Here is a 55,232-nt window from a genome sequence, read left to right on the forward strand (position 1 = left end):
GCCGAACCGGAACCGCCTGCCGTACCGGTCGAGCCCAATGCCGCCGAGCCGGTGGCCGCGCTCGCTTCGGTCGAGCCGTCGCCGGTCCGGGTGTCCGTTCCCCCATCGGTCGGGTCGGGGGCGGCGTAAGTCAGCCGAGTCGTCGCGCGGTGTCGGTCGTCCGCCGCGGTTCGACGCAGTCGGTCGTCGTCAACCCGGAACCCGGCCGCGAACGTCTCGCCGGGCTCGGGGAGCGTCTCGGTGCCGAACGCGCGTTCGCCGTCCGCGACGAGGTACAGCCCCTTCCGGTCGAGGTGGACCGCGGATCCGTTCGGCGTCCGACCGAGCGCGTCGCCGCCGGCGGACTCGTTACCGTCGTCCGTCCCGGTCGGCGCCACCCCGAACGAGAGGCCGTCGAGCGCGTCGAGGTCCGCACCTCGCTCCAGCGACGCGTTCGCGGCCGCCGGGAGGCCGGTCAACCCGGTCGCGTTCACGGCGTACACGACAGTATCGTTCGCGGCCGCGGTCGTGGCGGGCGCAAGCGTTCCGTCCTCGATCGCCTCTCGGACCGCAGTCGCGTTCTCGAATTCGCCGGGAGCGACCGCCCGCGTAGTGTACGCGGTCAGGTCGCTCGTCGAGCGCGGTTCCACGGTGACGGTCGCGGTGTCGTTGGCGACTTCGGTGCCGTGTTCCGACCGCAACGTGAGGTTGTACGTCCCGGGCGAGAGCGGGGCGGTATCCCCGCTGACCGATTCGACGGTGATGCCGGACCCGGTTGTGACGAACTCCGACCGAGAGTCGGGCGACGCGTACGTGTTGACCGTAACTGGTGTTGGACCCGTCTCGGTGGTCGCCAGTTCGAGGGTTGTGGTGGTGGTATTGTTAGTTGAAGTCAAGGATATAGAGGAATGTTCATATGTCGAATTAAGAACCGTGCTGAGGTGGCTACCAATGGACAATCTTTCGGGGATATCAGGACGGAGAGTAGGAGTTCTATCTTTGACAACTTCCACATTTTGGGTAGTTTTGATTTTGGTATTCAAATCACGTACTTGTACAGTATACGAACCGGGTTGAGAAACAGGAATGTATCTACTGGTATTGGAGGCATTGTTCAACATAATCTCCATCCCAGAGATCACCGTGCCATCTGAATTTAGGAGATTAAGAACCCCAGTCCGATTAGTTCCATCCGATCCGACATGAATCGGGATTTGAGATCCATTTACTGTCCCGGATGTTTCAAGATGAATAGAGGGTTTGACCAATTGAATAGTACCTTTTTTATTTTCAGAATCGGAATTTAGCGAGTAATAACCGGGAGAAAGATTATCAGTGTCTATATTATGTATGGAGTCTGAGCTATCCGGATTTATTTGTCTAACTGAACTACCATTGGGCTTTGAAATTTCATACTCATGTTGTGGATCTAGTCGAAATCCAATATTTGAATCCTGATTAACTGTATATTCTTCTCTATTAGAGATCAGGTTATCTACACGCACAGGGGATATCAACCGCTTTGTGAACGGAGAATTATTTGAAGTGGAGACAATATTCTCGACTTTGGTCCCCTCGATCTCTGGTTGTATATTCTGTGTCGAAATATTGCTATTTTTCAGTGGATAAATATACAAAAATTCACCATCCACCTCATATGACTCAGAGTGATTAGTAAGATGAATACTTACTGTATGATTATTGGAGAAATTAGTAGTTATAGATCCTTGTGAACGGGAGATGTTCGTGTTAAATTCGAACAGGAGAGTACTATTAGAGTCCATTCCTCCACTCGATCTGCGATAATATAATGGACTATTTATAACCTGAGCAGGTACTGACACATCAATAGTTGTTGTATCTAAAGCGTAGATTGTGTCAGAACCATGCTTATCTGGTGAAGAATGAAGACCGATTATTATCTCCGTCTTACCCCCTATATTCGTATTCTTGAGTGATATTTCTTCTTTGCGCGCTCCTACAGTCTTGATCTTTTTGCCGACGCCTCCATTTTGGTTCTTCTCCCAAATTGTTACAGAACTGCTAATATCTGTGTCTCCATTTGTGGAGTAATCGTAGAAAACATATCGTGATGACTCATTATACGTGTCAGATTTAAATCTAACAGAGTCAGGTGACGATATGCCAAATTCAACAGTTGCGTTCTTTCCTCCCTGTTTGGCAGTGTAAGAGATGGCGCGGTTTACTTTCGACCCCTCGTTGTATAAGCTAACATTCGTCGTGTCAAGATTTTCGATTGTTAGGTCAAATCGTCCGGGACTGGGGATCGCTGAGGCGGATATTACGATTGTCGCATTTGAGCTATTCGGATTTTGTATATACACTTCTGAACTGTTTGTTTTCTTGTCAACATTTATTTTGTAGGATGACGCGTTGTGATCTAGCTTCGCTCCGGAGTTGACAAGATCCCCGACATGAAGTTTAACGGGCTTGTTAGAACCAAGAACTTCGATATTAGTAATCACCTGCTGTTGCTCGGTTCCAATCTCAAGATCACTCGCACTGTCCATATCCCATAACTGTGCTGAAACTGCGAGTGTCCCTGAGATGATGAATAAAACAACAGCACCTATCACCACACAAAGCACGATGCCGACCCACAGCCATCGAAGCGATCGCGTCCGGATCATAGCGAGCGAGCCACGGATGCCAGAGCGATCGCTTCGGGGTAGCGCGGGGTCAGTAGTCGGCCCGGCCCCGCGAAGCGGCTCTTGTCACACCGCGGGATCTCTCACTCGGGTCGATCGATTATAAGTGGCTTACGGACGTGAAAGCTTCCGCTCGGAGAAATAATCGCATGACCGCGTTGCCCCGTAGCCGGATCGTGGCCGGATATTTTCGGGGGGGACGACCGGAGCCTGACGAGAGAGAAGAGCAGAGACGGGGGCGCCGGGCCGGTCAGTGTTCGACCGCTTCCATCATCGAGAGCAACTGGTCGCGCTGGCCCACCTGTTCCGGGTGGAGACCGACCATCGCGATCACGTCTTCGCTGTCCGCGCTGTCCGCGGTGTGTTGGACGGTGGCGATGTACAGCAGAACGGGTACGTCTTCGACGGATCCGCTCGAATTGCCCGTGCCCTCGACGTCGGCGCTGATCGTGGTCTCGAAGATCGGGACGGTGGTCTCTTCGTCGAGGATCGTTCGGGTCACCTCGCCGCGCTCTTCGATGTCGTCCGTCTGGATGTCGGTGTTGCCGCCGCCGACGTCCTGCTGATTGATCTGGTTGAGGAGCCGTTGGATGAGGTCCGCGCCCTCCACCCTGACGAGCGGATTGACCGACTGTCCGGCAACCGAGGCGTTCGGCGTACTCGCCACGAACAGCGCCGACTGGGTCGTCGGATTAGTGTACCGGGCGACCCAAGTCGTCGCCGTGACCTCCGCGTTCACGCCCGTGACGTTGAACTCGCGGTCGACCGTGTACGACTCCGGATCCTCTCCGGTGTAGCCGTTCGCGTACGCGGACTCGGGAACGCGCGCCGGTTCCGCGTCGAACTCGTAGCTTCCGTCTTCGCCGGCGCACCCGGCGATAGCGACCGAGGTCGAGGCCGCGAGCGCCGCGAGCAGTCCACGTCGTTTCATGTGCTTCGGTAGCTCTGTACAGTTCTTTAAGCCTATCGGCGCGGATATCGGTCGCGAGAACCCCGCAGTCGAAGGCACAAAGTTCACGTCGGGCCGCGAGCGACGTGAGGCAAATGGAACGTCGAGGACAAACCGGGCTGGTGGAAGCGCTCTTCTTAGACGTGGTTCGCCTCCACGAGACGTGGATGGAGGTGGTCTTCCCGCGACAGCTCGACCCGAGCGCCGTCTTGGGGAAGTGGAAGCCCGAGACGGCCGTCCAGTCGGTCGGCTACTACCTCTGGGCGGTGCTGGGCGCGCCGCTCGTCGCGGTCGCGTACCCCCTCTTGCTCGTCGGGTTCGCCACCCGCTACTACGCGGCGAAGCTCGACTCCGCGGTCACGCGCTTCGGCGTGCTCGGCGCGGTGATCGTCGCGACCGTCGTGTGGGGTTCATTGACACTCCTCGCCCATTTCCAACTGCCGACGGACATCATGCTCGTCATCGGGCTAGCCAGCATCGTTGCAGTCGTCTCTGCCGGGCTTGCGGCCGGCTTCTCGAAGGTCGGCGGTCGGTTCGTCAGCGTCTTGCTCGCCTATCCGTTCGCGATGACGGCGATATTCCTGCCGCCGGTCGTCGCGGCAGTGATCACACCGGCAATCGGTGAAATAATCCTCCCACCGAGCTCCGAACTCGCGCAGTGGATCCTCGACACGTTCCTTACGGTCGGCGGGATCAACGAAACGCTTCAGGGCGCGTTCGATCTGGACACGTTCGGACAACAGTGGGGTGCTCCCGGTCTCGGCTACGTGCTGATGTGGATCGGCATCTCCGTTCCGCTCGGCTGGTTCCTCGGGCTGCTCGTCGCGCTGGCGAACCTGATCCGGCCGAAATCGGACAACTGAGTCGACGCGTCGGCCGGCGTTTCCCTGCCCGTTCTGTCCTGCTACTCCTGCCGGTCGAACCGCTCGCTCGCGGTCTCGAACGCGGACTCCGACTGCTCCTTGCTCCGGCGGCTCTCGCGGGCCGCGATCGCCTCGGGATCGGGGACGGCGTCGTCGTCGATCCGTGCGAACGACTTGTGAACCTTCCTGTGACACCAGCGACACAGCGCGACGGTGATCTCGTGGGGGCCGGCGCCGTCGGATTCTGAATCGTCTGATTCTGAGGCGCCGGGTGCGGAGGAATCGGCGTCACCGTACGAGAGGTGGTGCTCCTCCACCAGCGGTCGGGCGTCGTCGTGCGCCAGCCGGACCTCCGCCAGTCCGCATCGGTGGCACTCGCGCCCGTCCGTCGTCGACCGGTAGTGCGGGCACGCGTGCCACTCACCGTCGGCGCCGACGTGACAGTCGTAGCCGTCGGCGCGACGGGCGGCCGCGAACTCGGAGTCGTCTCCTGCCCGCGTCAGCGCGAAGCGGCACCGACCGTCGTCGGTGAGGTGGTCGCAGACGCCGGCGACCGCGTACGGGTCGTCGACGCCGACGGGAGTCCCGTCGGGGGTGCGCTCCATACCGGGCGGTGGGGGCGGACTCACTTCAATTCGGTCGACCGTCTCGGTGGGAGGGCGAGGAGAGTGGAGAGAGCGGACGACGACGGAGAGGGAGTCAGACTAGGCTGGCGCCGTCGAAGTCCGTGCGGCCGTAGTCGACGTCGAGCAGCCGGAGGATGGTGGGCGCGACGTCGAGGAGGTCCGCGTCCTCGACCGTCGCGTCCGGGTGGTCGACGAACAGCGCGGCGTCGTCGAAGGCGTGCATCCCGGTGCGGGGGCCGTCGGGGTCGAACACCCTCTCCTTGGGGCGGAACCCGGACTTGAGGTCGAACCCGTCGTTGGGGAGGACGACGAGGTCGGGCGCGATGGCGGCGTGGTCGCCCCGGAACACGGTCTCGCGGTCGACGACTCGGTCGGCGACCGGGTTCCCGTCGGGGCCGGTCCACGACTCCAGCGCCTCGCGCAGCTCCGCGCGCGTCTCCTCGTACTCGGCTTCGGGGACGACCCCGTTCGGTTCGCGACCCTCCACGTTGAGGTAGAAGCGGCCCGGGACGAGTGAGTACGCGCGGGCGTCGTCGTCGACGTCGGCGAGCGCGTCGTGGTCGTCGTCCTCGTAGGAGAGCCACCCCTCGCGTTCGAGCCACTCGTTGCAGTACACGTCGTACCGCAGCCGTCTGAACCCGTGCGTCGAGCCGACGACGAGCGTGACGTCGTCCGGGAGCGCCTCGCGGATCGTCCCGATGTGGTCGTCGAGCGCGGCGTGGAAGTCCAACAGCGCCTCCCGGTACGTCCCGGCGTCCTCGTAGTCACCCCATAGGAAGTGGTCGACGCGGTCGGGGGCGGTGAAGACGCCGACGAAGAGGTCCCAGTCGTCGCGCTCGACGTACCGCTCGAAGGCGGCGGCGCGGGCGTCGAGGGTCTCGCGGGCGTGCTCTACGAACGCGGTCTTGTCCTCCTTGTGGCCGAGCTTGGCGTTGACCGACAGGCGGTAGTCGCTCTCCGTGAGGTACTCGCGCAGCTCCTCGGGGTGCGCGGCCGCGTCGAGGTCGGGCGAGAGGTAGCCCGAGACCATCCGCTGGACGGTTCGCTGCGGCGGGAACGTGACGGGGACGTTCATCACGGTCGCGTCGAGCCCCGCGTCGGTCGCGCGGTCCCAGACCCGAGGAGCCTGGATGTCGCGGCCCATCGGCACGTACGTGTCGTAGGATCCGACCTCGCGGTCCTGGAACCCGTACACGCCGGTTTCGCCCGGGTTCTTCCCGGTCGTGAGGCTCGGCCAGCACGCGCTCGACTCCGCCGGGACGATGCTGTCGATCCGTCCGCCCTCGCCGTCGTCCGCGATCGCCGACAGCGTCGGGAACGTCCCCGGGTTGTCGGCGACGAGCCGGTAGGAGAGGCCGTCGATCCCGATGAACGCCACGCGGGGAGTGTCGTTCCCTCGCAGCCGGTCGAAGAGGCCCATACACACCCATCCGCGGTCGAAGGCAAAAGGATTGACATCGGCGGTCCGGGAGACGGGGGCCGGAACCCGGCGGTCGGCGCGGCCCGCCCGCGACTCGCTCGGGAGGCTTTTTGTCCGTGACCCGCGGAGGGTCCGACATGGAGACCCGACGCGCGCTGCTCGTCGACGCGTTCGCCGCGGAGCCGCTTTCCGGGAACGCCGCCGGCGTCCTTCTCGACGCCAAGGGGCTGAGCGACGGTCAGCTGGCCGCGGTCGCCGCCGAACTCGGCGCCTCGGAGACCGCGTTCCTGACGGACGGGGACGGAGCGACCGACGGGGACGGCGCGGCCGACGGCGACGACGCGGTCGACGACCGGCTCCGCTACTTCTCGCCGACCACGGAGGTCGACCTCTGCGGGCACGCCACGATCGCGACCTACGGCGCCCTGTTCGCCGAGGGAACGGTCGACGGCGGCGAGCGAACGGTCCGCACGAACGTCGGCGACGTCACGGTCGCGGTCGACGACGACGGCACCGTCTGGATGCGACAGCAGGCACCGAGCGTCGAGGTCGTCGACGTCGACCTCGACCGGGTCGCGGCCGCGCTCGGCGTCGACCCCGCCGCGCTGCGCGACGTCGGCGCGGACCTCCCCGTCGCGGTCGCGTCGACCGGGCTGCCGTTCCTCGTCGTCCCCGTGAACTTCCTAGAGCGGCTCGGCGAGGCCGACCCGGACGACGAGGCGGTCGAGCGCCTCTCGGAGGAGTTCGACGTCGCCGGCGTGTACGCGTTCACATTCGACGCGCTCGACGCGGAATCGACGCTCCACGGCCGGGCGTTCGTCCCCTCGCTCGGCATCTCGGAGGATCCGGTCACGGGCACCGCGAGCGGAGCGGTCGGCGGGTACCTCCGGCACGTCGCCGCCTTCGACGGGGACGAGCCGGACGAACTCCGGTTCGAACAGGGCCACTTCGTCGACCGGCCGGGGATCGTTCGCGTCGACGTGGAGTCGGACGGCGTCCGGGTCGGCGGGCGGGCGACGGTCGCGCTCGACGGGGAGATCCGGATCCCCGACGACGAGGACGACGAGATCATCGAGGCCTGAGCACCGGCGACGGACCCGCCCCCGCCTCCGGAAGCACCCCTCCGAGACCGAACGTTTAGGATCGCTCGCGACGTACGAACGATATGGAGTTCGACTTACCACGCGCGACAGCGATCCTCGTACTGATCGTCGCGATCGGCGCCGGCGGCCTCATCGGCGCGGAGATGATGCCCCTCCAGACGACGCTGATGATGGTCGTCCCGTCGATGCTCGTCTTCGGTGCGCTCGCGTTCGCGATCGGCGTGAAACACGGCGAGTTCCGCTCGGCGCACGCCTGATCACGGGACCGTAACGGGACGAGCGCGCGGTTCGGAATCACGACCCTTTTGAAACCCGCCCGCGAACCCGGAGCCGTGCTGCCCGGGTCGCCACTCGCCGAACTGCTGTTGATCGTCGGCGGCGTCGCCCTCCTCTACGTCGGTGCCGAGCTGCTCGTGGCGGGGGCGAGAGACCTCGCGCTCGCCGTGGGACTGAAGGCGTCGACGGTCGGCGTCACCGTCGTGGCGTTCGCGACGACGGCCCCGGAGCTCTTCGTCTCCCTGCTCGGCGCGGTCACGGTGTCGACCGACATCGGACTCGGCGCGATCGTGGGCTCGAACATCGCGAACATCGGTCTCGTGTTGGGTGTGTCGGCGTTGATTCGCCCGCTCGAGGTCTCCGACACGGTGTTCCGCCGGGACGTCCCGTTCATGGTGTTGGCCGCGCTGCTGCTGGTCGGCCTTGGCTGGGACGGTCGGATCGGGCTCGTCGACGGGGTCGTGCTGCTCGTGACGCTCGTCGCGTTCACCGCCGCGGTGCTTCGACGCGTTCAGGGGAACCAGTCCGCGATCACCGACAGCGAACGGGACGAGATGCCCGACGCGAAGGGCCGCGACGTCGCGATCGTCGTCGCCGGGATCACGGCGCTCGTCCTCGGCTCGCGCTGGCTGATCGACGGCAGCGAGTCGCTGCTGGCGGCCGCCGGCTTCTCGGACATCTTCATCGGACTCACCGTGCTGGCGCTCGGCACGTCGCTGCCGGAGCTGGCGGCCAGCGTCGTGGCCGCGGTCCGCGGCGAGGCGGAGTTCAGCGTCGGCAACGTCGTCGGCTCGAACATCTACAACATCCTCGCCGTCATCGGTATCGTCGCCGTGGTCACCCCCATCCGCGTCGCCCCGAGCGTCCGGGGCTTCGAGTTCCCCGCGCTGCTCGCGTTCACGGCCGTCATCGTCGGCATCATGGCGTACAGCGAGCGGATCACCCGAATCGACGGCGCGGTCCTCACCGTCGGCTACGGGGTCTTCGTCTACCTGTTGCTCCCGTAGCGCGGGGGGCGGTTCGGGATGGCGGCCCCGGAGTGACGCGCCCGGACGGAGCCGTCTCGGTGACCGGAACCGACGGGTATTCGGCCGCGGGCGGCGGAGGCCGTGGCGTGATAGCGATCGTCGTCAGCCGGGCCGACAGCGCCTCGGCGCACATCGGCGAGCGGCTGCTGGAGGTCGGCGACTGGGAGTCGCGGGAGGACGACTCGCGGCCCGACGCCGACGGAGGCGGAACGTACTACCGGACCTCGGGGTTCGAGCTCCGCAAATTCGACGACCTCCACATCCGCCTGTCGGATCCGGTCGCCGCGTTCGACTGCGACCCCGAGTTCCTCGCGTTCGTCTCCAGGCACTCGGGCGAGAGCGGCGAACTGCTCACCGCCCACGTCACCGGGAACTTCGGCGGCGCCGAGTACGGCGGCGACCCCGAGTCGCTGGCGCGGGCCGCGCCTGGCGCCGAGAAGCGCGTCGTCGACGCGCTCGCGCGGCACGCGCCCGAGGGGTACGAGGTCGGCATCGAGTGTACGCACCACGGGCCGACCGACGTCTCCGTCCCGTCGCTGTTCGTCGAACTGGGCTCGGACGAGCCGCAGTGGGAGGACCCGGGGGCGGCCCGGGCGGTCGCGCGGGCGGTCCTCGACCTGCGAGGGACGGGCGCGGATCTGGTCGACGAGGACGTCGCCGACGCGGAGACAGAGACGCGCCCCCGTCACGTCGTCGGGTTCGGGGGCGGCCACTACGCGCCGCGGTTCACCCGGATCGTCCGCGAGACCGAGTGGGCGGTGGGGCACGTCGGCGCCGACTGGACGCTCGCCGACCTCGGCGCGCCCGACGCGAACCGGGACGTGATCGAGGCCGCATTCGAGCGGAGCCGCGCCGAGCGCGCCGTGATCGACGGCGACCGCCCCGACCTCGCCGCGGTCGTCGAGGACCTCGGGCACCGAGTGGTGAGCGAGACGTGGGTCCGCGAGGTCGGCGACGCCCCGCTCCCGCTCGTCGAGCGGTTGGAGGCAGAGATCGGTTCCGTGGACGAGGGACTGCGGTTCGGGGACGTGGTCGACGAGGCGGGCGCAGGCCCCGAAGACGACGGCGGTGCCGGCGACGCGTCTCCCGGCGACGCCGGCGACGCGATCCGCGTCCGCGACCTCCCGGCGGACCTGCTGGCGCGGGCGCAGGGGCTCGACGCCGACGCGGCGCGAGAGGCGGTCGAGCGCGTCGCCGTCGCCTTCGACACGGGGCAGGGCGGCACCCGGGCGGCCGGGCGCGTCGCGCTCGCGACCGCTCCGGAGACGCCGGGGTACGCGGACCTCGTCGAGGAGTTGGCGGCGGTGCTGGAGGCGGGCTACGACGACGTCGAGGTGGCGCCAGACCGGAACGCGGTCGTCGCCGACGAGACGGCGTTCGACCCGGAACTGGCGGCCGAGCGGGGCGTCCCGGAGGGACCGGCGTTCGGACGGCTGGCCGACGGGGAGGCCGTCGAGGTCGACGGCGAGACCGTCAAGCCAGAGGACGTGTCGCGGACGCGGACGGAGCGGTTTCCGATCGACCCCGGCTCGCACGACTGATTTATAAGAATCGTCGCGTTCGACGGCCGGACGCGTGGCGCCCGTACTCACGGCGGTCGGCGGCGGACGCCGGTGATTTCGGCGTCCGACTCGCGTCAGACGAACGGGCAAAAATAAATACGTCCGGGTCGCAACCACACCACATAATGGACTCCATCGTTGACGACGCCATCGACGAAGCCGAAGAGGCCCCCGCAGACGACGCCGGGGGAGCCGGCGAGAGCGCCGCCGGAGGGAGCGCCGGCGCGCCGCCGCAGACCGGGACGATGACCGACGACGAGCTACAGGACGTCCTCCAAGACCTCCAGACGAACATCACGGTCGTCGGCTGCGGGGGCGCCGGCGGCAACACCGTCAACCGGATGACCGAGGAGGGGATCCACGGCGCGAAGCTGGTCGCGGCCAACACCGACGTCCAGCACCTCGTCAACATCGAGGCCGACACGAAGATCCTCATGGGCCAGCAGAAGACGCAGGGCCGCGGCGCGGGCTCCCTCCCGCAGGTCGGCGAGGAGGCCGCCATCGAGTCCCAAGAGGAGATCCAAGACGCCATCGACGGCTCCGACATGGTGTTCGTCACCGCCGGGCTCGGCGGGGGCACGGGGACGGGCTCGGCGCCGGTCGTCGCGAAGGCGGCCCGCGAGTCGGGCGCGCTCACCATCGCCATCGTCACGACGCCGTTCACGGCCGAGGGCGAGGTCCGACGGACGAACGCCGAGGCCGGCCTGGAGCGGCTCCGCGACGTGAGCGACACGGTCATCGTCGTCCCCAACGACCGCCTGCTCGACGCGGTCGGGAAGCTCCCCGTCCGGCAGGCGTTCAAGGTGTCCGACGAGGTGCTGATGCGCTCGGTGAAGGGGATCACGGAGCTCATCACGATGCCCGGGCTGGTCAACCTCGACTTCGCCGACGTTCGCACGGTCATGGAGAAGGGCGGCGTCGCGATGATCGGCCTCGGCGAGTCCGACTCCGACTCGAAGGCGCAGGACTCGGTGAAGTCGGCGCTGCGCTCGCCGCTGCTCGACGTCGACATCTCCGGCGCGAACTCCGCCCTCGTCAACGTCACCGGCGGCACCGACATGTCCATCGAGGAGGCGGAGGGCGTCGTCGAGGAGATATACGACCGGATCGACCCCGACGCGCGGATCATCTGGGGGACCTCGGTCGACGACGAACTCGAAGGCGAGATGCGGACGATGATCGTCGTGACCGGCGTCGAGTCGCCGCAGATCTACGGCAGCAACGGCGAGCCGCCGGAGGGCACCACCGCCGACGTCGAGGACATCGACTACGTGGAGTGACGCCCGCCGAGCGCGCGGGCCGCTCGCCGCGCGGCGCGCCGTCACCGCTCTGGGGCCGCATCAAAAGGTAAAAACCGTCTCGTCTCGAATCCGCAGCTAACATGGACGTTCCGTACGACCTCAACAGTTATATTCGGGTGCTGAAGCTGGCGAGCACGCCGAGCACCGACGAGTTCCTCCAGGTGTCGAAGATCGCCGGCGCCGGGATTCTGCTCATCGGGTTCATCGGCTTCCTGATCTTCGCGATCATGAGCCTGATCCCGGGGGTCGGCGCGTAATGCCGATCTACTCGGTCAAGACGACGGCGAGCCAAGAGCGCACCGTCGCCGACATGATCGCCGAGAAGGAGGCGCCGGAGATCCAGGCCGTCATCGCTCCCGACCAGCTCACCAGCTACGTGATGGTCGAGGCGACCGACGGGACCGCATTCGGCCGGATCCTCGACGAGATCCCGCACGCCCGCGGCGTCATCCAGGGCGGCGGCGGCCCCGCCGAGAGTCCCTTCTCCGAGGTGGAACACTTCCTCTCGCCGACCCCGGACGTGGAGGGGATCGGCGAGGGCGACATCGTCGAGCTGATCGCCGGCCCGTTCAAGGGCGAGAAGGCGCGCGTCCAGCGGATCGACGAGGGGAAAGATCAAGTGACCGTCGAGCTGTACGAGGCGACCGTCCCGATCCCGGTGACGGTCCGCGGCGACCAGATCCGCGTCCTCGACAGCGAGGAACGGTAGTTCCTCGTATTGAGCGAGCGGCGCAACGCGCCGCGAGCAGACAACGAAGAGCGGTAGCTCCTCGGGCCGGATAAGCGGGCGACGCGCGGCGGACCGACTCGGCGCTCTGACGCCGGATTCGCACGCAACGACAAGGGCTTTATTCGACGACGACGGACGAGGCGGATATGTTCGGCCACGGCGCGCCGGCGGTGTTGAGCGTGATCCCCGACACGTTCACGTTCGCGTGGATCGTCGCGATCCTCTTCGCGACGGCGTGGGTGCTCGACAGCCGCGGGCTGGCCGCGGGGCGCACGCTCGCGGCCGCGACGTGGGCGCTGTTCGGGCTGTTCTGGCTGTCGACGGTGCCGTACTTCGCGTTCGAACACCAGAGCTACGTCGAGTCGATCCTCGCGCTCGTCGGCTTCCCCGCCAGCGTGTACGCGGGGTACCTCCTGTACGACGGGCGGGCGTCGCTTTTCACCCTCACCCGGGCCATCGCGATTATGCTGTTCATTTACCTCCCGTTCGAGACGATTCCGGCGTTCACGTTCGCCGGGATCGCCGTCCCGGAGCCACGTCGGATCCTCATCGAGGTCGTCGCGACGCAGACCGGGATGCTCATCGACCTCCTCGGCTACGCGCCGGAGGCGGTGACGAGCAGCGAGGGGTACGACGCGGCGTACTCGTGGACGCTCGACGACGGCCACACCGTCATCATCCACATCGTGCTGGCGTGTACGGGGCTCGGGAGCATGGCCATCTTCGGCGGCCTCGTGGCCGCCGTCGAGGCGCCGCTCTCGCGGAAGCTCCGCGCGCTCGCGGTGTCGATCCCGCTCATCTACGTCCTGAACATCTTCCGAACGGCGTTCATCTCGATCGTCGCCGGCAACCAGTACATGCACTGGTACCCGGACCTCGTGTTGACGATGTTCGGCGCGACCGACCCGTACCGGGTCTCCTTCCTCATCTCCGACCGCATCATGAGCCAGCTGCTGGCGGTCGTGGCGCTCATCGCGATCACCTTCCTCGCGGTGCGCCAGCTACCCGAACTCGCGGTGATCTTGGAGGACGTCCTCTACCTCATCACCGGCGAGGAACACGACCTGACCGAGGCGCTCGACCTCCCGCGCGAGCCGACGAACCGGTAGTTCGGTACCCGGTCGACGACCCCGCCGGGGCGGTCGAGTCTCCGGGTATTGCCAGAAATATATAGTTCTATATAGCAAACTATAGACGTGGGCGACGGGTACGAGCGACTATGACTGCGAGGACGCGAGAGGAAACGCCGGGGTCCGGCCGCAGAGCGCGGCTGCGGCGGGGTGATCGCTAGTGTTGAGCGCGGTCGACCCGTTCGTCTACCTGGAGACGAACGTCGCCAAGCTGGTCTTGGCGACCGCGCTCGGCATGTTCCTCGGGCTGGAGCGGGAGTGGTCGCAGAAGTCGGCCGGGATCCGGACGTTCGCGCTCGTCAGCCTCGCGGCCGCGGTGTTCTCGCTGCTCGGCGAGTCGGGACTGCTCGTCGTCGGCGGCGTGCTGGTGGTCGCCAGCGCGGTGCTGCTCGCCGTCCGGAGCTTCGTCGAGCCCGAGGTCGACGGGCTCTCGCTGACCACCTCGGCGTCGCTGCTCGTCGCGTACGGGGTCGGCGTGCTCGTCGCCGAGGGGCTGTTCATCGAGTCGGTGACGGTGGCGGTGCTCTCGTCGCTCCTGCTCGTGTTGAAGCGAGAGCTCCACGAGTTCGCGTGGGGGCTCTCCCGCGAGGAGGTGCGCAGCGCGGTGGAGTTCACCATCCTCGCGTTCGTCGTCTTTCCGCTCCTCCCGGCCGAGACGATCGACCCGTGGGACGCGGTCCAGCCGCGGCTCGTCTGGTCGCTCGTGGTGGCGGTCAGCGCCATCGGCTTCGTCAACTACGTGCTGGTGAAGCGGTATCAGGGGCGCGGCTACGCGGTGACGGGCTTCTTCGGCGGGCTCGTCAACTCGACGGCGGTCGTCGCCGAGATGGCGAAGCGCGCGAAGGGGCGCGCGGACCTCGGCGAGATAGCGGTGGGGTCGATCCTCCTCGCGAACGCGGCGATGGCGTTCCGGAACGCCGCGGTGGTGGCCGTCTTCGTCCCGGAGGCGGCGCTCGTCGTCGGGGCGCCGCTCGGCGCGATCACGCTCGCGGGGATCGGCGTCGCCGTGTGGCGCAGCGACTGGCGGACGACGATGGAGGCCGAACTCACTTCCCCGTTCAGCCTCGGCAACGCGCTCACCTTCGGCGCGCTCTTCATACTCGTGCTGCTCGTCTCCGCCGTCGCCGAGCAGACGTTCGGCGCGGGCGGGTTCGTCGCCACCTCCTTCCTCGCCGGGTTGGTGTCGTCGGGGACCTCGACCACCACGGCGGTGTCGCTGCTCGGGACCGGACAGATCGGGGTCGACACCGCGGTCGCGGGCGTGGTCGCCGGCACCGCCGCCAGCATCCTTATCAAGACCGCCTTCGCGGCCAGCATCGCGCGGGAACTGGTGCGGCCGGTGTTCCTCTGGAACCTCCTGCTGATCGTCGTGGGAGTGGTCGCCGGGCTGCCGCTGTTGCTGCTGTGAGCGGCGTCGACCGCGGCGCGCGGTCGGTCTCGTGAGAGGGTCCGCCTCGAAAGGCGTGGACCCGGTTCAGGAGAGGTGTTCGGCGATGTCCGTCGAGGAGACCATCCCCACGTAGTCGTCGTCGACGACCGGGAGGTGTTTCACGCCGTACATCGTCATCATTGCGGCGACCTCCTGCAGCATCAGGTCGGGCGTCACCGTCTCGACGTCCTCGGTCATCACGTCGCGGACCGTCGTCGCCTCGGGGTCGTGCCCGTCGGCGACCGCCCCGACCACGTCGCTCTGCGTGACGATACAGCCGCCGCCGGTCGTCACCACCAGCGCGCTGATGTTCTCGTCGCGCATCCGGCGGGCGGCCTCCCGAACGGGCGCGTTCGCTCCGACCGTCTCCAGCGGCGTCGACATCACGTCCGCGACGCGGGTCCTGTCGTCGAGATCCATACCCCGTCATGTGCTACCGTGTCTCATTACTCTTCCGGAACGCACAACGCGGGGCGGGCGGGCCTCGGTTCGAGTCCGACGGACGCCGGCGAGACCCGAAGCGCGGCCGGTCCGTCACCTCGCCTTCGAGAGGTGCGCCGTGAGGTCCGTCGTCGACACCATCCCGATCGGCCTCCCGTCGCCGTCGGTCACCGGGAGGTGGGTGTAGCCGTGCGCGGTCGGCTCCGCCAGTTCGGCGACGGTGTCGTCGCGGCCGACGGTGATCACGTCGGTCGTCATGAACGCCTCGACCGGCGTCCGGTCTTTCGGGTCATTGTCACGGACGAGCGCGACGAAGTCCGTCGCGGTGATCAGCCCGGCCAGCGTCTCGTCGGGTTCGACGACGAGGAGCGAGCCGACCCCGGTCTCGCGCATCTTCTGCGCCGCCTCGGCCGCGGCGGCCCCGCGTTCGATCGTGGTGAGGTCGGTCGACATGATCCGAGCGACGGGCACGTCGTTCATGTATCGTGGTAACGCGAAGCACAGTAATCAAACGTGCGGTCGGTGTGGGGGCGGTCGCGAGCATCGCGGAGTCGGACCGCGGGCGGCCTCACTCCTCGACGAGCGACTCCGGAGCGCCGGCGAGCCCGGCGAGGGCGTCCGCCTCGACGTGATGGAGGTCACCGGGGATCGCGATCAGGTGGAGCGGGTCGCCGAACTCGCGGTCCGCCAGCGCGCTCAGCCGGTCGGCGGCGACGACCGCGTCCGGGGAGCCGGCGCGCGCGACGACGACCGCGAGTTCGTCCGCCCACTCCGCGGCGAGCAACCCGGCGGCGACGTCCGCGGTCATGTACTCCTCGTGGTCGGGGTCGCGGCCGGACGGCCCCGTCCCCACCTTGATGTCGAGGTAGACGACGGTGTGGAGCCCGCGCTCGCGGTTCGCCTCTATCGTCTCGACCACGCTCGCGGGCACGTCGTCGCCGCCGTGTGCGTACGGGAACGGCAGCGTCGTCGCCTTCCCGAACCGGTAGTTCTGGAGTCCGGTCAGGCTCGACGCCGCGGACTGGGCGGTCACGCCGTGGATCACCCGCGTGTCGATCCCGCGCTCCTCGGCGCGGAGGCGGAGGTCGGTGTGGGTCGTCGAAATCATCGTGTCGCCGGCGGTGAGGAACGCCGCGTCGCCGGACGCGGCCGCGTCGAGGATCGGCTCCGGGTCCCGCTCGACGCCGTCGCGGTCGCGGACCTCGACGTCGACGCCGTGGTGTGCCTCCAAGTCCGCGACGTCGGCGCCGACCAGCCGACTGGTGTAGAACTCCGCGAAGACGCGGTCGGCCTCGCGCAACGCCTCGCGCCCCTCGACGGTGACGGAGCGCTCGTCGTAGAGGCCGAGTCCGATGAACGTGAGCATGCGAGCGCTCGGCGCGCGGCGCCCTAAAAGGGCGCGAAACCCCGGTCAGTCGGATGTGACGGTGTGACTCCCTAATAGATCTTCATGATTGTCCCTTGGGATTCCATAGCAAGCCCTAAGAGGGAACCAGCACAACTTCAGGCCACGAGGCCCACTCGGGCTCACACACCACTATGACTGACGACGAACTCATCTGGCGGATATCGGGGGGGTCCGGTGACGGGATCGCTTCGACCAGCCAGAACTTCGCGAAGGCCTTGATGCGATCGGGGCTCAACGTCTTCACGCATCGGCACTACCCGTCGCGGATCCGCGGCGGTCACACGTACACCGAGGTCCGCGCGTCGGCGGGCCCGGTCGAATCCCGGGGCGACGGCTACAACTTCCTGCTCGCGCTGGGCGACTCGTTCGCCCGCAACCCGGAGGAGGAGGCCGTCTACGGCAACGAGGAGATCAAGCCGCTCTCGGAGAACCTCGACGAACTCCGCGAGGGCGGAGTCATCGTCTACGACGAGGGGCTCCTCGACGCCTCCGAGATTCCGAACTTCGACGAACGCGTCGAGGAGAACAACTGGCACGTATACCCCCTCGACCTCCGCGGGCTCGCCCGCGACCAGGGGCGTGAGGTCATGCGGAACACCGCCGGCGTCGGCGCGACCTGCGCGCTGACCGGGATGGACCTCGATCACGTCCAGGACCTCATGCGCGACGCGATGCCGGAGAAGATCCTCGAACCGAACCTCGAGATCCTCCAGATCGCGTACGATCAGGTCAGCGAAGAGTACGACGTGGACGCCCCGGACGTGTCGGTGCCGACGGGCGAACACGACGAGGAACAGCTGCTCATGTCCGGCTCGGACGCCATCGCCTACGGCGCCATCGACGAGGGGTGCCGGTTCATCGCCGGCTATCCGATGACGCCGTGGACCGAGGTGTTCACCATCATGACGCAGAACCTGCCGAAGCTCGGCGGGATCTCCGAGCAGGTGGAAGACGAGATCGCCGCGGCGGCGCTCGCGGTCGGCGCCTCGCACGCCGGCGTCAAGGCGATGTCCGGCTCCTCCGGCGGCGGGTTCGCGCTGATGTCCGAGCCGCTCGGGCTCGCGGAGATGACGGAGACGCCCGTCGTCCTCGTCGAGGCCATGCGCGCCGGCCCCTCGACCGGGATGCCGACGAAGCCGGAGCAGTCCGACCTCGAACACGTCCTCTACACGTCGCAGGGCGACTCCCAGCGGGTCGTGCTGGCCCCCGGCACCGTCGAGGAAGCGTACGAGCAGTCGCGGCTCGCCTTCCGGCTGGCCTACGAGTACCAGATCCCGTCGATCCTCCTGTACGACCAGAAGCTCGGCGGCGAGATGAAGAACGTCCCGAAGAGCCACTTCGACCGCGAGCCGAACCCGGACCTCGGGAAGACGCTCTCGGAGGACGCGCTGTCCGAGCAACCGCACAGCGAGGACGGCAAGTTCCACCGCTTCCAGCACGACGTCGACGACGGCGTCTCGCCGCGGTCGATCCCCGGCCAGAAGGGCGGTCGCTTCCTCGCGACGGGCAACGAGCACGACCCGACCGGCCACATCAGCGAGTCCCCGGAGAACCGGGTCGCGCAGATCGACCGGCGGGCCGAGAAGCTGGCCGCGATCCGCGAGGACCTCGACACCGAGGACACGGGGTCGTACGCCGGTCCCGAGGACGCCGAGTACGGCATCCTCACGTTCGGCAGCCAGCAGGGGACCGTCGAGGAGGCCGTCGGTCGCCTCAATGACGCTGGCGTTTCGGTGAAGTCGTACGGCGTCTCCGACATGCTCCCGTTCCCGACCGAGCAGGTCAGGGAGTTCGTCGAGAGCGTCGACGAGGTCCTCGTCGTGGAGATGACGGCGTCCGGACAGTTCCGCGGGCTCGTCCAGAAGAACCTCGGCCAGTACGGCGAGAAGCTGTCGAGCCTGCTGAAGTACAACGGGAACCCGTTCGAGCCGGCGGAGATCGTCGACGGGTTCGAGACGGCGATCGTCGAGGGCGACGGCGACGCCCCCGGCAACCAGACCACCTTCGTCCCAGCCGCAGGTGACTAACCAATGAGCACGTTTTCAGCAATCGGAGAGGAACGGGAGATCGACCGCGACGAGTACACCCCCGGCGTGGAGCCGCAGCCGACCTGGTGTCCGGGCTGCGGTGACTTCAGCGTCCTGAAGGCGCTCAAGCAGGCGCTTCCGGAAGTCGGGCGCACGCCCGAGGAGACGCTGCTGTGTACCGGGATCGGCTGTTCGGGCAAGCTGAACAGCTACCTCGACACGTACGGGTTCCACACGATCCACGGGCGCTCGCTGCCCGTGGCCCGCGCCGCGAAGCTCGCGAACCCCGATCTCGAAGTGATCGCCGCCGGCGGCGACGGCGACGGCTACGGGATCGGCGGGAACCACTTCATCCACACGGCCCGGGAGAACCACGACATGACGTACATCGTGTTCAACAACGAGATCTTCGGGCTCACGAAGGGGCAGACCTCCCCCACGAGTCCGAAGGGCCACAAGTCGAAGACGCAGCCCCACGGGAGCGCCAAGGAGCCGATCAAGCCGCTCTCGATGTCGCTCAACGCCGGCGCCTCCTACGTCGCCCGGACGGCCGCGGTGAACCCGAACCAGGCGAAGGAGATCATCACCGAGGCGATCGAACACGACGGGTTCGCGCACGTCGACTTCCTCACCCAGTGCCCGACCTGGAACAAGGACGCGCGCCAGTACGTCCCGTACATCGACGTCAACGAGTCCGACGACTACGAGTTCGACAAGACGGACCGCGTCGAGGCCGCCGAGATGATGCGGACGACCGAGGAGTCGCTGTACGAGGGCGAGGTCCTCACCGGCCGCTTCTACGTCGACGAGGAGCGCCCCTCCTACGGCCAAGAGAAGCAGACGATCGGCGAGATGCCCGAGGAGCCGCTGGCCGAGCGCTACTGGGACGACGACTACGAGTGGGAGCGCTCCCACGACATGTTCCTCGACAAACACGCCTGAGCGGGGCCGGCGGCCGTTCACGGTGCGGCGAGTTCGTTTTTTGCTTCGCAAGGTATTTTTTCATTGGTGACAAACGGAGTAGTATGAGTACTGTATCGACGGAGGAACGGATCCTCTCCGTGTTAGAGGAGGACGCGCAGGCGTCCTGCGGAGAGATCGCAGAGCGGGCCGACGTCTCGAAGCCGACGGTGCGGAAGTACATCGACCGCCTCGAAGAGCGGGGCGTGATCGTCGGCTACTCCGCGGAGGTCGACCCGAAGAAGCTCTCGTCGCAGTCGATCGCGATGGTCGGCATGGACGTGGACTCGGGGCAGTACGTGGAGGCCACCCGCGAACTGAAATCGCTCGACGAGGTCCAGGCGCTGTACACCCCCTCCGGCGACCACATGCTGATGGCCGAGGTCCGCGCCGGCGACGGCGACGAACTCGGCGACGTCATCTCCGAGCGGCTGCTCGGCGTCGACGGTGTCACCGCGGCGCACCCCTCGTTCCTCCAGGAGCGCCTAAAGTAAGTCGGCGGTCCGTTTCTCGACGTCGCGCGCGTCAGCCGAGCACTCTCGGATCGGCGACGACGACCGACTCGTCACCTGCCGGGCTACGGCGAGTTCCGCGCGGCGCGAACCCGTGCGCGCTGAAGAACTCCTCGGCGCTGGGGCGGTCGGCGGGCACCGTCGCGCGGAGCGTCTCGACGCCCCGGTCGGCGAGCGCGTCTCCTACGCGGGCGAGCAGCTCGTCCGCGACGCCCTCGCCGGCGCGGTTCGGATGGACCCACAGCGCCAGCAGCTCCGCCTCGGTCCCGTCGGGGTCGGGATGTGCGATGGCCAAGCCGACGGGTCCCTCCTCGTCGTGTTCCATCAGGAACGACCACTCCGCCTCGGCGGCGGCCTCGCGGACGCCGGCGGCGGACACGTCGAGTAAGGGCGCGCCGATGTCGTCGAACACCGTCTCCTCGCGGGCTCGCGACACCGCGGTCCGCAACGCTTCCGCGTCGTCGGGCCGAGCCGCCCGGACATCCATGTTCGACCGTGAGTAAAGAACGCACCTATAGGTTTCGGGACGTGAATTGATCCCACAGTAGCCGGGAGGAGAGCCGGCGATCCGTCGGCGTCCCTACGCGACGGGTTCGACGCCGATCGTGACGGTCGTCTCCTCGACCGACCACTCCTCGACGAGGCCGCCGTCGGCGTCCGCGGCGTCACTCGGGTCGTCGAGCCACGCGTCGGCGCGCACCTCGCCGGCGATCAGGTCGGCGTGGTCGTCGACGAAGCCAGCCACGCGCTCGTCGTCGACCGCGACGCCGACGCGGATCCGCGCCTCCACGTCCAGGTCGAGTTCCTTGCGCATCTCCTGGACCCGGCGGATCACGTCGCGGGCGTACCCCTCGGACTCGATGTCGGGCGTCAACGAGGTGTCGACGTATACGGTCCCGCCCTCGAAGTCGGCCCCGGAGACGTGCTCGGGGGGCTCCGCGACGTACTCGACCATCTCGTCGTCGAGGTCGACGGGCTCACCGTCGACGGTCACCTCGCCGCCCTCGACCTCGGCGCGGGTCGCGCCCTGAACCGCCTCCATCACCTTCTGGGCGTCGCCGCCGAACGCCGGCCCGATGGCGGCCATCTGCGGCTCCGCGGTCTCGACCAGCTCCTCGAACGAGTCGGTGACGACCACCTCGCGGGCGTTGACGCGGTCGGCGATCAGCGCTTCGAGCCGGTCGACCGCGGCCGCGACCGTCTCGTCGTCCGACTCGACGACGACGCGCGGCACGGGCCAGCGGAGCTTGCGACCGGCCTGCTGGCGCGCGTTCGCGGCCGCCTCCTCGACGTCGCGGAACACCGCCACGTCGCGTTCGAGGTCCGGGTCGCGCAGGTCGGCGTCCGGATCGGGGTACGACAGCGCGTGGACCGTCGTCGCCCCGCCGTCGAGCCGCTGGTACATCCGCTCGGTCAGGTACGGCGCGATCGGCGCGAGCAGCCGGATCACCTCGTCGAGGACGGTCGCGAGCGTGGCGTACGCGCCGCGCTTCGAGGCGGAGTCGGCCTCCTCCCACATCCGGTCGCGGACGGCCTTCACGTAGAACCGCGAGACGTCCTGCGTGACGAACTCGATGACGGCGTTGACGGCGTCGCTGACGCGGTAGTCCTCCCAGGCGTCGGCGACCTCGGCCTCGACGGACTGGAGCCGGGAGAGTACCCACTCGTCGACGAGTTCGAGCTCGCCGTCCGCGAGGTCGGCGTCGGCCGGGTCGTAGCCGTCGAGTTCCATGTACTCCAAGGGGAACCGGAACACGTTCCAGAGGATGTTGAGCTTGCCCTGAATCTCGCCGAGCCCGTCCCACTCGAACGCGAGGTCGACGCCCTGTTGGTCGTGGCTGAGGAGGTAGGTCCGGAGCGGGTCGCGGCCGGCGCGCTCGATGGCCTCCTCCGGCGTGACGATGTTGCCGACCGACTTCGACATCTTCCGCCCGTCCTCGTCGTTGGCGAAGCCGTGCATCAGCACCTCCTCGTAGGGGATCTGATCGACCGCGGCGGTCCCCATCCCGAGCTGCGACCAGAACCAGCCGCGGGTCTGGTCGTGGGCCTCGATGATCAGGTCAGCGGGCCACAGCTCGTCGTGGGCGGTCTCGTCGCTCGGGTAGCCGAGCGTGCCCCACGAGGCGACCGAGGAGTCGAGCCACACGTCGAACACGTCCTCGACGCGGCGGTAGGTCGTCCCGTCCTCGACGATGGTGAGGTCGTCGACCGCGGGGCGGTGGAGGTCGATCGACTTGGGGTCGATGTCCTCCTCGACGCGTTCAGCGAGTTCCTCGCGGGTGCCGATCACGATCATGTCCTCGTCGAGGTTGCCGGCCTCCGCGTCCTCCGGTACCCAGATCGGGATCGGGACGCCCCAGTAGCGCTGGCGGGAGACGTTCCAGTCGGGCGCGTCCTCGATGAAGTCGCGGAAGCGGTTGTCGCGGGCCCACTGGGGGTGCCACTCCGACTCCTCCATGTTGTCGAGGAGGTCCTCCTTCACGTCCGCGATCGAAATGAACCACTGGTCGGTGACCAGCTGGATGATTCCGGTGTCACAGCGCCAGCAGTGGCCGTAGCTGTGGTCGACGGTGCCGTGCGCGAGCATGTGGCCGTCGGCGACGAGGTCGTCGACGATGTCGTCGTTGGCGTTGCGGACGAACTGGCCGGCGTACTCGCCGGCCGACGCCTCGAACTCGCCGTTCGGACCGACCGGGCAGTAGATGTCGAGCCCGAGTTCGGTGCCGCGGTGGAAGTCCTCCTCACCGTGGCCCGGCGCTGAGTGGACCAGCCCGGTGCGGTCGGCCTCGACGTAGTCGGCGGCGTACACCTGCCCGGCGCCCTCGAAGTCGGGGTACTCGGCGACGCGGTCGGCGAGGGGATGGTCGTACGCCCAGCCGACGAGGTCGTCGCCCGAAAGCTCGGCCTCGACCTCGTACTCCTCGTAGCGGCCTTCCCCCAACACGTCCTCGACGCACTCCGCGGCGACGTAGAGGACCTCCTCCTCGCCGTCCTTCTCCGCGCGGACGACGTTGTAGGTGAGCTCTTCGTCGACGGCGACGAAGGTGTTCGCGGGGATGGTCCACGGCGTCGTCGTCCAGATGACGAGGCTCCCCTCGCGGTCGGCGAGCGGGAACTTCACGTAGACGGAGGGGTCCTCGACGTCCTCGTACTCGACCTCGTTGTTGGCGAGCCCGGTCTCGCAGCGCGGGCACTGCGAGATGGACCGCTTCCCCTGCTCGACGAGTCCGTTGTCGGCGACCTCGGAGAACGCCCACCAGGCGGCCTCCATGTACTCCGGCGAGATGGTCTCGTAGGGATCGTCCCATTCCATCCAGACGCCGATGGATTTGAAGTCCTCGTCCATCGCCGCCCGGTTGTCGAGGGCGAACTCCTTGCACTTCTCGATGAACGACTCCATCCCGTACGCCTCGATGTCCCGTTTGTTCTCGAAGCCGAGCTCCTCCTCGACTTTCACCTCGATCGGGAGCCCGTGCATGTCGTAGCCGGGACGGTCGGTGACGCGGTGGCCGGTCATCCGCTTGTACCGGATGACCGCGTCTTTCAGGGTCTTGTTCCAAGCCGTCCCGAGGTGCATCTGCCCGGAGGTGTACGGCGGGCCGTCCACGAAGAAGAACGGCGGGTCGTCGGCGTGCGCCTCCTTCGCCGCCTCGTAGGCGTCGTGCTCGTCCCAGTACTCGTCGACCGCGGTCTCGACGTCCGCGGGCGCGTACTGGTCGTCGATCTGCTCCATACGCAGTTGGTCTGCGCGCGCGTATTTGAATACGGCGGAGTCGTGGGAACGGTTCGAACGGGACGGAACGGGACAAGACACTTCCACCGGGAGCCGAACGCTCCGGGCATGGAGACGCCGCGAGTGGTGCGCGAGAACCTCGGGTACGCGCTCCTCGGCGGGCCGGCGCTGGCCGCCGTCTCGTTCGCCGTCGGCGCGCGACTCTTCGGCACCGCCGCGGGCGTCGCCGTCGCGGTCGCGACGTACGCGCTCGGGTGGGCGCTCTCGGCCCGGCGGTCCGCGTCGGAGCCGGAGCGGTCGCCGTCGGACGCGGACGACGGGCGCGAGCGCCGCGAGCGGGAGGCCGAGGCGGGGAAGGGTGGCTACGGCGGGGGCGGCGGGTAACGGGCGGCCGCTCCTCGACGTTCCCGAGGGAGCAGCCGCGGTCGGTGAGGGGCTAAGCCGGGGTCACCGGGAGTCTGGATGGCCGTCACCGAAGTAGTCCGCGAGCCGCTCGGCGGCCTCGGTCGCGCGCGGCGTCACCAGGGCGAACCGGATCCACTCGTCGCGGGCGGTGCCGAACGCCTCGCCCGGCATCCCGGCGACGCCCGCCTCGTCGATCAGTCGCTTGACGTTCGCCATGGTTCCGGGGAACCCCTCGAAGCGCGCGAGGACGTAGAAGGCGCCCTCAGGGCGGCTGTACTCCGCGCCGGCCGCGTCGAGCGCGTCGGTGAACGCGTCCACGCGGTCCGCGAGCAGGTCGCGCGACTCGGCGTAGTACTCCGGCGGCGTCTCGGCGAGCGCGTGGTGGACCGCGTACTGGGAGGGGCGCGCCCCGGTGACGTTCACGAGCATGTGTCGGGTCTTCGCATCGCCGACGTGCGCCTCGGGGAAGACGCCGTAGCCGACGCGGAGCCCCGTGATCGCCATCGACTTCGAGAAGCCGCTGGTGACGATGACGCGGTCCGAGTCGAGCGTGAGCGCTGACTCGAACGAGCCCGCGAGGTCGAACCGGTCGTACACCTCGTCGACGACGACGAGCGCGTCGACGGCCTCCGCCACGGCGACGACCTCGCGGACCGCGTCGAGGTCGTACACCGCGCCGGTCGGGTTGTTCGGCGTGTTCAAGACGATCAGCGCGGTGTCCTCGCTCGCGGCCTCGCGGACCGCGCCGACGTCGAGGCCGCCATCGCGGGCGGTCGGCACGAGCGTCGGCTCCCCGCCGAGCAGGTGCGTCTTCCCGGGGTAGTACGGGTACACCGGGTCCATGAGCAGCGCCTCGTCGCCGGCGCCGCGGTCGAGCGCGCGGGCCATCGCGAGGTAGTTCGCCTCGCCGGTGCCGTTGGTGACGACCACGCGGTCGGGGTCGACGCCGCGGCGCTCGGCGATTTCTTCCCGGAGTCCGCGGAGCCCGTCGCTCGGCGGGTACTGGAAGTCTGCGGGCGGCAGGTCGGCGTACTCGCGGAGCGCCTCCCGGAGCGCGGCGGGCGGCTCCCAGTCGGGGTTGCCGCTCACCATGTCGATGACGTCGCCGTCGGCGGCCGCGGCGTACTGCATCACGTGGAAGAACTTCGGCTCCTCGTACTCCATACGGTCGGGTCGGGCGCGCCCGCCGTGGCTCTTTCGACCCGGGAGCGATGCCTCGGAATGGCGGAAGTGGGGCCGTCTCACGAGCGTCGCCGCAATCCGGTGGTTTGACCTACCGACACGCACAGCGAGCGGTATGAACAAACGCGGCCACGTCCTCAACGGCCTGCTGCTCGCCCTCGGGCTGGGCTTCATCGTCGAGCCGGGGCTCGACGCGGCGACCGCGAGAACCGTCGCCGAGATCACCGTCCCGGTCGTGTTGGGGGCGCTGTTCCCAGACGTCGACACCGCCTTCGGGCGCCACCGGAAGACGCTCCACAGCCTCCCGGTGCTGGCGATATTCCTCGCGTACCCGATCCTCTTCGGGAACCTCCAGTACGTGTGGATCGGCGTGTTGACGCACTACCTCCTCGACGTGGTCGGGAGCCGGCGCGGCATCGCGCTGTTCCACCCGCTCTCGGACAAGGAGTTCGGGCTTCCGAGCGGCGTGACGACGAGCAGCAAGTACGCCGACCTCGTCACCGTGATCATCACCGCGATCGAGCTGACGGGCTTCTGGGCGATCCACACCTACGTCGTCACCCTCGATCTCGACCTCTCGGCTGCCTCTGAGGCCGCGGCCGGATTCGGCTTATAAATAAATCGCGAGCGAGGCGGTCGTCCGGTGATCGGCGGCCTCGCTCGCCCCTCCCCCGTCGCCGTCCCGGTGGCTTTTCGTCGTCGCTCGCGTGTCCCGAGGCATGACCGAGAGAGACGAGTCCGCGCCGACGGTCGCGGTGGTCGGCGGCGGCGCGGTCGGCGTCACGGCTGCCCACGACCTCGCAGCCCGGGGCGCAGACGTGTCGCTGTTCGAGCGCGGGGCGCTGGCGGCCGAGAGTTCGGGCCGCGCGGCGGGGCTCCTCTACGACGCCTACGCCGAGGACGTCGACGCCGCGGTCGGCGCCCGTGCGCTGGAGCGGTTCCGCGCGTTCGACCGGTCTCTCCCCGGCTTCTCGTTTACGCCGTGCCCGTACGTGATCGCGGTGCGCGAGGGCGACCCCGACGCCGACGCCGTCCCGGCGATGGTGGAACGCATGCGCGACCACGACCGCGAGGTGTCCGTCGTCGACCCCGACGCGCTCGGTGAGCGTTTCCCCGCCCTCCGCACCGACGACCTCGCCGTGGCCGCGGTCGCCGAGGGCGCGGGGTGGACCGACCCGCCGAGCTACGTCCGCGCGCTCGGCGAGCGGGCCGTGAGCGAGGGCGTCGCGGTCGAGACGGAGACCGCGGTCGCGCTCGGTCCGCGGACCGACGGGGGTCGGGAGGTCCGGCTCCGCGACCCCGGAGCCGACGGCGACTCGGCGGCCGAGACGCGCGCCGTCGACGCCGTCGTCGTCGCCGCCGGGGCGCGCACCCGATCGCTACTCGCGGACGCCGGCGTCTCGGTCCCGGTCGTCCCCTACCGCGTTCAGGCGCTCGTCGCCCGAGGTACCTACGACGGCCCGATGGCCTACGACGCGACCGCGGACGCGTACGTCCGCCCGCACCCGGACGGACTGCTCGCCGGCGACGGCACGGAACCGGTCCCGGCCGACCCCGACGGCTACCGACGGGAGGCGGACGACTGGTTCCGCGAGGACGTCGCCGCCGTCCTCGACGAGCGACTCGCCCGTCGCGGGTCCGCCGACCGCGCCGACCGCGACCTTGACGACGCCCGGGCGTGGGCCGGACTCTGTACCGCGACGCCCGACGGCGACCCGCTCGTCGGGCCCGTCGATCCGGCGGAGGGCGACCCGACGCTCTTCGTCGCGGCCGGCTGGCAGGGGCACGGGTTCATGCGCGCCCCCGCTGTCGGCGAGGCGGTCGCCGAGGGGGTGCTCGCGTCGCTCGCCGGCGTCGACTTCGACAGCCCGGACTCACCGTGGATCGGCGCGTTCGACCCGACGCGGTTCGACGGCGACGAGGCGTTCGAGATCGTCGAGGGGATGTCGCTGTCGAACCGGACGGAAGAGAGGTGAGAAGAAGCGGAGCCGGCTGACCGGCAGTCAGTCGTCCTCTTCGACGACGTCGACGTCGGCGGAGCCGCCGCGCTTGGGGATCTCGACGTGAAGCGTTCCGTTGCGCGTGAGCGTCGCGTTCGCGCCCTCGGGCGTCACGTCGGCGTCCTGCGGCAGGTCGACGCTCCCGGAGAGCGAGACGCCGCGGCCCGGAAACACGAGGTCGTAGCCGTCGTAGAAGTCGCGGAAGCGTTCGAGGTTCACCTCGACGGTGCGGTCGAGGAAGGTGACGTCGACGTCCTCGCCGCGGACGCCGGGGGCGTCGAAGACGACGAGGTAGGCGTCGTCGCTCTCGAGGAGGTCGGTGGAGAGCGGGCGGCGCTCCTGGACGCGGCCCCAGCCGCGGCCGACGCGTTCGAGGACGTTCCGGAGCGCGGACCGACCGGTCTCGACGAGTCGGCTCACCGCTTACACCTCGATTTCGACGAGGTCGCTCTCCCCGCAGTACGGACAGGAGAGGTCCTCGACCGCGTGGTCGTCGGGCACGTCGTACGTGTAGTGGTTCTCGAACATGTCGAGTTCGCAGTCGTCGCTGACGCACTTGACCTCCATCGTCGATGGCATGTCCGGTCGTAGTGCCGGCGAGGGCTTAAACGGCGTGGCGGCGGCGGTCGAGACGCGCCGACCACCGGCGGTCAGCCGCCGACGCTGCGCATCCGCTCGGGGACGACCGTTCGCTCCGCGAGCAAGACGACGAGAGTCCCGAACCCGACCCCGACGACGAAGCCCGGGCCGAACGGGAACAGGTGCGGCGCGAACGCGAGCGCGACGCCGAGCCAGCCGATCGCGAGGAGGATCGCAGCGCCCGCGGCGACGTACGCGACCGTCTCGTACCGGTCCGCCGGCAGCCAGTCTCGGGCGAGCCACGCGGCCGGGCCGACGAGGAGGGCGGTACAGGTCGTCCACGCGACCGCGACCCCCCACGGCCGCGGGTCGGCGTCGTAGAACCCCGCCGCGGCGAACGCGCAGACGAGGCCGACCGCGACGTACTGGACGATCCGTTGGTTGCGAGTCGGCTTCTCGGAGGGCATAGGCCCGGATCGCGAGCGCGGCGGCATAACCGATCCGGGCCGCGGGCGGACCCGGCCGTTCCGCACGCTTTTCCCCTCTCGGCCGACTACGGAGGGTAACATGACCGATTCGCCCGCGTCGGCCCGGGGGTCGCTCCCGGCCGACCCGAACGACCTCTCCGTCACCGTCGTCGACGGGTACGTCGACGAGCCGGCCCACTTCGGCGTCCCGCCGTACCTCTCGACGTACCCCCGGTACACGGCGGGCGCGCTCGTCGACGCGGGCGTCCCCGAGTCGCAGATCACCTACCACACCATCGACGAACTCCGCGACGACCGGAGCAAGCACGCCGACGTCGCGGACGCCGATCTCATGGTGTACGTCGGCGGGATGACGGTGCCCGGGAAGTACGTCGGCGGCACCCCCGCCGAGCCGGACGAGGTTCGCGAACTCGGCTGGACCGCGGACGGCGTGACGCTGCTCGGCGGCCCCGTGCGCTTCGGCGTCGGCGAGGAGAACGCGGGCGCACAGGAGACGCAGCGAGACGACCTCGACTACGACTTCGTCGCGATGGGCGACGTGGAGGCCGCGGCCCACGACCTCGTCCGCGAGGGGCTCGAAGGGTACGGCAACCGAATGCGGACGAACGAGGAGGTCGACCGATGGGCCCGGCAGGGGGCGTTCGTCGTCGAGCAGCACCCGAACCACCCCGACTATCTCATCTGCGAGATGGAGACTTCCCGCGGGTGCGCGTATCGCTGCTCGTTCTGTACGGAGCCGCTGTACGGCGACCCGGCGTTCCGCGCGGCGCGGTCGGTCGTCGACGAGGTCGACGCGCTCTCGAATCGCGGTGTCAGACACTTCCGGCTCGGGCGCCAGGCCGACATCCTCGCGTTCGGCGGCGACGGCGAGGCACCGAACCCCGACGCCCTCCGGGAGCTGTACGGCGGGATCCGCGAGGTCGCGCCCGACCTCCGGACGCTCCACCTCGACAACATGAACCCGGTGACGATCACGGACTACCCGGAGGCGTCCCGGGAGGCGATCCGCGTCATCGCCGAGCACAACACGCCGGGCGACACGGCCGCGTTCGGGCTCGAGTCGGCCGACCCGGTCGTCCAGGAGGAGAACAACCTCCTCGTCACCGCCGAGGAGTGCCTGGAGGCCGTCCGCGTCGTCAACGAGGAGGGCGGCTGGCGGCCGGGCGACGCGCCGGAGACGACGCCCGGCGACACGAGTCGCGTCATCGGCCCCTCCACCGGGCCGGACGCCTCGCCGCGGCTGCCGAAGTTGCTCCCCGGGATCAACCTCGTCCACGGGCTGACCGGCGAGCGCCCGGAGACCTACGAACACAACAAGGCGTTCCTCCAGACGGTGTACGACGAGGGACTGATGCTCCGCCGGATCAACATCCGGCAGGTGATGGCGTTCGCCGGCACCGAGATGGCCGAGACGGGCGCCGAGGTCGCACAGGAACACAAAGACCAGTTTCAGGCGTACAAGCGGGAGGTGCGCGAGACCATCGATAACCCGATGCTCGACCGCGTCGTGCCGCCGGGGACGGTCCTGCCCGACCTCCACCTCGAATACCACCAGGACGGCAAGACATTCGGGCGCCAACTCGGCACCTACGCGCTCCTCGTCGCGGTGCCCGGCGAGCGCGAGCTCGGCACGACCATCGACGTGGCGATCACGGACCACGGCTACCGCTCCGTCACGGGCGTCCCGTACCCGCTCGACGTCAACGCGGCCTCGATGGACGAGCTGACTGCGATCCCCGGGATCAATCGGAGCCGGGCCGGAGATATCGTCGTCGGCCGCCCCTACAACTCGGTCGACGCCGTCGACGCGGGGGTCGCCGACCTGGCAGCGTACGCGGTCGCCGGCGACACCGACGTGCCGATCCCCGGCCGCGACCGAGCCGGTTCGGGGCCCGGTCCGGCCGCCCGCTCACCGCTCGGGCGCGGGGACTGATCGATGGGAGCCGACGACGCGGCATCGGACGACCGCGGCGACGCCGACCGACCCGTGGCCCCCGCGGTCACCCGCGTCGAGGTCCCCGTCGACACGCGCGCGCCGGGCGGGACCACGAACGCCTACCTGCTCGACGGGCTCCTCGTCGACCCGGCGGCGCGGACCGACGCGCTCGACGCGGCGCTCGCGGAGCGCGGGTCGGCCGACGCGGCCGCCCCCGCGGTCGAGGCCGTCGCTGTCACCCACGCCCACCCGGACCACGTCGGTGCGGTCGCGGACTACGCCGCGCTGACGGACGCGACCGTCGTCGCGCGCGAGGGCCACGCGGACCGGTTCGCCGCGGCCGCCGGAGTCGACCCCGACGAGACGGCGGCGCCCGGCGAGACGGTCGGCGACACTGCGGTCCGCGTCGTCGACACGCCGGGACACGCGCCGGATCACGTCGGGTTCGCGGCCGGTGATCCGGAGACCGGACCCGAGCGGTCGGTGCTGTGCTGCGGCGACCTCGCCGTCGCCGAGGGGAGCGTCGCGGTCGCCGCGCCGGAGGCGGACCTCTCCGCGTACGTAGCGAGCCTCGAACGCGTGCGCGACGCCGGCTACGACCGACTGCTCCCCGGGCACGGGCCCGCGATCGACGACCCGACGGCGACGTGCGACCGGCTGATCGATCACCGACTGGACCGCGAGCGCGACGTGATCGCCGCGATCGACGGCGGCCCGGCCGACCTCGACGCGGTCGTCGACGCGGCCTACGAGAAGGACGTTTCTGAGGTTCGGGACCTCGCGCGGGCGACGGTCGCCGCGCACGTCGAGAAGTTGGTCGCGGAGGGCCGGATCGACGAGGCGTGGCGCGCGCGGTTGGCGGAACGCGGGCTCGACTGACCGCGTCGCGCTCGCCGCCCCGGCCGCCTCCGTGGCGCTCTCGCCCGTCGAACGCCCCTACGGCTCCGCTTCCAGCTCCGCGACGACCTCGGACAGCGGCGTCTCCGTCGCGTCGACGAAGCGGCCGCCGGCGGCGACGATCCCGCCGTCGGTCTCGGGGTCGTCGCCGACGTGGACGAGCGCGGGCGTGGACGTGTCGAGCGCCTCGGCCGCGGCCTCGAACGCCGAAGGGTGGGGCTTGCGCCAGCCGCAGCCGACGCTCGTCGTGACCGCGTCGAACTCGCCGCGGAGGCCCGCGCGGATCAGCGTCCGCGGGACGAGTTCGGGCACGGCGCAGTTCGAGAGCAGCCCCACCGGCCCGCGTTCGCCGGCACCGCGGACCGCGTCGAGCGCGCCGTCGCGTCGGGTGACGTCGGGGTCGAACGCCGCGATCACGGCGTGTCTGGCGACGTTCTGGGGCGCGTCGACGCCGCGGGAGTCGAGCGCGCGGGCGACGTGGGCGGGGAGGGGAACCTCGGCGCCGGCCGGCGCCTCGACGTGTTTCTCGCCGTACGCGACGTGCCAGTCGTCGGGGACCGGCACGTCGCGGGACTCCAGTTCGCGCGCGACCGCTTCCGCCGGGTCGGACGGGTACTCGACGTCGACGAGGGTCCCGAAGAGGTCGAAGGTGACTGCCACGATACCCTTCATAGGGGCAAACCCGGATTGAAGCTGTCGGTCGGGGAGACGCCGCGAAACGCGGACAGTTCGCGACGGCGCCGCGGTCAGAACAGCGAGCCGAAGTGGAGCGTGAACAGCCGATACAGCCCGGTCACCCACGCGCACAGCCACAGGATCATGAAGCCGGCGACGCCGGCGCGGAGCCGCTTCCGCCAGTGGCCCATGTCCTCGTGGATCTCGTCGATGTCGACGTCGAGGTCCTCGTAGGCGTCCGCGTTCCGCTTCGCTTGGAAGATACGCACGATTCCGGTGAGCGCGAACGCCAGGAGGGCGTACGCCTGGACGCCGAAGAACGCGTGGAGGATCGCCATCCCGCTCACCTGTTCGAGGACGCGCGGGATCATCCACGTGACGATCGGTGTCGTCGTGAGGACCAGCCCGACGACGATGTACCGCAGGTGTCGCATCAACACGTTCCACGACACCGTCTCCGCGTCGATCATGATCCAAGCCCCGTACAGCAAGAACGGGAAACTCGCCGTCACGGACAGCCCGGCGAGCGCCGCGATGACCGACTCGTCGACCATGCGAGCGGCTACGTGCTCCGCCGCGTAAAGCCCCGCGATCCGCGTCCGGCGGTGCGGTCGCCGGGCGTCGGATCTCCCGAGCCGGTCGTCCGGCGCGGACGAAAACAGTTAGCGTCAGGAGCACGTAGCGCCGGGGTGATGGAGGACACCTCGACGCGGTCGGAGTCGGAGTCGCCGCCGGAGGAGTCGGCCGATCCGGCGTCCGACGGTCCGGACGACCCCACGTCAGTCGACGACGGCGAGTCCGCGGCGGGCGAGGACGACGAGTCCGGAGCGGTCGACACGGACGGGACCCGGGAGGACGAGACCGACATCGAGGCCCTCCGCGAGCGCGTCGAGTCGGAGTACGACTTCGACGACTTCGGCCCGTCGGACATGGCGCAGATGAGCGCCGAGGAGTGGGACGCCGCGTTCGACCCCGACACGTGGATCACCGGCGACCGGCTCCTCGACCGGGTCGACGCCGAACTGAAGTCGCGGATCGCGACCCGCGACGTGTTCGGCGTGTTGGAGCGCGTCCGCGAGGACGGCGAGGAGCGCATCCTCGTCTACTCCGACGAGGGGTACGCGATCATCCGCCCGACCGGCGAGGTGCGCGGTGAGGGGACGGTGCTGCGGGACATCGAGCCAGTCGTCGCGCTCGCGGCGATGGAGTCGTACGAGGTACCCGAGCCGCCGGAGGACTGGTCGCTCCCGCACCCGGACAGCGTCCCGGAGGGCTCCGGTGAGTTCGGGAACCTCGTGATACAGGCCGTCGCCGCTATTCAGGTGCTCGCCGGCGCGGCGCTCCTCGTCGCGAGCGCCGTGGCCGACCTCGGGACCATCGTCGCGCCGACGATGGGGATCGTCTTCCTCTTGGTCGGCGTCTTCCTCTTCGCGATGGTGGCGAACGCGCGGCTCTCCGACCGGTTCCGCTCGGAGGAGTACCGGGACCGGCTGCGCGCGCTCCGGGAGGCGAAACAGCGCCCCGAGTTCGTCCCCGTCGAGGACGGCGTCGCGGCCGACGAGGACGCCGACGCAACCGAGCGTGACCGAAAGGAGTAATCCGACGATTTCGACGGTTTCAGACCCCGAAGCCTCCTCCACGTCGGCGGTTTCAGTCGGTGGGTTTAAGCGAACCCCGTCCCGAGTGAGACTGTATGAAAAGGCGGGACTTCGTGCGGACGGCCGGCGGCGCGACCGCCGCCGTCGCGGCCTCCGCCGGGGCGACCGGAACGGTGGCCGCACAGGAGGTACAGCCCGACTGGCCGAGCGGGGCAGCCGACGGAAACGTCGGGTCGTACACCGACGCCCGCGGCCAAGACTCGGTGACCATCTCGGTCGGCGCCGGCAGCAACGGGCTCGCGTTCGACCCGACGCTCGTCTGGGTCGACGAGGGGACGACCATCGTCTGGGAGTGGACCGGTAACGGCGGCGACCACAACGTCCAGACGGTCGAGGACGGCGGTCCGGCCGCCCTCGACAGCGGCAACCCCGTCGGCGAGGAGGGAGCCACCTACGAGTACGAGACGTCGAGCGAGGACGCCGGCATCACCCACTACCACTGCGTCCCCCACACCGCGGTCGGCATGCACGGCGGCATCGCCGTCGGCGAGGACGTCGCCACCGTTGAGGTCGGCGGCGGTGCCAACACCGGGTGGCCCGAAGACATCGCCAAGGTAGGCGTCCCGCTCCACGCCCACTGGGTCGGTATCTCCGCGATGCTCGGTATCGGGATGACGTTCGTCTTCACGTTCTACATGCTCAAGTACGGCGAATCCGCCCACACCGGGCATGGTGCAAGATGAGCTCCGGAAACTCCTCGTACGGCGACATCCACCGGTACGAGCCGGCCCGCGAGAGCACCGCCGCCGCGATCGCGATCGTCCTGCTCACCGTCATCGAAGTCGTGTTCGTCGCGCTGTTCACCTACGGACTGATGTCCGCGTGGGCGTCGACGGAGGCGGGGAACATGTACGTCGGCGCGCTGCTGGCCTTCATCTTTATTGATCTCGCGTTCATCCTACTCCTGTACCGGAAGGAGTTCCTTCCAGACGTGATGATCGTGAAAAAGCGTCGCCGCAAGTGGGAGGACCTGTATGTCCGCGAAGAGGACAAGGAGGGGAAGGGCATCGACACCGGCGGCCTCGCAGACACCCTGAAGCGTGCGGTGTACCCGTACTACAAGAAGTGATTCGACAATGAGTCTGAAAAAACAAGACGACATGGACCACAACGCGTGGCTCAAGAGTCAGGACCTCACGGCCATCGAGACGGCGTTCCTGACCACGCTCATCTGGCTGGACAAGCGGCTCCGCATCGTCGACTACCTCGAGCTGCTGGAGACGATGTACTACCGCGCGAACCTCCAGATGCCGAAGAGCCACACCGAGCAGTACGACCTCGACAACAAGTTCTGGTACTGGTACCCGCTGTACTCGCTCGGGTCCCTCTCCATCATCGCGTACCTGCTCGCGGCGGTGTCCGGCGCGCTGCTCGGGTTCTACTACGCGCCGTCGACCGCGGGCGCGGCGGCGCAGGGCGACCCGACCGCCGCGTACGACTCGATGGTGATGATCATGAAAGACGTCCAGTTCGGCTTCATGCTCCGGTCGATCCACCGCTGGGCGGCGCAGTTCATGGTGGCCGCGGTGTTCCTCCACATGCTGCGCGTCTACTTCACCGGCGCGTACAAGGAGCCGCGGGAGGTCAACTGGATCCTCGGCGTCGTACTCATCGCCCTGACGCTGCTGTTCGGCTTCTCCGGGTACGTCCTCCCGTGGAAGCAGCTGTCCTTCTGGGCGGCGCAGATCGGCGTCGAACTGGCGCTCGCGACGCCGATCATCGGCGAGTGGGCGGCACAGCTGCTGTTCGGCGGCTTCACCCTCGGACAGGCGACGCTCGTGAGAATGTACATCCTGCACGTGTTCGTGCTGCCGTTCGTGGTCACCGCGCTCATCGCGATCCACGTCGGCATCGTCTGGGTGCAGGGCATCGCGGAGCCGCACTAATCCAATGACCGACGACACCACACCCATGACCGACGGAGGCACCGACGACGAGGCGCGGACCGACGGCGGTCCGCCGGCGACGGTCCCGCCGGACGACGAGACGCCGACCTGGTCCGAGCGGAAGGAGCACAGCCAGGGGCTCGCACAGCTCACCTACCAGTACTTCGAGCGCTCCCGGCGCGAGGACGAGGACCTCCGCACGGAGTCGACGTACGTCGAGCGCGACGTGCTGGGCTTCCCGACGTGGCCCCACGAGACGATCCGCAACCTCGCGATCACCTCGTTCTTCCTCGGGATGATCCTCCTCGTGGCTTCGATCCTTCCGTCGCACTTCGGCGACCCGGCGAACCCCGGTTCCACGCCGGCGATCATCCTGCCCGACTGGTACCTCTACTGGTCGTTCGGCCTGCTGAAGCTCAGCCCGATCAACCCCGAACTCGCGGTGTTGGGCGGTAACATCATCGTGTCCAACGAGCTGTACGGGCTCATCGCTCACGGCGCCATCTTCGGCGTCATCACGCTCGTCCCCTTCCTCAACAAGGGTAACGCCCGGCGCCCCGTCGAGGAGCCCGGGTGGGCCGCGCTCGGCGTGACCGGCGTCATCCTGGCGATCACGCTGGCGGTACTCGCCATCCAGAACTTCTTCCCGGTCCCGCTCGAGCTGCTGTTCTCGCTCGTGTTCATGCTCCCGGTCGCGGGCGGTGTGATCACCTACGCGGTGCTGAAGACGATGCGCGAGGGGTACATGTACGACCTCAACCGCCGGTACTACATGCTGCGGCCGCCGAAGTAAGCGGCTGACCCTCGCACCCCCGACCGGAGCGCGGTCGTATTCCCCGCCCACCGTTCCGACGCCCCGTATCACCCATGTCATCCTCAACAGACGGCGACGCCTCGCAGGCGTTCGACGAGACCGGCGATCCGATCGCGGCCGACGACGACGCTGACCCGCGAAACGAGCCGACGGGCCCGCGAGACGGGCCGAGCGGCCGGGAGGTCGTCGTCCCCTTCCGGCTGTACAAGGCGGTCACCGTCTTCTCGACGCTCGCCGCGGTCGTCACCTACTTCGTCGGGTTCACGCTCATCGACGCCGCGACGCTTCAGATAAGCTTCGTCCGGACGACGATCGTCTACCTGCTCGACAGCGCCGGAATCTTGCCGCCGGAGGACGTGCTCGTGGCGGTGCTGGCGATCACCGGCGTCGGCTTCATCGTCCTCGGGACCGCCGTGTACGTCCTCGGGACCCGGTTCCGCGGACAAGGGATGGGAAAGTCTCAAGACGACTCCAGCGAAACGTGAGATAATGGCAGACGAGTTCATGAAGGGCTTCGCCCTGTTCACGATCGGCGGTCTCGGGTGGATCACCTTCGGCGGCTGGTACCGGACGCCGTCGTACTACCAGGTGTCACAGCTCGTGAACCCGGCGGAAGGCGTGAACACCGCGTACGGCGAGGTCGGCCTGTTCGCGGGCGACATGTTCTTCTGGCTGATGATCCTCGGCGCGCTGACGTTCTGGGTGCTCATCCCCGGCAGCCGGCAGCTCCGCGACGCCCTCAACGGAGACGAGGACGCGGCCGCGAACTGAACGCACCCCTCTCGTCTCGCTTTTTCCGTTCGTTCCGTCCGCCGAGAGCGACGCCGGCGGTCCCGCCGACGAACCGAGAGCTTTTCACCGCCGCTCGCCCCAGCCTCGCGCATGAGTGAGCCGACGCGCCGCCTCGCGGTTCTGGGCGGCGGCGACCCGGCGGCGGCGATCCGGTCGGCGGTCGACAGCGCGGCCGCCAGTCTCGTCGACCGCGCCGAGGCGGACGCGGTCGTCGCCGTCGGGGACGCCGCACTCCGGGAGGCGATGCTCGCGGCCGCGGGCGAGGACGGCCGTTCGGTTCCGATCCTCCCGGTCGGAGACGGCCGTCACGCGGTCGCCCCGGACCTCGCGGCCGACCGCATCGCTGCCGCCGACGGGGCGGGCGGATCGGCGAGCGCGGTCGACGGGTTCTCTCGCGTCGCACACCCGGTGTTGGCGGTCGACGGCGCCGGCGACGGTCGGAGGCGGTTCGCGGCCGCGGACGTCGCCTTCGTGACGGCGGAAGCGGCCCGCATCTCCGAGTACGGGATCGCGTTCACCGACGGGGAGTCGGTCTCGGTGCGCGCTGACGGCGCCGTGATCGCGACGCCGCTCGGCAGCGACGGCTACGCGGCGGCGGCCGGCGGGCCGGTCGTGTCGCCCGGCGGCGGCCTCTCCGTCGTTCCCGTCTCGCCGTTCACGACTCGCCCCGACACGTGGGTGGCGAGCGGGGGCGTCCGGGTCACGGTCGAGCGCGAGGAGGAGCCGGTCGCGTTGGTCGTCGACGGCGATCGCCGCGGGACCGTCGAGCCGCACCGCACGGTCGGCGTCGAGGTCGCGACGACGGTCGACCTCCTCTCGGCGACGGCGGAGTGAGGCCACACCCCCACGCACCTCGGCGGCCGCGACCCCGTCGCGAGCGCGCCGATCGGAAACACTCTAATACGTCGTGAACGGAAGTGGTGGATATGGACCCACTGCAGTTCCTCGTTCCCCTCGGCTGGCTGTCGGCCGTCGGGCCGGCGCTGCCGTACGCGATATTCGTGATGACCGTCGGGAACCTCGCGACGCGGCACCTCGCGCACAGACGGCACGTCGAACAGGGACAGGACGCCGACAGCGTGGATGCGTACACGCCCCACGTGTTCACCAACGTCGGGCTCGTCCTCCTGTCGTTCGTGTTCATCCTCGGCTCGCCCGTGAGAGGGACGATCCTGTCGATACTCGTGCTGGCGATGTTCATCGCCGACTTCTTCGAGCTGGAGGCGCGCAACGTCGAGGCCCGCAACGACATGGAGATCGAGGCGCCGAAGAGCTCGATCGCCGCCTCGCTCGTCGTGCTTGTGTGGACGTCGTACTTCGCGCTGTTCTTCGTCATCGAAGGGATCTGGAACCAGTTCGTCGTCGCCTGACGGCCCAGATCCCGACCGCGGTTTCTCTCTCCGCTCGCCGCTCAGAACGTCCAGTCGCCGGTGAGCTTCATCCCCGTCGCCTTCCCCTCGGCTTCGAGCGCCGCCGCGATCTCGTCGGTGTTCCGGCGCGGGATCGACGCGTCCGCCTCGGCGAGGTCGACGACCAGTTCCGTGAGGAGGATCGCCTGCTCCCGGAGGTTCCGCGACTCCAACTTGTCGAGCGTGTCGGCGTGGGTGTGGCCCCAGCCGCGGCCGCGCCCCTCGGTCTCGCCGGAGATCATGTATCCGGGGATCCCCCGCTTCACAAACGGCCAGTGGTCGCTGTGAGGGACCAACTCCGCACCGGTCGAAATCGGGTGGTCGAAGCGGTCGCTCACGCGCTCGGCGGCCGTCGCCAGCGCGTCGAAGTCGTGGTGGTCGAGCCGGAGCGTCCGGCCGAACACGTTGCTGTCGACGTTGACGACGGCGCGGACGGCTTCGGGGTCGGCCGCTTCGGCCGCCACCGACGAGCCGACGAGCCCGACCTCCTCGGCGCCGAAGGCGGCGAACCGCACCCGCACGTCGAGTTCGTCTTCGCGCGCCGCGAGCGCCCGCGCGACCTCGACGATGGTCGCCGTTCCCGCGCCGTTGTCCATCGCGCCCTCCGCGAGGTCGTGCGCGTCGACGTGCGAGGAGACGATCAGGTGTTCATCGGTGTCGGGCCCCAGCTCGGCGACCGCGTTCCCGCTCGTCGTCGTCGGCGTCTCGCAGTCGACCGCGACGGTCACCTCGTCGCCCTCGTTGCGCCGCGCGAGCCGGGCGCCGGTCTCCTTCGAGACGCCGACCGCCGGGATCGCACCGATCGGCGCGTCCGCGGTCCCGACGCTCCCGGTCGGCGGGAGCGTCCCCTCGACGTGGTTCGCGAAGACGAAGGCGGCGGCGCCGGCGTCAACCGCGCGGTAGTACTTCTCCCGGCGGTGGATGAAGCGGTCGACAGAGTCGGGCGTGTCCGACGAGACCATCACGACCTTCCCCGCCACGTCGGCCTCGAAGTCCTCGGGAACGCCGTACGAGAGGTCGACGAACTCGCCGGTCGCCTCGCCGCTCGGGCTCCGCGGCAGCGCGATACACTCGTTCGGCCCGACCGCGAGCGGCTCGTCCGTCGCGGCCTCGCGGACCGCGCTGTCGCCGCGCTCCCAGCCCTGAATCTCGAACTCCTCGATCGCCGCGTTGCGCGCGCCGGCGTCGGCGAACGCGTCGCGCGTCAGCTCCAGCGCCTCGTGCTCGCCCGGTGAGCCGGCCATCCGGTCGCCGACGTCGACCAAGTCGAGGAGGTGGTTCCAGCCCGCGTCGCTCGTGAACGTCTCGCCGATCCAGTCGGTCATGGGTACGGGTGTCGCGGCCGCCGGTCAAGCGTTTCGGTGGCGGCGGGGGCGGCCGGAAAGCGAGCGGCGGGAGAAAACGGAACCGGGCGGCGGGGGAGGACAGAACCTGGTGACGCGGAGAAGCCGATCAGACCGGGACGAGCGGCAGGAGGGCCGTCGCGGCCTCGGCGGCCGCGAACGTCGAGTCGTACAGATGGTTGAGGAGAAGGTAGGTGACGACCCCGAGGACGAGCGAGAGGATCCACGCGCTCGCCGCGATCCGCCCGACGCGCCGGTGGGGCGTCTGGGTCCGGAGCTCCTGCGTGGTGTGCGTGAGCCCGAGGACGATGGCGTAGAGGACGACGGGCACGGAGACGACGGAGAGGACGATGTGGATCGCGAGCATGAGCAGGTACGCGGGGTACACCCAGTCCCACAGCGGGACCCACGCGTACGCCGAGTCCAGCACGAACTCCTTGGTGCCGCCGCCCGCGACCTTCGGGAGGTACATCCCGAGGAACAGGAGAATGAGGCCGAACGAGGTCGTCATCGCGACGGCGTGTTTCCGCACCTCGTCGTTGCGGATCCAGTACCAGCCGAGCGAGAGGGTGATCACGGTGACCGTGTTGACGGCGGCGATGGCGTGCGCGAGCAGGTTCACCGTCCCCTGCGTGAGCGTCGGGAACAGCGCCTGAAACTCGGGGACGAGGAACACGCCGCCGACGGCGCCGTAGCCGACGAGGGTGAGGAGGACGGTTATCGCGGTGGCCCGCTCTTTGGCCCGCTCGCGAACGCTGGCGGTGGACATATCGGGTGTAGCCTCGGGAGCGTTATTGGCCTTTCGAGGGCGGACGCCGTCGCCGGAAGCGGGCGTCGACTCCGCGGCCGCTCACTCGTCGATGACGCCCGTCGCGGTCGCGACCTCTATCGCGGCCTCCTCGTTGATCCCGCCCTGGAGGATGGTGTAGCGGTCGCGGATCTCGTGGGCGCTCGTCAGGGCGGCGAGCAGCTCCGCGTCGTCGATTCCCAGCTCGCCCGCCGTCGTCGGGGCGTCGAGCTCGGCGAGCGCGTCGCGGATCGCGCCCCAGCGCCCGTTCTCGCCGCTGTGGAGGTACTCAGTCATGATCGAGGCGACGCCGACCTGATGGCCGTGGAGCGCCTTTCCGGGGGCGATGCGGTCGAGCTGGTGGGAGATGAGGTGTTCGGCGCCGGAGGCGGGCCGCGAGGAGCCCGCGATGGACATCGCCACGCCGGAGGAGACGAGCGCCTTCACGACGACCCACGCCGACTCTTCGAGCCCCGGGCGGATCATGTCGGCGTTCTCGACGAGCAGCTCCGCGGTCATCTCCGAGAGCGCGCCCGCGTACTCGCTGTACTCGACGTTGCGCAGGCGGCGGGCGAGCCGCCAGTCCTTCACCGCGGTGTAGTTGGAGATGATGTCGGCACAGCCCGCGGTGGTGAGCCGCCACGGCGCCTCCGCGAGCAGCGTCGTGTCCGCGACGACGGCGAGCGGCGGGTCGGCGGCGACCGAGTGGCGCGTGTCGCCCTCGGGGATCGACGAGCGCCCGGAGACGATGCCGTCGTGGGAGGCGACGGTCGGGACGGAGACGAAGCCGACGTCGAGGTGGTCGGCGGCCATCTTCGCGATGTCGATCGGTTTCCCGCCGCCCAAGGCGATCAGGTAGCCCGGGTCGACCGCCTCCGCGGTCTCCTTCAAGTCCTCGACCGCGGCGAAGGAGGCGTCCTCGACCACGGCGGTCGCGGGGTCGTCGAACTGCGCCCGGACGCGGTCGCCGGCGATCTCGTTCGGCGTCGGGCTCGTCACGATCAGCGGCCGCCCAGTCAGGTAGAGTTCGCCGACCGCCTCCCCGAGGTCGTCGATGACGTCGTGTCCCACGAGGACGTTCCGCGGGAGCTTGATCCACGTCGTCTTCTCGAACATACGGGTCGGTCGCGCCGACGGGTCAAAGCCGTTGTCCATGCGGGTCGCGCTCCGCCCGGGCAGTGTGCGCCAGCGGACGCGGGCGACCGATTCGGGCGCGCCAGCTACGCGACGAGCGCCGCCAGCGTCGTCGCGGCGTCGTAGAGGAAGTAGACGCCGGAGCCAGCGAGCACGACCGCGGAGGCGACGGCGACGAGCGGCGCGAACGTCTCGATCCGGCGCTCGGCGGCGACGAGACCGGTCGGGAACCCCGTAACCCAGGTCAACACGCCGAGGAAGAACCCGCCGATGAGCGCCGGGGAGCCGGTGGCGACCACGAGCGTCCCGGCGAGGTCCGCGCCGACGACCGGGAGCCGGGCCAGCACGTCGAGTTCGCCCGGCTGGAGCAGGCCGACGCCGATCGTCAGCCAGAACAGCACTTGGTACGGGTTCGTTAAGGCGAGCACCAGCGCCTTGCGGAACCCCTTCCCCTCCGCGGCGATCGGCTTCTCACCCGAGGTCGGGCGGAACGACGCCCGCGCGCCCCGCGCCGCGCCGACGGCGAAGTACAGCATCAGGACGCCGCCGACCGCGACCATCGCGCCCTGTAACAGCGGGAACGACTCCACGACCGCGACGACGCCGACGTACGCGAGGAGGAAGAAGATCGCGTCGGCGGTCGCGGCGCCGAGCCCGGCCCGGAAGCCGGCGAAGCGGCCGCGGAGGACGGCCTCCTCGGCGATCACCGCGTTCATCGGACCGGGCGGCGCCGCGAGCGCCAGGCCGAAGACGACGCCCGCACCGAGCGTAGCGAGGGTACTCACACCGCCCCCAACGCCGTGTTTCGTGAAAAACCTCGCGACAGAGGGGCGGTCAGTAGCGCTCGGTTCCGGGACGTGTCCCCGAGATCGACGCATCGACGGACAGATCCGGACACCGGCGAGCGCGGCGGGACGGCGTGTTTCGATCCAGTCGACGCCCCGGCTACGCGTCTTGGAGTTCCGCGTCGCGGAGCGCCTCGTTGAGGTCCTCGCGGACGCGCTCGCCCGTCTCGCGGTCCATCGCCGTGGTGACGATCCGGTTCTCCTGAACGCTGGAGCCGTCGCGCAGCAGGAGCCGGACGTTCCCGTTCGTCCCCGCGCGCGTCGCCTTCGCGCGGAGACCCGTCCGTGACCCCGTCCCGCCGGCGTCGATGGGGCCGGGAACGATCTTCTTGACGTGCGGATGTTCCGCGACCGTCTGGACGGCCTTCCGTCCCTTGCGGTCGCCGATGAGCGTGGAGTGCGACCCGCCGATCTTCTCGCGCGGCGGGGTCTCGACCACCGCCAGCGACCGGTCCCCCCGGCGGTCGAGCACCCATTCGACGACCGGGCTCACGTCCGTCTCGCGGTCGTCGTCCCGAGAGTCGTCCGCTGCCGCGTCGCCACCTCGACCGCTCCCGCTCGCGCCGCCGTCGGGGACGCGGTAGAACTCGTGGTGGAGCTGCGCGCGCGTCTCGCGGAGCGGCTCGCGCTCGCCGGCGGCGTAGACGGTCTCGGGGCGCTTCCGCCGGATCTCGTCGGCGACGCGGCCCGCGAAGTTCCGCAGTTGAACCTCGCTCAGCCGCTCGCCCTCCTCCGGGCGCGTGGTGACCGTCGTCTCGCCGACCACGTCTTCCTCGCGGAGCAATGTCAGGTGCGCGCGGTCCGTCTCGAACTCGGCGACGACCGCGTCGGCGTTGGCGGTGTTGCAGGTCAGACAGTAGTCCCCCGGCTTCTCTATCGGGGTGCCACACCGCCGGCAGTTCATACCGGTCAGAGGGCCGTGTCGGGTAAAAGGGCGTCCGTTCGGCGTCCGATCGGCTCCGCCGAAGCGCGATTCGCGATCGCCTCCGCGATCCGGAGCGACAGGTTATAACCCGCTCCGACCTCCGTACGGGGCATGGACGGAGACCGACGCCGCGACGACGACGGCTCCGAGGCGGACGTCGGTGACGCGGAGCCCGAGGATCTGAGCGACAGGCTCGACGCCGTCGAGGACCGACTGACGGAACTGGTCCGCGACGGACGGCTCAACGCGCTCGTCGCGTGGGCGATGATCGCGGTCCTGACGGGCGTCCTCGTCGAGAGCGTGTTCGACTACGACCTCCTGTCGGCGGCGATCGTCGTCGGCCTCGGTGCGGTCGTGCTCGCGCCCACGGCCGCGGCCCGGGACTGGCGGGCGATGCTCCCGGCGGAGCTGGTCGGCCTCGCGCTCCTGCCGATACTGGTCCGCGTGGTCTTCGGCGGCGAACTGGGCACGTTCGCGACGTACGTCGCCATCGCGGGGCTGGCGCTCGTCGTCGCCGCCGACCTCCACATGTTCACGACGCTGCGGCTCACGCACTGGTTCGCGGTCGTTTTCGTCGTGATGGCGACGCTGGCGACGGCGGCGGTGTGGACGGTGCTGCGCTGGAACCTCGACCAGCGCGTCGGCACCGAGTACCTGACGACGAACGACGCGCTGATGATCGAGTGGCTGTACGTCACGCTGGCTGGACTCGCGGCGGGACTCCTCTTCGACGGCTACTTCCGGCGGCGCGGCCGGCGCCTCCGCCGAGTCATCCGGCAGGTGATGCGGCGATGACGCTGCTCCCCCGTCCCTCGCTCACGTCGCAGCGGCGGCTCACGGGCGCGATGCAGGTCCTGCTCGTCGGGATCATCGCGTACGGCTTCCTCGCGGGCGAGCAGAAGGCGATAAGCAACGGGATCATCGCCTTCCTCGTCACGCTGGTCCCGGCGGCGCTGGAGCGCCGGTACGACCTCCCGCTGGACCCGTGGCTCGCCCTGTGGATCACGATGGCAGTGTTCCTCCACACGGTCGGGTCGGCCGGGTTCTATCAGCGAATCGAGTGGTGGGACCACATGACGCACGCGCTGTCGGCCTCGCTGGTCGCCGCGGTCGGATACACCACGCTGCGGGCGGTCGACCTCCACAGCGACGGGATCCGCATCCCGGCGCGGTTCGCGTTCGTCTTCATCGTCCTCATCGTCCTCGCGTTCGGCGTGCTCTGGGAGCTGTTCGAGTTCGGCCTTGATATCATCGCCACCGAGACGGGAATCGACATGCCGCTCGCGCAACACGGGCTCGACGACACGGTGCTCGATCTCATGTACAACACGGCGGGCGCGGTCCTCGTCGGCCTCTTCGGACAGGCGCACCTCACGGGCGTCGCGGAACTGGTCCGAGACCGACTGCTCGGGAGCGCGGCCGAGTAGCGACCCGGACGCGGGTCGGCGGCGGCAGGTCGCTCAGTTCAGGCAGGTCGCTCAGTTCAGGCAGGCCGCCACGACCCGGAGCGCGGCCTCACCCCGCACCTCGTTCGCGAGCAGCGGCACCCGCTTCACCTCGCGGCCGCGGAACAGGTCGGTGGCCTCCCGGAGCGCGTTCTGTTGGACCTCCCAGCGGCGCGCGCAGAACTCGCAGGTGTCGGGGTTCGGCTCGACCACCCAGTCGGGATCGATCTCGGGCCCGTCACCGCCGGTCACGTCGCCGACGCCCTCCATCACGCGGTTGACGACGAGCGTGTCCACCGGAATGCCGAACTCGTCGAGGCGCGCGACGAGCCGCTGGGACTCGACGACGCTCATCTCCTCGGGGATCATCACGACCCGGAAGTCGGTCTTCGCGGGGTCGCGCAGGACGGCCCGCAGGCGCTCGATGCGCTCGCGGAGCTCTTCGAGGTCGGCGGAGGGGTCGGGGTCGTCGTCGCCCCCGCCGAACATCCCCTTGATCCCGTCCATCATCCCGGAGAAGCGCTGGCGGAGCTTCATCACGCGCCCGAGCATCGAGTCCATGATCTCCGGCAGCTGGAGCAGCCGAAGGGTGTGGCCCGTCGGCGCGGTGTCGACGACGACGCGGTCGAACCGCGGGTCGTCGAGGTACTCCAGCAGCTGGCGCATCGCCGCCGCCTCGTCGGCGCCGGGCATCGTCCCGCCGAGCAGCCCGCCGAGCCCCTCTCCGTCTTCGCCCTCGGCGCCGCCCATCGGTCCCTCGCCGCCCATCCCGCCCATCGCGTCGCCCATCTCGCCGAGCCCCCCGAGCGGGTCGCCGTCGGCCCCGAACATCCCCTCGTCGACCGCGGCGTCGGGGTCGATCTCGGCGGCGTACAGGGGCACGTCCTCGCGGATACGCGCCGGTTCGGCGGGGATCTCGGTCTCGTAGGTGTCGGACAGCGAGTGGGCGGGGTCGGTCGAGACGACGAGCGTCCGGACGCCGCCCGCGGCCGAGGCGAGCCCCGTCGCGGCCGCCATCGTCGTCTTCCCGACGCCCCCCTTCCCGCCGTACAGCACGTAGTCGGGCGCGTCGACGCCCGCGGGCAGGTCGGCGAGGTCGTCGTCGATGGTCAGCGCCTCGTCCGTCTCCGCGGGTTCGACGGTGGTGTCCTCGTCGCTCTCGTCGACCCGGTCGACCGGTTCGACGTCGATGTCGTCCATGGGTGCGTGTCGTCTCGGCGGGCTTGTGTACCCGTCGGTCCCGATAGGACGCGATCGCTGTAGTGACGCGATTCGAGTTTCCAGCCGGTCAGCCATGCGTGTTCGATTACGGATCGACGGTGACCACCGCCAAAGCCCCAGCCGCGAGGGCGCGGTACGCTCGTTGCGCTCCTCAGTCGCTCGCGTTGCTCGCTCCTTGCGGTGCTCCCGTCGCCTACCGCGCCCTCGCGGCTGCCCCTTTGAGCCCGCCCGACCGCACAGCACCGCAGCCTCATACCTCCCCAGCCTCGTCGGTCGCCGTCGCTTCGCTCGGCGACCGACTCCCTCGCGCGTGCTGTCGCCGGCGCGAAGCGCCGGCTTCCAGAGGGACCTTCGGTCCCTCGCGGCTCGGCCGCAGGGCGGCCTCGCAGGCACGCGCCACCGCACCGCCGTTCGGTATTAGAGGTTACTCGTCCGCGCCGTCGCGCTCGACGTCCATCCCGAGGTCGGCCATCGCGTCGAAGAAGCCGGGGAACGAGACGTCGACGTGTTCGGCGCCGCGGACGGTCGTCGTCCCCTCGGCGGCGAGCGCGGCGACGGACAGCGCCATCACGATCCGGTGGTCGCCGCGGCCGTCGACGGTGGCTCCCTTGAGATCGCTCTGGTCACCGTGGATCGTGAGCGCGTCCTGCTCCTCGGTGGCCTCGGCGCCGAGTTTCTCGAGTTCTTCGGCCATCGCGGAGACGCGGTCGGTCTCCTTGTAGCGGACGTGCTCGCAGTTCTCGATCCGGGTGTCCCCGTCGGCGACCGCGCCGAGCGCGGCGATAGTCGGGAGCAGGTCAGGCGTGTCGCCCACGTCGACCGTGACGCCGGTGAGGTCGGCGCGCTCGACCGCTATCTCGCCCGCCTCGCGGTCCCAGTCGACCGGCGCACCCATCTCCTCGACGACCTCGACGATCGCGGCGTCGCCCTGCGCGCTCGGCCGGGCGCCCTCGATCCGGACCGCCTCACCGGGCGCGGCCGCGACGGCGCCCGCGCCGAGCAGGTACGAGATGGAGGAGAAATCGCCCGGGACCGCGTACGTCCCGCCGCTCGGCGCGTACGTCTGTCCGCCCGGGACGGAGAATCCCGCGGCGCCCGCGGCGCCGTCGAGGGGGTCGCCCGCGTCGTCGATCGGGGTCGTCTCGACGCCGAAGTCGGCGAGCAGTTCGAGCGTGATGTCGACGTACGGCGCCGACTTGAGGTCGGTCGTGAGGGTGACCTCAATCCCCTCGTCGGTGACCGCGCCGGCCATCAACAGCGCGGTGACGTACTGCGAGGAGACGTCGCCCGGGATGGCGACCTCGCCGCCCGCGAGCGGGCCGGCCACGACGAGCGGCGCCTGTCCGTTCGACCGCGTGGATTCGGCGCGCGCGCCGAGGCCGCCGAGCGCGTCGAGGAGCGGTCCCTGCGGGCGCGAGCGAAGCGAGTCGTCCCCGGTGAGAACGGTCGTGCCGTCGGCGAGCGCGGCCGCGGCGGTGACGAGCCGCATCGTCGTCCCCGAGTTCGCGCAGTCGATCACGTCGTCCGGGACTCCGGGACGGCCGCCGAACCCCTCGACCGAGAGCGCATCGGCGTCGGCGAGGTCGGGGCCAGCGGGGTCGTCATCGGCACTCGCCGCCGCGCTGTCACCCGCCTCGGCGGCGGGCGCGACGGCCCCGCCGAACGCCGCGACGGCGCGGCCGGTCGCTCGCGTGTCCGCGGAGATCAGCGGCGATTCGACGGTCGCGCCGTCGCTGTACCCCGCGGCGAGCAGCGCGCGGTGGGTGTAGCTCTTCGACGGCGGCGCGCGGGCGGTCCCCCGGAGGTCTGAGCCCGTGACGTGAACGTCCATACTCCTTCCTGCCGGCCGCGGCGACAAGTCGGTACCGACCGCGGCACGATTGCGGCCGGGGGCGGCCGGCGGGCGGTCGACGCGCGTCCGTCCCCGACGCGGCGCCGCGGCACACCCTTTATACCATCGGGAGCGTTAGCGTCGCCTATGCCCCAGTGTGAGATGTGTGGCGCCGAGGAGGCCTCGCTGACGACGACGAAGGTCGAAGGCGCCGAACTGGAGCTCTGTAGCTCGTGTACGGACTTCGGCACCGAGGTCCGCGACGAGTCGACGGGCTCCGGCGGCGGCAAGTACTCCACCAGTTCCAGCACCGGGAAGTCGTCCTCGTCGTCCGGGTCGTCCGGCTCGTCGAGCGGCTCCGGGAGCTCCGGCGGCTCGACCCGTCCCCGCGACATGTTCGACGACATGGACGAGATCGCCACCGACTACGACGAGCGGATCCGGGAGGCGCGGGAGTCGCGCGGGCTGAGCCAAGAGGAGCTGGCCGACCAGCTCAACGAGAAGGCGAGCCTCATCCGGAAGCTCGAACGCGGCGACACGCTCCCGACCGACGAGGTCCAGCGCAAGCTCGAACGCGCGCTCGACATCTCGCTGGTCGAGGGACAGTCGTCCGACGACGCCGACTGGGAGACGAGCGACGCGGGCACGATGACGCTCGGCGACGTCGTCAAGCGGAAGGAGTAAACTACCCTACCCTACTTCGCTCACTCCGTTCGCTCCTCGAGGTCGGAGGCTCTACCTCGAAAATGCTGACGCGTCCGCTCGGCGCCCTGCCCGACCCCACCTCATTTTTATCGCCCACGCACTCTCTCAGACGCGCCGCCGGATTCCGACCAGCAGGACTGCGATCAGTCCGAAGGCGACGAACGAGCGGTTCGGAATCGTGAGCCCGAGGGCCGGGGTCTGCCACTGGACGGTCGCGCACGGACCGCCGACAGTACACGTCGTCAGTGTCGCCTGAAGGTACGAGTGATAGGCGGCGAGACTCCCCCCGAGAACCGCGAGCGGTAGCGCCGTCCGGACGACCTCGGGGCGTCCCTCGATCGCCGCGACGGCCAGCACCACGACGAGCGGGTACATGGCGATCCGCTGGTACCAACACAGATCGCAGGGCGTGAGCCCGGGTCCGAGGCTGAACCAGAGGCTCCCCGCCGTCGCGACGGTCGCGACGAGGGTGGCGGCCGACAGACGGTCGGTCGCGGGCGAGTCACGCCGGCTCGTCGCCGCCCGCCTGTGCCGTGGCCCCGTAGCGGTCGGTCAGGTACTCGATGATGTAATCGACCGTCTCGGGGTCGTAGCTCCAGAAGCCGAAGAACTCGCCGGGCGCGCGCTCCTCGGCGAGCAGCGCGCACTTCGCGTCGTCGTAGCCGCCCCCGTCGTACGCGACGAACCACGTCTCACGGATCTCAGCGGTCTCGCCCACGTGGACCGTGTAGTGGTCGACATCGGGCGACTCGCCCTCGTTCGCGGCGTACGCGTGGACGTCGAGCCGGTCCTTCCCGCCGAGCAGGTCGTAGGTGTCCGCCTCGCCGGTGAGCACGTCAAGCGTCTGGAACCCCGCGTGGAGTTCCCCGTCGCCGACCCGCCAGGCGCGGTCCTCGATCTCCCGCGACGCGGCGACCATGTCCTCGCGAGAGTAGGAGGTGAACATCGTCTCGTCGAGGTGGTCCAACACCGGTCGCCCGACGCGGGCCCCGCTTGCGCCCGCGCCTCTCGGATCGTCGTCCCCGTCCTCGTTCCCTTCTCCCGCGCCCTCCGGCCCGTCACCGGCGGGCCGCGACAGCAGGTCGTCGACGGTCACGGCCGTGACGAACTCACCGTCACGCGCCAGCACGGCGAACCCCTGCGGCCCGGGGGCGGTCTGGTCGTCGACGATCCGGACGTTGCGGTCGGCGAAGTGTTCCCGGAGTTCGTCCGTCACCGCCGGATCGGCGTTGAAGACGGTCAGCGTGGCCTCGTGCGCCTCCACGCCGGCGATTAGCTCGATGAGGGACATCCCTTGCCCGGACCCACAACAGCGGGGTATAAGGTCGTTTCTGCTCCCGAAACCGCGACCGCCCCGCGGAACCAGGTTCGCAGGGGTCCCGCGAGCGATCGATGCGACCGGGGAGAGCCGCAGGAACGGGGACCACCGAGCGGCGCGCCGCGAAGCATGAAACTATTTGCGCCGCGCCGCCCGAGAAGGGGTATGTTCATCCTGGTGAACCTCAAGGCGTACCCGTGCGATCCGATCGAGGTAGCGACCGCGGCCCGCGACGTCGCCGAGGCGTCCGGCGCGCGGATCGCCGTCTCGCCGCAGGCGGCCGACGTCGCCCGCGTCGCGGACACCGGCGTCGAGACGTGGGCGCAGCACGTCTCGCCGAACGCGCACGGCTCGCACACGGGGTCGACGCTCGCCGAGGCCGTCGCCGACAACGGCGCCGAGGGCACGCTGATCAACCACTCCGAGAACCGGCTGAAGCTCGCCGACATCGACGGCTCCGTGCGCGCCGCCGAGCGCGCCGACCTGGAGACGATCGTCTGCGCGAACAACCCCGCGCAGGTCGGCGCCGCGGCCGCGCTCGGCCCCGACGCGGTCGCCGTCGAACCGCCTGAACTCATCGGCGGCGACGTCTCCGTCGCCACCGCTGACCCGGGGATCGTCGAGGACGCGGTCGCGGCCGCCGAGGCCGTCGACCCCGCGGTCGACGTGTTCTGTGGCGCCGGCGTCTCGACCGGCGAGGACGTGTCGACCGCCGGCGACCTCGGCGCCGCCGGGGTCCTGCTCGCCTCCGGCGTCGCGAAGGCCGACGACCCCGAGGCCGTCCTCGAAGACCTCGTGAGCGGGGTCTGAGGACGGAGTTCGGGACCGAGAGCGCAACGCGGGCCGGGGTGCGGCCGCGAATCGCCGCTGCGTTTGCGGATCTGTATAAAGACACCGATGTGATCGACTCACACGATCGGGAAATCGCACGACGGCAGCGGTCTGCTTCTCGGCGTTGGATGGCATCATCTAGTAACCTTTAACCGAAACAAGCCGCTACATTTGTCCAAGATGGCGAGCAACAAGATTCTCGGTATCGACCTCGGTACCACCAACTCCGCGTTCGCGGTGATGGAGGGCGACGAGCCCGAGATCATCGCCAACGCCGAGGGCGACCGGACGACGCCCTCGATCGTCGCGTTCGCCGACGACGGCGAGCGTCTCGTCGGGAAGCCGGCGAAGAACCAGGCCGTCCAGAACCCCGACCGCACGATCCAGTCGATCAAGCGGCACATGGGCGAGGACGACTACACCGTCGAGATCGGCGACGAGGAGTACACTCCGGAGCAGGTCTCGGCGATGATCCTCCAGAAGATCAAGCGCGACGCCGAGGAGTACCTCGGCGACGACGTCGAGAAGGCGGTCATCACCGTCCCCGCGTACTTCAACGACAAGCAGCGGCAGGCGACCAAGGACGCCGGCGAGATCGCCGGCTTCGACGTCGAGCGCATCGTCAACGAGCCGACGGCCGCCTCCATGGCGTACGGGCTCGACGACGAGTCCGACCAGACCGTCCTCGTGTACGACCTCGGGGGCGGCACGTTCGACGTGTCAGTCCTCGACCTGGGCGGCGGCGTCTACGAGGTCGTCGCCACGAACGGCGACAACGACCTCGGCGGCGACGACTGGGACGAGGCGCTCATCGACCACCTCGCCGACGAGTTCCAGAACAACCACGGGATCGACCTCCGCGACGACCGGCAGGCGCTCCAGCGGCTGAAGGACGCGGCCGAGGAGGCGAAGATCGAGCTGTCGAACAAGAAGGAGACCACGGTCAACCTCCCGTTCGTCACCGCGACCGACAGCGGCCCGGTCCACCTCGAACAGTCCGTCACCCGCGCGACGTTCGAGAACCTCACGTCGGACCTCATCGAGCGCACCGTCGAGCCGACCGAGCAGGCGCTCGCCGACGCCGACTACTCGAAGTCGGACATCGACGAGGTCATCCTCGTCGGCGGCTCCACCCGGATGCCGCAGGTCCAGGAACAGGTCGAGGAGCTCGTCGGGCAGGAGCCGAAGAAGAACGTCAACCCCGACGAGGCGGTCGCGCTCGGCGCGGCGGTCCAGGGCGGCGTGCTCTCCGGCGACGTCGACGACATCGTGCTGCTCGACGTGACGCCCCTCTCGCTCGGTATCGAGGTGAAGGGCGGGCTCTTCGAGCGGCTCATCGAGAAGAACACCACCATCCCGACCGAGGAGTCGAAGGTGTTCACCACGGCCGCTGACAACCAGACTTCCGTCAACGTCCGCGTCTTCCAAGGCGAACGCGAGATCGCCGAGGAGAACGAGCTGCTCGGCGCGTTCCAGCTGTCGGGCATCCCGCCGGCGCCCGCCGGCACCCCCCAGATCGAGGTCTCGTTCAACATCGACGAGAACGGCATCGTCAACGTCGAGGCCGAGGATCAGGGCTCGGGCAACGCCGAGTCGATCACCATCGAGGGGGGCGTCGGCCTCTCCGACGACGAGATCGAGGAGATGCAAGAGGAGGCCGAGAAGCACGCCGAGGAGGACGAGGCCCGCCGGGAGCGGATCGAGGCCCGCAACGAGGCCGAGGCGACGATCCAGCGCGCCGAGACCCTCCTCGAAGAGAACGAGGAGGAGCTCGACGACGACGAGATCGTCGCCGACATCGAGGCAGCCATCGAGGACGTCGAGGACGTCCTCGAAGACGAGGACGCCGACACCGACGAGATCGAGTCCGCCACCGAGGCGCTCACCGAAGAGCTCCAAGAGATCGGCAAGCAGATGTACGAGGGGCAGGCCGCGCAGGCCGGTCCGGGCGGCGCGGGCGGTGCCGGTCCCGGCGGCATGGGCGGCGCCGGCGGTCCGGGCGGCGCTGCGGGCCCCGGCGGCGCCGGTCCCGACGGCGACGACGAGGAGTACGTCGACGCCGACTTCGAGGACGTGGACGACGACGACGAAGAGTAACCCCAGCGGACCCGACCCTCGACGCCTCGACCCCGCCGCTTAAATCGACCCGTCGATCAACACCACTCAACGAACGCAACGCATGAGCGAAGATTTCTACGACGTCCTCGGCGTGTCGCGGGACGCCAGCGAGGAGGAAATAAAAAAGGCGTACCGCAAGCAGGCCGCAGAACACCACCCCGACGTCAGCGACGACGAGAACGCCGAGGAGCGGTTCAAGAAGATCCAGAAGGCCAAGGAGGTGCTCACCGACGAGCAGAAGCGCCAGCAGTACGATCAGATGGGCCACGACCGGTTCACCGAGGCCGACAAGCGCGGCGCGACCGGCGGTGGCGGTGGCCCCGGTGGCGCCGGCGGTCCCTTCGGGGGCGCTGGCGGCGCCGGCGGTGCCGGCGGGTTCGAGGACATCTTCAACCAGTTCTTCGGCGGCGGGGGCGGTCGCGGCCGCGGCGGCGGTGGCGGCGGCAACCGACCGCGACAGGGACGCGATCTCAAGACGGGGCTGACGATCGACCTCGAAGCGGCGTTCGAGGGCGCGACAAAGGAGGTCACGCTCACGCGACCGACGACCTGCGCGACCTGCGACGGCGCCGGCCATCCCCCGGACGCGGACGTCGAGACGTGTCCGCAGTGTAACGGCCGCGGGCAGGTCCAGCAGGTCCAGCAGACGCCGCTCGGGCGCGTCCAGCAGACGTCGACGTGCCCCCGCTGCGAGGGCGAGGGCGAACTGTACAGCGAGGACTGCGCCGACTGCGGCGGCGACGGCGTCGTCCGCGAGGAGGCCACGCTCTCGGTCGAGATTCCGGCCGGGATCCGCTCCGGACAGAGCCTCCGGATGGAGCGCGAGGGCGCGCCGGGCGAGAACGGCGGGCCGAAAGGCGACCTGCTGATCGAGGTCGACGTCGACGTCGGCGACCGGTTCGAACGGGACGGCGACGACCTCCGCGTCAACGAGGCCGTCTCCTTCCCGCAGGCCGTCTTCGGCGACACCGTCGAGGTGGAGACGGTCGACGGGAGCGTCGAGATGGACGTCCCCGCCGGCACCCAGAGCGGCGAGACGTTCCGCCTCAAGGGGAAGGGGATGCCGCGACTCCGCCGTCGCGGCCGCGGCGACCTCTACGTACAGGTCGGGGTCGTCGTCCCCGAGTCGCTCAACGACGAACAGCGCGAGGCGCTGGAGGCGTTCGCCGAGGCCGGCGGCGAGGACATCGACGTCGGCGGCGGCTTCTTCGAGAAGCTGAAGAGCTCCTTCTGAGCGCGGGTCGCGGTCCCACGCGGGGATCTGCCCGAGCAGCCGACGTCCTTCCGCGGCCCGTAGCTTTTCCGGCCCCCGGACCGTTCGTCCACGTATGGGCTACGACGCGACGGCCTACGACGACGTCGAACCGCGCGCCCCCGGGATGTACTTCCTCCGTGACGCGCTCGACTGCGAGCACCTCGGCGTGACCGTCGTCGAGGCCGACGATGGCTGGGAGGAGATGGAACACGACCACGCCGACGCCGACCACGAGGAAGTGTACGTGCTGCTCCACGGCGAGGCGACGCTCACCGTCGACGGGGACGCCGTCGACCTCGACCCCGGCGACGCGGTCCGGGTCGACCCCGGGTCCACGCGCGACCTCGCGTTCTCGGCCGACGGCTCGAAGATGATCATCGCCGGCGCCCCCTGACGCCGGCTCGATGATCGCCATCGCCGGCGCCCCCTGACGCCGGGAGCGTTCGACGACCAGTCCGCGGATTTTCTCGACCGACGCCGCAGCGTTAAGGCTCGCGCGCCCCGAGAACCACGTATGGAACTCGTCGGGGATCTGCTCGCGCGCGACCGGCGCACCCGCGACACAGCGCTCGTCACGGCGGACGGCCGGGAGCGGAGCCATCACGAC

At 69.2% G+C, this 55,232-nt stretch carries 58 protein-coding genes and 1 pseudogene (2 of these 59 cut by a window edge); 35 read left to right on the forward strand and 24 right to left on the reverse strand.

The window, feature by feature from the left end; genetic code table 11:
- Both C463_RS00740 and C463_RS00745 read right to left on the reverse strand, forming a co-directional pair.
- Positions 1–836, reverse strand: a pseudogene (locus tag C463_RS00740) (hypothetical protein); it reaches 612 nt to the left of the window's first position.
- A gap of 2,062 nt (positions 837–2,898) precedes the next feature.
- Positions 2,899–3,579 (reverse strand): DUF6517 family protein, encoded by a 681-nt coding sequence (locus C463_RS00745; protein ID WP_008440191.1) that lies wholly within the window; start codon positions 3,577–3,579, stop codon positions 2,899–2,901.
- Between the two features lie 140 nt (positions 3,580–3,719).
- Between C463_RS00745 and C463_RS00750 the strand changes: the two genes are divergently transcribed.
- Positions 3,720–4,460 carry a hypothetical protein gene (locus C463_RS00750; RefSeq protein ID WP_008440193.1) on the forward strand — a complete coding sequence of 247 codons (741 nt, stop codon included), beginning with the start codon at positions 3,720–3,722 and terminating at the stop codon, positions 4,458–4,460.
- A 41-nt stretch (positions 4,461–4,501) separates the two neighbouring features.
- Here C463_RS00750 and C463_RS00755 read toward each other — a convergent pair whose 3' ends face one another.
- Entirely contained in the window at positions 4,502–5,065 is a 564-nt protein-coding gene (locus C463_RS00755; protein WP_008440195.1) for a DUF7097 family protein, read from the reverse strand.
- A 94-nt stretch (positions 5,066–5,159) separates the two neighbouring features.
- Complete coding sequence (locus tag C463_RS00760; protein ID WP_008440196.1) at positions 5,160–6,506, reverse strand: alkaline phosphatase family protein; 1,347 nt, start codon at positions 6,504–6,506, stop codon at positions 5,160–5,162.
- Positions 6,507–6,643: 137 nt separating this feature from the next.
- Between C463_RS00760 and C463_RS00765 the strand changes: the two genes are divergently transcribed.
- The 9 genes from C463_RS00765 (at position 6,644) to C463_RS00805 (ending at position 15,044) form a co-directional block, all read left to right on the forward strand.
- Entirely contained in the window at positions 6,644–7,588 is a 945-nt protein-coding gene (locus C463_RS00765; RefSeq protein ID WP_008440197.1) for a PhzF family phenazine biosynthesis protein, read from the forward strand.
- Positions 7,589–7,671: 83 nt separating this feature from the next.
- Positions 7,672–7,866, forward strand: a complete 195-nt coding sequence (locus tag C463_RS00770) for a DUF7333 family protein (protein WP_008440198.1) — start codon at positions 7,672–7,674, stop codon at positions 7,864–7,866.
- Between the two features lie 75 nt (positions 7,867–7,941).
- Positions 7,942–8,892, forward strand: coding sequence for a calcium/sodium antiporter (locus C463_RS00775; RefSeq protein WP_008440199.1), 951 nt, complete (start codon positions 7,942–7,944; stop codon positions 8,890–8,892).
- A gap of 107 nt (positions 8,893–8,999) precedes the next feature.
- Positions 9,000–10,454: a D-aminoacyl-tRNA deacylase gene (locus C463_RS00780; RefSeq protein WP_049905359.1), complete on the forward strand. Its 1,455-nt coding sequence runs from the start codon at positions 9,000–9,002 to the stop codon at positions 10,452–10,454.
- A 146-nt stretch (positions 10,455–10,600) separates the two neighbouring features.
- Complete coding sequence (gene ftsZ / locus C463_RS00785) at positions 10,601–11,755, forward strand: cell division protein FtsZ (RefSeq protein WP_008440201.1); 1,155 nt, start codon at positions 10,601–10,603, stop codon at positions 11,753–11,755.
- A 101-nt stretch (positions 11,756–11,856) separates the two neighbouring features.
- Entirely contained in the window at positions 11,857–12,033 is a 177-nt protein-coding gene (locus C463_RS00790) for a protein translocase SEC61 complex subunit gamma (RefSeq protein ID WP_004598344.1), read from the forward strand.
- The gene (locus C463_RS00795) at positions 12,033–12,485 is read left to right on the forward strand and encodes a transcription elongation factor Spt5 (RefSeq protein ID WP_008440202.1); all 453 of its coding nucleotides are present in this window, start codon (positions 12,033–12,035) and stop codon (positions 12,483–12,485) included. Before C463_RS00790 ends, C463_RS00795 begins: the two co-directional genes overlap by 1 nt.
- 167 nt (positions 12,486–12,652) lie before the next feature.
- On the forward strand, positions 12,653–13,615 hold the full coding sequence (gene artA, locus C463_RS00800; RefSeq protein WP_008440203.1) for an archaeosortase A: 963 nt from the start codon (positions 12,653–12,655) through the stop codon (positions 13,613–13,615).
- Positions 13,616–13,796: 181 nt separating this feature from the next.
- Positions 13,797–15,044, forward strand: a complete 1,248-nt coding sequence (locus C463_RS00805; RefSeq protein WP_008440204.1) for an MgtC/SapB family protein — start codon at positions 13,797–13,799, stop codon at positions 15,042–15,044.
- A gap of 66 nt (positions 15,045–15,110) precedes the next feature.
- Here C463_RS00805 and C463_RS00810 read toward each other — a convergent pair whose 3' ends face one another.
- The 3 genes from C463_RS00810 to dph5 all read right to left on the reverse strand — a co-directional run bounded on the left by C463_RS00810 (position 15,111) and on the right by dph5 (position 16,872).
- Entirely contained in the window at positions 15,111–15,485 is a 375-nt protein-coding gene (locus C463_RS00810) for a CBS domain-containing protein (protein ID WP_008440207.1), read from the reverse strand.
- A gap of 114 nt (positions 15,486–15,599) precedes the next feature.
- The gene (locus C463_RS00815) at positions 15,600–15,986 is read right to left on the reverse strand and encodes a CBS domain-containing protein (protein ID WP_008440209.1); all 387 of its coding nucleotides are present in this window, start codon (positions 15,984–15,986) and stop codon (positions 15,600–15,602) included.
- An 88-nt stretch (positions 15,987–16,074) separates the two neighbouring features.
- The gene (gene dph5 / locus C463_RS00820) at positions 16,075–16,872 is read right to left on the reverse strand and encodes a diphthine synthase (protein ID WP_008440210.1); all 798 of its coding nucleotides are present in this window, start codon (positions 16,870–16,872) and stop codon (positions 16,075–16,077) included.
- A gap of 173 nt (positions 16,873–17,045) precedes the next feature.
- Here dph5 and C463_RS00825 point away from each other — a divergent pair, with 173 nt between their 5' ends.
- The 3 genes from C463_RS00825 to lrpA1 all read left to right on the forward strand — a co-directional run bounded on the left by C463_RS00825 (position 17,046) and on the right by lrpA1 (position 20,395).
- Complete coding sequence (locus C463_RS00825) at positions 17,046–18,941, forward strand: 2-oxoacid:acceptor oxidoreductase subunit alpha (protein ID WP_008440211.1); 1,896 nt, start codon at positions 17,046–17,048, stop codon at positions 18,939–18,941.
- A 3-nt stretch (positions 18,942–18,944) separates the two neighbouring features.
- Positions 18,945–19,883, forward strand: coding sequence for a thiamine pyrophosphate-dependent enzyme (locus C463_RS00830; RefSeq protein ID WP_008440212.1), 939 nt, complete (start codon positions 18,945–18,947; stop codon positions 19,881–19,883).
- An 83-nt stretch (positions 19,884–19,966) separates the two neighbouring features.
- The gene (gene lrpA1, locus C463_RS00835) at positions 19,967–20,395 is read left to right on the forward strand and encodes an HTH-type transcriptional regulator LrpA1 (RefSeq protein ID WP_008440213.1); all 429 of its coding nucleotides are present in this window, start codon (positions 19,967–19,969) and stop codon (positions 20,393–20,395) included.
- Between the two features lie 31 nt (positions 20,396–20,426).
- On the opposite strand, the gene C463_RS00840 is transcribed toward lrpA1, so the two are convergent.
- On the reverse strand, positions 20,427–20,900 hold the full coding sequence (locus tag C463_RS00840; RefSeq protein WP_008440214.1) for a GNAT family N-acetyltransferase: 474 nt from the start codon (positions 20,898–20,900) through the stop codon (positions 20,427–20,429).
- A 93-nt stretch (positions 20,901–20,993) separates the two neighbouring features.
- A complete protein-coding gene (gene ileS, locus C463_RS00845; protein ID WP_008440216.1) occupies positions 20,994–24,146 on the reverse strand; it encodes an isoleucine--tRNA ligase in 3,153 nt (1,050 codons plus the stop codon).
- 108 nt (positions 24,147–24,254) lie between these two features.
- Here ileS and C463_RS00850 point away from each other — a divergent pair, with 108 nt between their 5' ends.
- Positions 24,255–24,530: a hypothetical protein gene (locus C463_RS00850; protein ID WP_008440217.1), complete on the forward strand. Its 276-nt coding sequence runs from the start codon at positions 24,255–24,257 to the stop codon at positions 24,528–24,530.
- Positions 24,531–24,593: 63 nt separating this feature from the next.
- Here C463_RS00850 and C463_RS00855 read toward each other — a convergent pair whose 3' ends face one another.
- Positions 24,594–25,715 (reverse strand): pyridoxal phosphate-dependent aminotransferase, encoded by a 1,122-nt coding sequence (locus tag C463_RS00855; RefSeq protein ID WP_008440218.1) that lies wholly within the window; start codon positions 25,713–25,715, stop codon positions 24,594–24,596.
- Between the two features lie 133 nt (positions 25,716–25,848).
- Between C463_RS00855 and C463_RS00860 the strand changes: the two genes are divergently transcribed.
- Positions 25,849–26,349: a metal-dependent hydrolase gene (locus C463_RS00860; RefSeq protein ID WP_008440219.1), complete on the forward strand. Its 501-nt coding sequence runs from the start codon at positions 25,849–25,851 to the stop codon at positions 26,347–26,349.
- A gap of 103 nt (positions 26,350–26,452) precedes the next feature.
- Entirely contained in the window at positions 26,453–27,709 is a 1,257-nt protein-coding gene (locus tag C463_RS00865; RefSeq protein WP_008440220.1) for an NAD(P)/FAD-dependent oxidoreductase, read from the forward strand.
- Between the two features lie 27 nt (positions 27,710–27,736).
- Here the strand turns inward: C463_RS00865 and C463_RS00870 are convergent, their stop codons facing one another.
- The 3 genes from C463_RS00870 to C463_RS00875 form a co-directional block, all read right to left on the reverse strand.
- Entirely contained in the window at positions 27,737–28,153 is a 417-nt protein-coding gene (locus C463_RS00870) for an Hsp20/alpha crystallin family protein (protein ID WP_008440221.1), read from the reverse strand.
- Between the two features lie 3 nt (positions 28,154–28,156).
- The gene (locus C463_RS19105; protein WP_008440223.1) at positions 28,157–28,312 is read right to left on the reverse strand and encodes a DUF7559 family protein; all 156 of its coding nucleotides are present in this window, start codon (positions 28,310–28,312) and stop codon (positions 28,157–28,159) included.
- Between the two features lie 71 nt (positions 28,313–28,383).
- A complete protein-coding gene (locus C463_RS00875) occupies positions 28,384–28,779 on the reverse strand; it encodes a hypothetical protein (RefSeq protein WP_008440224.1) in 396 nt (131 codons plus the stop codon).
- 100 nt (positions 28,780–28,879) lie between these two features.
- On the opposite strand from C463_RS00875, the gene C463_RS00880 reads away from it, so the two are divergent.
- Positions 28,880–30,733 (forward strand): radical SAM protein, encoded by a 1,854-nt coding sequence (locus C463_RS00880; protein WP_008440230.1) that lies wholly within the window; start codon positions 28,880–28,882, stop codon positions 30,731–30,733.
- A gap of 3 nt (positions 30,734–30,736) precedes the next feature.
- The gene (locus C463_RS00885) at positions 30,737–31,615 is read left to right on the forward strand and encodes an MBL fold metallo-hydrolase (protein WP_008440231.1); all 879 of its coding nucleotides are present in this window, start codon (positions 30,737–30,739) and stop codon (positions 31,613–31,615) included.
- Between the two features lie 57 nt (positions 31,616–31,672).
- Here C463_RS00885 and C463_RS00890 read toward each other — a convergent pair whose 3' ends face one another.
- The gene (locus tag C463_RS00890; RefSeq protein ID WP_049905369.1) at positions 31,673–32,293 is read right to left on the reverse strand and encodes an HAD family hydrolase; all 621 of its coding nucleotides are present in this window, start codon (positions 32,291–32,293) and stop codon (positions 31,673–31,675) included.
- An 86-nt stretch (positions 32,294–32,379) separates the two neighbouring features.
- Complete coding sequence (locus C463_RS00895; RefSeq protein WP_008440233.1) at positions 32,380–32,862, reverse strand: DUF7321 family protein; 483 nt, start codon at positions 32,860–32,862, stop codon at positions 32,380–32,382.
- A gap of 138 nt (positions 32,863–33,000) precedes the next feature.
- Here C463_RS00895 and C463_RS00900 point away from each other — a divergent pair, with 138 nt between their 5' ends.
- From C463_RS00900 to C463_RS00940, 9 genes are all read left to right on the forward strand, one after another.
- Positions 33,001–33,906, forward strand: coding sequence for a DUF7319 domain-containing protein (locus tag C463_RS00900; RefSeq protein ID WP_008440234.1), 906 nt, complete (start codon positions 33,001–33,003; stop codon positions 33,904–33,906).
- A 95-nt stretch (positions 33,907–34,001) separates the two neighbouring features.
- Positions 34,002–34,649 (forward strand): halocyanin domain-containing protein, encoded by a 648-nt coding sequence (locus C463_RS00905; RefSeq protein ID WP_008440235.1) that lies wholly within the window; start codon positions 34,002–34,004, stop codon positions 34,647–34,649.
- Positions 34,646–35,035: a DUF7318 family protein gene (locus C463_RS00910; protein WP_008440240.1), complete on the forward strand. Its 390-nt coding sequence runs from the start codon at positions 34,646–34,648 to the stop codon at positions 35,033–35,035. Before C463_RS00905 ends, C463_RS00910 begins: the two co-directional genes overlap by 4 nt.
- A gap of 7 nt (positions 35,036–35,042) precedes the next feature.
- Positions 35,043–35,852 (forward strand): cytochrome b, encoded by an 810-nt coding sequence (locus C463_RS00915; RefSeq protein ID WP_008440242.1) that lies wholly within the window; start codon positions 35,043–35,045, stop codon positions 35,850–35,852.
- A gap of 4 nt (positions 35,853–35,856) precedes the next feature.
- Positions 35,857–36,645 (forward strand): cytochrome b, encoded by a 789-nt coding sequence (locus C463_RS00920; RefSeq protein WP_049905361.1) that lies wholly within the window; start codon positions 35,857–35,859, stop codon positions 36,643–36,645.
- Positions 36,646–36,719: 74 nt separating this feature from the next.
- Positions 36,720–37,151 (forward strand): DUF7315 family membrane protein, encoded by a 432-nt coding sequence (locus C463_RS00925; RefSeq protein ID WP_008440244.1) that lies wholly within the window; start codon positions 36,720–36,722, stop codon positions 37,149–37,151.
- A 4-nt stretch (positions 37,152–37,155) separates the two neighbouring features.
- Positions 37,156–37,437 (forward strand): DUF7314 family protein, encoded by a 282-nt coding sequence (locus C463_RS00930; RefSeq protein ID WP_008440245.1) that lies wholly within the window; start codon positions 37,156–37,158, stop codon positions 37,435–37,437.
- Positions 37,438–37,548: 111 nt separating this feature from the next.
- The gene (locus C463_RS00935; RefSeq protein ID WP_008440247.1) at positions 37,549–38,292 is read left to right on the forward strand and encodes an NAD(+)/NADH kinase; all 744 of its coding nucleotides are present in this window, start codon (positions 37,549–37,551) and stop codon (positions 38,290–38,292) included.
- 92 nt (positions 38,293–38,384) lie between these two features.
- Positions 38,385–38,828: a DUF7313 family protein gene (locus C463_RS00940; RefSeq protein WP_008440250.1), complete on the forward strand. Its 444-nt coding sequence runs from the start codon at positions 38,385–38,387 to the stop codon at positions 38,826–38,828.
- Between the two features lie 41 nt (positions 38,829–38,869).
- Here C463_RS00940 and C463_RS00945 read toward each other — a convergent pair whose 3' ends face one another.
- The 5 genes from C463_RS00945 to C463_RS00965 form a co-directional block, all read right to left on the reverse strand.
- Positions 38,870–40,192 carry a M28 family peptidase gene (locus C463_RS00945; RefSeq protein ID WP_008440251.1) on the reverse strand — a complete coding sequence of 441 codons (1,323 nt, stop codon included), beginning with the start codon at positions 40,190–40,192 and terminating at the stop codon, positions 38,870–38,872.
- A gap of 127 nt (positions 40,193–40,319) precedes the next feature.
- Entirely contained in the window at positions 40,320–40,979 is a 660-nt protein-coding gene (locus C463_RS00950; protein ID WP_008440252.1) for a DUF420 domain-containing protein, read from the reverse strand.
- An 81-nt stretch (positions 40,980–41,060) separates the two neighbouring features.
- Positions 41,061–42,113, reverse strand: a complete 1,053-nt coding sequence (locus C463_RS00955; RefSeq protein WP_008440253.1) for an NAD(P)-dependent glycerol-1-phosphate dehydrogenase — start codon at positions 42,111–42,113, stop codon at positions 41,061–41,063.
- A 104-nt stretch (positions 42,114–42,217) separates the two neighbouring features.
- Positions 42,218–42,916 (reverse strand): LysE family translocator, encoded by a 699-nt coding sequence (locus tag C463_RS00960; protein ID WP_008440254.1) that lies wholly within the window; start codon positions 42,914–42,916, stop codon positions 42,218–42,220.
- Positions 42,917–43,076: 160 nt separating this feature from the next.
- The gene (locus C463_RS00965) at positions 43,077–43,880 is read right to left on the reverse strand and encodes a DUF2103 domain-containing protein (RefSeq protein ID WP_008440255.1); all 804 of its coding nucleotides are present in this window, start codon (positions 43,878–43,880) and stop codon (positions 43,077–43,079) included.
- A gap of 132 nt (positions 43,881–44,012) precedes the next feature.
- Here C463_RS00965 and C463_RS00970 point away from each other — a divergent pair, with 132 nt between their 5' ends.
- Together C463_RS00970 and C463_RS00975 are read left to right on the forward strand one after the other, a co-directional pair.
- Positions 44,013–44,696: a hypothetical protein gene (locus C463_RS00970; RefSeq protein WP_008440257.1), complete on the forward strand. Its 684-nt coding sequence runs from the start codon at positions 44,013–44,015 to the stop codon at positions 44,694–44,696.
- Positions 44,693–45,328: a hypothetical protein gene (locus tag C463_RS00975; RefSeq protein WP_008440271.1), complete on the forward strand. Its 636-nt coding sequence runs from the start codon at positions 44,693–44,695 to the stop codon at positions 45,326–45,328. The genes C463_RS00970 and C463_RS00975 overlap by 4 nt, the downstream gene beginning before the upstream one ends.
- Positions 45,329–45,379: 51 nt before the next feature.
- Here the strand turns inward: C463_RS00975 and C463_RS00980 are convergent, their stop codons facing one another.
- A complete protein-coding gene (locus tag C463_RS00980; RefSeq protein WP_008440272.1) occupies positions 45,380–46,546 on the reverse strand; it encodes an ArsA family ATPase in 1,167 nt (388 codons plus the stop codon).
- 445 nt (positions 46,547–46,991) lie between these two features.
- Positions 46,992–48,398, reverse strand: a complete 1,407-nt coding sequence (gene aroA / locus C463_RS00985; RefSeq protein WP_008440273.1) for a 3-phosphoshikimate 1-carboxyvinyltransferase — start codon at positions 48,396–48,398, stop codon at positions 46,992–46,994.
- A 147-nt stretch (positions 48,399–48,545) separates the two neighbouring features.
- Here aroA and C463_RS00990 point away from each other — a divergent pair, with 147 nt between their 5' ends.
- Positions 48,546–49,082: a multiprotein bridging factor aMBF1 gene (locus C463_RS00990; protein ID WP_049905363.1), complete on the forward strand. Its 537-nt coding sequence runs from the start codon at positions 48,546–48,548 to the stop codon at positions 49,080–49,082.
- Positions 49,083–49,208: 126 nt separating this feature from the next.
- Here C463_RS00990 and C463_RS00995 read toward each other — a convergent pair whose 3' ends face one another.
- Positions 49,209–49,586 (reverse strand): disulfide bond formation protein B, encoded by a 378-nt coding sequence (locus C463_RS00995; RefSeq protein ID WP_049905364.1) that lies wholly within the window; start codon positions 49,584–49,586, stop codon positions 49,209–49,211.
- Between the two features lie 19 nt (positions 49,587–49,605).
- Positions 49,606–50,394, reverse strand: coding sequence for a DICT sensory domain-containing protein (locus C463_RS01000; RefSeq protein ID WP_008440276.1), 789 nt, complete (start codon positions 50,392–50,394; stop codon positions 49,606–49,608).
- A 192-nt stretch (positions 50,395–50,586) separates the two neighbouring features.
- On the opposite strand from C463_RS01000, the gene tpiA reads away from it, so the two are divergent.
- The 5 genes from tpiA to C463_RS01025 form a co-directional block, all read left to right on the forward strand.
- On the forward strand, positions 50,587–51,231 hold the full coding sequence (tpiA, locus tag C463_RS01005; RefSeq protein ID WP_008440277.1) for a triose-phosphate isomerase: 645 nt from the start codon (positions 50,587–50,589) through the stop codon (positions 51,229–51,231).
- A gap of 201 nt (positions 51,232–51,432) precedes the next feature.
- Positions 51,433–53,349 carry a molecular chaperone DnaK gene (gene dnaK / locus C463_RS01010; protein ID WP_008440278.1) on the forward strand — a complete coding sequence of 639 codons (1,917 nt, stop codon included), beginning with the start codon at positions 51,433–51,435 and terminating at the stop codon, positions 53,347–53,349.
- Between the two features lie 82 nt (positions 53,350–53,431).
- Positions 53,432–54,604, forward strand: coding sequence for a molecular chaperone DnaJ (gene dnaJ / locus C463_RS01015; protein ID WP_008440280.1), 1,173 nt, complete (start codon positions 53,432–53,434; stop codon positions 54,602–54,604).
- A gap of 94 nt (positions 54,605–54,698) precedes the next feature.
- Positions 54,699–55,019, forward strand: a complete 321-nt coding sequence (locus C463_RS01020; protein WP_008440281.1) for a cupin domain-containing protein — start codon at positions 54,699–54,701, stop codon at positions 55,017–55,019.
- Between the two features lie 120 nt (positions 55,020–55,139).
- On the forward strand, positions 55,140–55,232 hold the start of the coding sequence (locus C463_RS01025; RefSeq protein WP_008440282.1) for a hypothetical protein. It continues 660 nt past the right edge of the window; 93 of the gene's 753 nt are visible here — the first part of the coding sequence; its start codon is at positions 55,140–55,142; the stop codon falls past the right edge of the window.

The sequence above is a fragment of the Halorubrum californiense DSM 19288 genome, from assembly GCF_000336875.1.
Taxonomy (GTDB): Archaea; Halobacteriota; Halobacteria; order Halobacteriales; family Haloferacaceae; genus Halorubrum; species Halorubrum californiense.

Bases quoted from the DNA above. Each gene is read 5' to 3' on its own strand.
- C463_RS00745 (WP_008440191.1), bottom strand. From the start codon at position 3,579: ATGAAACGACGTGGACTGCTCGCGGCGCTCGCGGCCTCGACCTCGGTC.
- C463_RS00755 (WP_008440195.1), bottom strand. From the start codon at position 5,065: ATGGAGCGCACCCCCGACGGGACTCCCGTCGGCGTCGACGACCCGTAC.
- C463_RS00760 (WP_008440196.1), bottom strand. From the start codon at position 6,506: ATGGGCCTCTTCGACCGGCTGCGAGGGAACGACACTCCCCGCGTGGCG.
- C463_RS00765 (WP_008440197.1), top strand. From the start codon at position 6,644: ATGGAGACCCGACGCGCGCTGCTCGTCGACGCGTTCGCCGCGGAGCCG.
- C463_RS00770 (WP_008440198.1), top strand. From the start codon at position 7,672: ATGGAGTTCGACTTACCACGCGCGACAGCGATCCTCGTACTGATCGTC.
- ftsZ (WP_008440201.1), top strand. From the start codon at position 10,601: ATGGACTCCATCGTTGACGACGCCATCGACGAAGCCGAAGAGGCCCCC.
- C463_RS00790 (WP_004598344.1), top strand. From the start codon at position 11,857: ATGGACGTTCCGTACGACCTCAACAGTTATATTCGGGTGCTGAAGCTG.
- C463_RS00795 (WP_008440202.1), top strand. From the start codon at position 12,033: ATGCCGATCTACTCGGTCAAGACGACGGCGAGCCAAGAGCGCACCGTC.
- artA (WP_008440203.1), top strand. From the start codon at position 12,653: ATGTTCGGCCACGGCGCGCCGGCGGTGTTGAGCGTGATCCCCGACACG.
- C463_RS00810 (WP_008440207.1), bottom strand. From the start codon at position 15,485: ATGGATCTCGACGACAGGACCCGCGTCGCGGACGTGATGTCGACGCCG.
- C463_RS00815 (WP_008440209.1), bottom strand. From the start codon at position 15,986: ATGAACGACGTGCCCGTCGCTCGGATCATGTCGACCGACCTCACCACG.
- dph5 (WP_008440210.1), bottom strand. From the start codon at position 16,872: ATGCTCACGTTCATCGGACTCGGCCTCTACGACGAGCGCTCCGTCACC.
- C463_RS00825 (WP_008440211.1), top strand. From the start codon at position 17,046: ATGACTGACGACGAACTCATCTGGCGGATATCGGGGGGGTCCGGTGAC.
- C463_RS00830 (WP_008440212.1), top strand. From the start codon at position 18,945: ATGAGCACGTTTTCAGCAATCGGAGAGGAACGGGAGATCGACCGCGAC.
- lrpA1 (WP_008440213.1), top strand. From the start codon at position 19,967: ATGAGTACTGTATCGACGGAGGAACGGATCCTCTCCGTGTTAGAGGAG.
- C463_RS00840 (WP_008440214.1), bottom strand. From the start codon at position 20,900: ATGGATGTCCGGGCGGCTCGGCCCGACGACGCGGAAGCGTTGCGGACC.
- ileS (WP_008440216.1), bottom strand. From the start codon at position 24,146: ATGGAGCAGATCGACGACCAGTACGCGCCCGCGGACGTCGAGACCGCG.
- C463_RS00850 (WP_008440217.1), top strand. From the start codon at position 24,255: ATGGAGACGCCGCGAGTGGTGCGCGAGAACCTCGGGTACGCGCTCCTC.
- C463_RS00855 (WP_008440218.1), bottom strand. From the start codon at position 25,715: ATGGAGTACGAGGAGCCGAAGTTCTTCCACGTGATGCAGTACGCCGCG.
- C463_RS00860 (WP_008440219.1), top strand. From the start codon at position 25,849: ATGAACAAACGCGGCCACGTCCTCAACGGCCTGCTGCTCGCCCTCGGG.
- C463_RS00865 (WP_008440220.1), top strand. From the start codon at position 26,453: ATGACCGAGAGAGACGAGTCCGCGCCGACGGTCGCGGTGGTCGGCGGC.
- C463_RS19105 (WP_008440223.1), bottom strand. From the start codon at position 28,312: ATGCCATCGACGATGGAGGTCAAGTGCGTCAGCGACGACTGCGAACTC.
- C463_RS00875 (WP_008440224.1), bottom strand. From the start codon at position 28,779: ATGCCCTCCGAGAAGCCGACTCGCAACCAACGGATCGTCCAGTACGTC.
- C463_RS00880 (WP_008440230.1), top strand. From the start codon at position 28,880: ATGACCGATTCGCCCGCGTCGGCCCGGGGGTCGCTCCCGGCCGACCCG.
- C463_RS00885 (WP_008440231.1), top strand. From the start codon at position 30,737: ATGGGAGCCGACGACGCGGCATCGGACGACCGCGGCGACGCCGACCGA.
- C463_RS00895 (WP_008440233.1), bottom strand. From the start codon at position 32,862: ATGGTCGACGAGTCGGTCATCGCGGCGCTCGCCGGGCTGTCCGTGACG.
- C463_RS00900 (WP_008440234.1), top strand. From the start codon at position 33,001: ATGGAGGACACCTCGACGCGGTCGGAGTCGGAGTCGCCGCCGGAGGAG.
- C463_RS00905 (WP_008440235.1), top strand. From the start codon at position 34,002: ATGAAAAGGCGGGACTTCGTGCGGACGGCCGGCGGCGCGACCGCCGCC.
- C463_RS00910 (WP_008440240.1), top strand. From the start codon at position 34,646: ATGAGCTCCGGAAACTCCTCGTACGGCGACATCCACCGGTACGAGCCG.
- C463_RS00915 (WP_008440242.1), top strand. From the start codon at position 35,043: ATGAGTCTGAAAAAACAAGACGACATGGACCACAACGCGTGGCTCAAG.
- C463_RS00920 (WP_049905361.1), top strand. From the start codon at position 35,857: ATGACCGACGACACCACACCCATGACCGACGGAGGCACCGACGACGAG.
- C463_RS00925 (WP_008440244.1), top strand. From the start codon at position 36,720: ATGTCATCCTCAACAGACGGCGACGCCTCGCAGGCGTTCGACGAGACC.
- C463_RS00930 (WP_008440245.1), top strand. From the start codon at position 37,156: ATGGCAGACGAGTTCATGAAGGGCTTCGCCCTGTTCACGATCGGCGGT.
- C463_RS00935 (WP_008440247.1), top strand. From the start codon at position 37,549: ATGAGTGAGCCGACGCGCCGCCTCGCGGTTCTGGGCGGCGGCGACCCG.
- C463_RS00940 (WP_008440250.1), top strand. From the start codon at position 38,385: ATGGACCCACTGCAGTTCCTCGTTCCCCTCGGCTGGCTGTCGGCCGTC.
- C463_RS00945 (WP_008440251.1), bottom strand. From the start codon at position 40,192: ATGACCGACTGGATCGGCGAGACGTTCACGAGCGACGCGGGCTGGAAC.
- C463_RS00950 (WP_008440252.1), bottom strand. From the start codon at position 40,979: ATGTCCACCGCCAGCGTTCGCGAGCGGGCCAAAGAGCGGGCCACCGCG.
- C463_RS00955 (WP_008440253.1), bottom strand. From the start codon at position 42,113: ATGTTCGAGAAGACGACGTGGATCAAGCTCCCGCGGAACGTCCTCGTG.
- C463_RS00965 (WP_008440255.1), bottom strand. From the start codon at position 43,880: ATGAACTGCCGGCGGTGTGGCACCCCGATAGAGAAGCCGGGGGACTAC.
- C463_RS00970 (WP_008440257.1), top strand. From the start codon at position 44,013: ATGGACGGAGACCGACGCCGCGACGACGACGGCTCCGAGGCGGACGTC.
- C463_RS00975 (WP_008440271.1), top strand. From the start codon at position 44,693: ATGACGCTGCTCCCCCGTCCCTCGCTCACGTCGCAGCGGCGGCTCACG.
- C463_RS00980 (WP_008440272.1), bottom strand. From the start codon at position 46,546: ATGGACGACATCGACGTCGAACCGGTCGACCGGGTCGACGAGAGCGAC.
- aroA (WP_008440273.1), bottom strand. From the start codon at position 48,398: ATGGACGTTCACGTCACGGGCTCAGACCTCCGGGGGACCGCCCGCGCG.
- C463_RS00990 (WP_049905363.1), top strand. From the start codon at position 48,546: ATGCCCCAGTGTGAGATGTGTGGCGCCGAGGAGGCCTCGCTGACGACG.
- C463_RS01000 (WP_008440276.1), bottom strand. From the start codon at position 50,394: ATGTCCCTCATCGAGCTAATCGCCGGCGTGGAGGCGCACGAGGCCACG.
- tpiA (WP_008440277.1), top strand. From the start codon at position 50,587: ATGTTCATCCTGGTGAACCTCAAGGCGTACCCGTGCGATCCGATCGAG.
- dnaK (WP_008440278.1), top strand. From the start codon at position 51,433: ATGGCGAGCAACAAGATTCTCGGTATCGACCTCGGTACCACCAACTCC.
- dnaJ (WP_008440280.1), top strand. From the start codon at position 53,432: ATGAGCGAAGATTTCTACGACGTCCTCGGCGTGTCGCGGGACGCCAGC.
- C463_RS01020 (WP_008440281.1), top strand. From the start codon at position 54,699: ATGGGCTACGACGCGACGGCCTACGACGACGTCGAACCGCGCGCCCCC.